Genomic DNA, 44829 nt, shown 5'->3' on the forward strand with positions numbered 1-44829 from the left:
ACCCGCCGCAACGGTTGTCGTGATTGCAAAGGTCTTCCAAAAAATAAGACCTACCAAAAAGAGAAGAGTAAATCTTCCCTCTACGATAAGATTGAGTTGATCGTGTCCAAAAAAACGGGTCAGAGGAATCTGCCAAGCGATGACTCCCAGAACAAGACCGCCGATCGTAGTCTTCCAGTAAATTTTTCCCGGAATCTTAGAATAAATCCAGCGGTTGGTCAAAAATAGACCGTGGAACAACCAACCCAGGCCGGCACCTATGGCTCCGAGTAAAAGGGCATATAAGAAATCTTGAATATCTCCGGGAACATACTGCGGAAATTGCCAAGTCGGTTGTAAACCCGCGTGCGTCATCCAGAGGAATACGAAAAAGGCCGAAGTGCTCGATAAGAACGCGGGTAAAAGGGCTTTATAGTATTCCACGACATGTCTGTGTTGGAGAATCTCAAGAGCGAATAACGCGCCCCCCAGAGGGGAACCGAAAAGAGAAGTAAAGCCGGCGGCCATTCCGGCGATCGTCATAGAACGATATTCCTCTCCGGTCAAACCGAGTTTTTCGGCGAACCAGTTTCCGAAGGAACCCGTGATTTGTACGAGAGGGGCTTCCGGTCCCGCGCTTCCACCGGTGGAAATACTCAAAAGGGAGGAAAGAGCCATAGAAGGGTTTTGACTGGCCTCGAGTTTACCGCCTCGGAAACGTATATTATCGATTACTAATGAAATTTCTCCGGGTTCTCCGAGAAAGTGAATGATCAGACCAATCAAAAGCCCGGAGACTGTCATAAAAGGAATCGTTAGAATCCCCGAGACGCCCGAAGCAAATTGTGTAAGATATTCGATGAGCATCCAAAACGCGGCGGAAAACAAACCTCCTACAACTCCGAGGATCACATAAAAAAAGGTGAGCCTCGAAAGCATAAAAGGATTTTTTCTGGAAAGTACCAGAAGCGGAGACCGCAGCAGATTGGCGAGATTGATCATATCTTCGCTGTTAGACGAACTGGACTTCTTCTTTATTACCGGAGATGATTTCTCCGATCCAGTGAACGGATTCTCCGGAGGATTCTAAGAATTGTTTTGTTGAATTTACGTTTTCTTCGGAAACGACCAACATATAACCGATTCCCATATTGAAGGTGGCAAAGAGCTCCAACTCGTCGAGCTTCTTATCTTTTTTGATCTTTTCGAAAAAGTATCCGGAAGGAATTTTCTCTTTATAAAACTTTGCCTTCGATCCTTGCGGAAGGACTCTCGGAACATTCTCCTGATATCCTCCTCCCGTGATGTGAACCATTCCTTTTACGGGAACCTTTTGCAGAAGTTTTAATATACTTTCCACGTAGATCCGAGTCGGTTTGAGAGCGTAGTCTTTTAAGAACTTTACTTGTTCTGGATCGGACGGGAGATGTTTTCCGTCCGTTAAGAGCAACTTACGAATCAAGGAAAAGCCGTTGCTATGGGGCCCGCTCGATTCTAATCCGAGAATCTGATCTCCCGGTTGGATGGAGCTTCCGTCGATCATCAGATCTTTTTCCACCGCACCGACCACAAAACCCGCGAGATCGAATTCGTCTTCTTTCATCGTTCCGGGATGTTCCGCGGTTTCACCGCCGAGAAGCGCTGCGTTAGACAGCTTGCAACCTTGTACGATCCCGGAAACGATCTGATCCATTTTTTCAGGATCCAATTTTCCACAGGCAATATAATCTAAAAAGAATAAAGGTTCTCCGCCGCAGACGAGGATATCATTCACACACATCGCGACGAGATCGATCCCGACCGTGTTGAACGTATTGAGAAGTCTCGCGAGTTCTATCTTCGTTCCGACTCCGTCTGTTCCCGAAAGTAGAACGGGTTGATTGTATTTTTTAAGAAAGCTTACGTCGTAGGCGCCCGCAAAACCGCCGAGTCCTCCGAGAACTCTCGGTCCGTGAGTGGATTCCACGTTGCGTTTGATCTTCTGAACAAACTCTCTGCCTTTTTCCGTGTCCACACCGGCGCTTTTGTATGTAATCTTTTCTTCCATTCTTAAGATCCCGACTCTTTTTAGAATAGCTTGGAAAAGATAAAATCCCTGCACACAAAAAAAAACCGGATCCATACGGGAAATCCGGCACTTAAGGACGAAGATTCGGGAATTCAGGAAATCATTTCATCTGGTCGATCTGCTCCATCGCAGAGAGTTCTTCTTTTGCGGCGGTTCTTGCTTTTAGTTCTTTATCGCCCGGCTTTAGATCTACGGCTTGACCCGCTTCGACCAAAACCCTAGCGTTATCGGATTTACGAGTGATCTCGACGGAGCCTTCTCTCACGGCAAACGTGCCGGATTCGTCTTTACCGTTGACCCTTCCCCAGAACTGGGTTCCTCTCACGGCCGCTACGACGGTCGGAGTGTCCACGGTTAAACTCTGACCCTTGGCGAGCTTCGAAGCCTTGATCAAAACGTTACCTTCCGAAACTTGAAAGGAAACGATCTCCGCATTGAGAGAGGCGACCTTCGCCGTACTTCCGCCTAAAAGACGAAAGCTTCCGAGTTTGGAAGTAAGATCTAACACGGCGTCGCTTTCGGTTTTCACCGATTGTTTTTCGGCGACGTTTGAAAGAGGTGAAAGTTCTTTACCGGATTCCACGATGGAAGCCTTTCCTTTGAGAAAGGTAACGACCGCGTCCGAACTTTCCGCAACCTTTGGTTTACACACATTCAAAAAGAATAAAACCGCGAAGGCGGTTATAAAACGGATCATAAACACTCCGATTGAATCCTCTAAAGAGGAGTTTTCGTATTATACACTAATTCGAAAAAATCGGATCGAAATTTTAGTTTTAATTTAGGAAATTTATTTCAAAATTTTTCAGAGGGACACAGGAAATTTATTTCCAGAGAAAGGGGTTTCGAAATTTAGGAAAAATATTTCTCGGATTCTGCAAAGTCGGATTCTCCCGAAACGATCAGAAACTCGGCCCCGGAGGAAGTGGAGAATTTTTTGTGAACGGAGCCCGGGTTTGCACGATGAAAATCACCCGCTTTCAGAACCGTTCCTGCGATATTTAGATCTCCCTCGATCAATAAACAATCTTCCGCGGTTTCGTGAGCATGCCCCGGAAAAACGGCCCCGGCTTCCATACGAATCATAAGCGTGACCGTGTTGCGGCTTTGATCTCTGTTAAGAATTTTATATTCCACACCGGAAAACGCGGACTTCCTCCAGCGAGAATCTGATTTTCGAATAAAGAGAAAATCTTCTCCTTCGTTTTGTTGATTCAAAATGGAGGAAATAATTTTTTTCTTTAAGGAAGAATCCGGTTTCACTTCCGGGAGCGAAGATATCGCGAACCGATGAAAGATTTCTTCGAGTTCCGTTTTCCCAAGCGAGAATTCAAAAACGTCTCGAGGAAAGACAAAATTTTCCCAGTCTGAATTGGATGGATTAGGATCGTTGTCCGGATTCATAGTTCTCTTCCGCTCTGAAGAATGATTTCTTCTCGGATCTTAAAATTCTTACGTATAAACTTACAAATCGGATCTTTTTTTTCGTTTTGTTTTTCTCTTTTGTTTCGATTTGCAATCCGTTCAAAAACAATATTCGTGAAATAAGAATTATGGAAAGAAACGATTTTTGTAGGAGTTCCGACGGATTGAAAGTCGTTCTCAAAAGATGACTTCTTTTCAAAAGAAAATCCTCCCCTCTTTTAAGAACGACCTTTTATTAAGAAATAGCTCGCGGTCAAAATTACTGTCTTTTCGAGTTATAATCATCGATGTTTTTATTTCAACCAACGTTTCTAAAGATTCCATTCTTTGAGTTGATCCCTGAGTTGAGCAAGTCCGGTCCGAATCCGCGACTTCACAGTTCCCAGAGGAAGCTGAAATTTTTCAGCAATCTCACTCTGGCTGAGTCCACTCCAATACGCCTCTTGCAAAAGAATCGCGATCTCAGGGGAAAGAGTTGCAATCGCTTTCTGAACACGGCTTCTCAAGGAAGAATCGAAAACTTCCTCGAAGGCCGGGTCTTTCGGTAAAGAACTCGAAAGTTGAGTCTCTTGAAATTCTCCAGTTTGTTTTCGATTTTTAAAATCGGTGGATCTGAGTTTTGTAATTGCCGCGTTACGCGCAATCGTAGTCATCCAAGTCAAAGGAGAGGAACGTTCCGGTTTAAACTGCTCAGCTTTATTCCATAGAATCGTGAACACTTCTTGGAGAATTTCCTCGGCTTCCTCTTTTTGCATTAGAATTTTATAAATTACTGAATAAATAAGATTCCCATAGAGATCGTAGAATTTTTCGAGACAACGAGGATCCTTTCGAACGATCCCGGAAATCAGGCGCAAGGTTTCTGAAGTTTTGTTTCCCGAAGACGAAGATTCCGAATCGAGATCCGACAAAATCAAACCCCGCTCTTGGAGTTCAAAAGGTGGTCCGCCAACCGAAAATGAAACTCATCTTCGCTGTTCAAAATCAGTTTGTATTTTGTTTCTCCCCCTTGCTCTAAATCGGAATCGGAGATCGATTCTCCCAAAGAATTGAGAAGGTGTTTGATCGTTCCGGAGTTTCCGTCATACAACTTTAAACTCGGAAAATTCTTTAGAAGAATCTCTTTTAGAAAAACGTAATGTGTGCATCCAAGAACTACGATCCCGACATCCTGTTCTTTCAGACTTTTTAGAATCGGTTGCAGATATTCTTCCGCGCCGTTAAAATCGCCTCGGTCCACCAGACCTGCAAGCCCGGGACATGAAATCGGAAGAAGTAAATCGTCCGCGTTCAATTCTTTTTTGAGCTTTTGAAGTTTCTCTTCTTTTTGAGTGACGGGTGTCGCCAAAAGCGCGACTCTTTTTCCGGGGTTTTGTAAAATCGCGGGTTTGATCGCGGGTTCCATTCCAAAAATAGGAATATCAAATTCTTTTCTCAGAGTTTCGGCCGCGGCCGAAGTCGCCGTATTACAAGCGAGTAAAATGGTTTTTACGTCTTCTTCGAGAAGTCGATTGCATACGTTCCGGGTCAATTCCAAAACCTTCGATACGTTCTTTTCTCCGTAAGGACTGTTTTTGAGATCCCCGAAATAGACAACTTCGAGATCCTTCCGATACTTTAGAATTTCCTTAAGTACGGAAAGCCCGCCCATTCCGGAATCCATCAGCCCGATCTTGAGCGGCTCTTTCAAATTGGAGACCCCATTCTCAATCGATCTTTTGCGTTAGGCGGAAGCGATATACTCACCGATCTTTTCTCGAAGGGTTTTGTAGATCCAGTTGAATTTTTCTTCGTCTTCTTCCAGTAAGGTGACCCTGAATCCGTCCATCTTTGTGCAGAACGCTGACAAAGGAACCACGCAGATCCCCGTAGACGCAAGGAGATAATATACAAATCTTCGATCGTTCGCGGCTTGTTCCAAAAGAGGCTGTATAAAATCGGAAGCCTTTTGATTCTCCACCTTCAACTTCATCGAAGAATTGAGAACCCCGTCTTCGAAAGCTACGGTCAGATAGAAAGCTCCCTTAGGTTCGTTGACCTTGACACCTTTTAATCCGGAGAAGGCTTCGGTTGCGAGGCGAGCTCGTTTTTTAAACTTCTCGTTTCTTCTTTTTAGGTGAGGAATAAATTCTGGATGAGAATAGACTTCAGGAATCGACATCTGCGGAAGTGTGGTCGAACAGACTTCCAACATCTTAGCGTCTAACAACGATTTTACGTAACGACTAAAAACGGGATCCTTGTCCTTATTAAAAATTTCCAACCATCCGCAACGTCCGCCCGGCCAAGGAAATTCTTTCGAAATCGAACGAAGAGCCATTCCGGGAACTTTGTCCCCGATGACCTCGGAAAGATGAAGCGGCCCGGCGTCGGAATAATTTACGTGTGCGTAGGTTTCGTCGCAGATCAACATGAGATCGTATTTTTCACAGATCGTCACGATTTTCTTCATTAGAGTTTTATCATACACAGCGCCCGTGGGGTTATCTGGATTGATCAGTAAAATTCCGGTGATAGAATCGTTGTAACGAACCTTGTTTTCGATGTCTTCCAGATCCGGCATCCAATTGTTTTCCGGAAGAAGATTGTATGTGAGATGTTCGTATCCGCTGTGAGCGGCTTCTGCGGATGATATCGTGGAATACGCGGGGCTTGGTCCGAGAACTCGAGCTTCTCTTCTCATAAAGCCGAAGATCTTTGCGACGGCGTCTCCAAGACCGTTGAAAAAGAGAAGGTCGTCCTCTGTGATCTGCGCCCCTCCTCTTTCGTTCACCTTTTCCGCGAGGAATTTACGGGTCGGTTCGTATCCTTGAGTGGCGGTATAGGCCCAGGATTTATCTTTGAGAACCAGATTGGAAACGATCTCTTTCATCCAAGAAGGAATGGTTTCCCCTTTTTGAATCGGATCTCCTATATTTTCGTAAGTGATCTGAAGACCCAAAGCCTCCAGTTTTTTTGCGACGGCTACGATCTGTCTGATTTCATAGATCAGAGCGTCCGCTCCGCTGTGAACGATGTTTCTTCTCATCCCGTCCTGTCCTATCCTCTTTTCTATATTATCGATTTAGCATGGGTCTTTAGAAACTGCGATAGCGATTGTAGCGGAAATTCCGTAAGGAATTGCAGCGTAAAGCGCGGTCGCGAGCCTTCTTTTGAAAAATTTTTGCGAGCGAATCGCCCGAATGTTCTTTCATCAGACTCACGTTTTTTATTTTTGTATCAGTTTCACCGGAAGTTCCAACATCGTTTTGTCCCGGTAGATACGGAGCTTGATCTTGCCCCCAAGTCCCACTATTCCAACCTGTTCGCGCAGATCATTAATATTTTTGATCGGGGTTCCGTTCGCCTCGAGAATAAAATCATAACGTTTGATTCCTCCGACTTCCGCCGAAGATTGAGGATCCATATCGTAAACCAAAACCCCCGTCCAAGAATCCGGGATTCCCAGAGCCGTTCTATGATCGGGAAGAGGCACCGTCGCCATCACCCCCAAGATTGCGGGACGGATATGACGACCTTGATTGGCTTCTATCATCCGAATGATCTTTAAAGAATAATTACTCGGAATGGCAAATCCGATGCCGGAGTTCCGTCCAGTCTCGCTTCGAATCAGTCGATTGATTCCGATCACTTCTCCGTAGATATTTAAGAGCGGGCCTCCGCTGCTGCCCGGGTTGATCATACTGTCGGTTTGGATATGAGTTTGACCGGTTTCGTCCAGGTCTTCGCGATACTTCGCCGAGACTACCCCGACGCTAAAAGAACGTTCGAGGCCAAAGGGGGAACCGATCGCAATCGCCCAGTCTCCCACTTCGATTCGATCCGAATCTCCGAATACGACCGGCTTCAGACCCGAACCTTCCCGAATCTTTAAGAGAGCGATGTCCGCTCTTTCGTGACTCCCCACATACTTTGCGGAATGAATTCCACCGTTCGAAGTGATAACTTCGATACTTTCAGCGCCTTCGATGACGTGATAGTTGGTGACGATATAACCTTTGTCGTGAACAAAAAAACCGCTTCCAAAAGACGCGAGTCTTTCGTTTCTAAAATCGAAGTAGTGATAAGGATTTGAAATCGATTCGCTCTTTTTGGTTCGGATCGAAACTACGGAATCCTTCACGAGATGATAGACGTTGCGAAAAGAATTTTGTATTTCAATTGCCGACTTTTGTTCTCCGGGTGAGATCGGCCTTTTGCCGGAGAAAAGAGAAGACAAAGCGCAATCCTTCGGAAAAATCAGAATCGATATGAGAACCGCTAAAAGAATTCCGTTTAAGACGACAATCCTCGGAAGTGTGCGTAATAATTCCATGTTAGAACCTAAATTCTATTCTCTTGATTTGCGGAACATCTGTAAATCTAAAACTGTAATGTTTATAGGGAGAATCACAATTCTTCTTTTTTTGGCTTTGAGTTTTCAAAACTGCGTCGGATATCTCTGGCATCTCGGAACGGGACAACTCGACATTCTTCTAAAAAGAAAAGCGATCGAAGAAGTTCTCAGAGATCCGAATACAAAAGAAGAATTAAAACACAAACTCCGGGAAGTCGAAAGTTTTCGAATATTTGGAATCAAAGAATTGGCCTTAGAACCGGCCGCCGGTTTCAAAACCTTTGTACAACTCGATCGAGAAGAACTTGGTTGGCACGTCGCGGCTTGTTATCCTTTAAAGTTGGAATCTTACACTTGGTGGTTTCCGATCGCGGGAACCGTTCCTTACAAGGGTTATTTCAGTTTGGAAAAAACGAAGGAAGAAGAAAAGGAACTCAAAGAAAAAGGATTCGATACGAGAATTCGGATCACCGCGGGCTATTCTACTCTGGGCTGGTTCGAGGATCCGATCTTCTCTTCGCAGCTGGAAGTTAAACCGCACGAGGTCGCGTCCTTGGTGTTTCACGAGATGGCTCACTCGACCGTCTACTTTCCGGGAGATTCGGTCTTTAACGAGAGTTATGCGAGCTTCGTCGAAGAGGAAGGAACCTTTCGTTATTTGGAATCGTTAGAAGGAAAAGAAGGCCCGATCAAAAAGGAAATCCTTCTTCATAAGGAAGAATCGCAGAAGTTCAAAAAACTTTTGGTGGAAACTGCGGGTAAACTGCAAAAGTTATATTCCTCGGAAGCTGGAGATTCTGAAAAATTAGAAAGTAAAAAACGGATCCTAAACGAATTCAAGGAGGTTCTTTTCGGTTTAAAAGAAGAATACAAAACGTTCCCGATGGAAAAACTCTCAATGAAGAATTGGAACAACGAAGACTTCGTGGGTTATCTTCGTTATCATTCCGGCTCCGATTTTTTTAAGAAGGAATTTGAAAGGGCTGATTTTAACTTTTCCAAGTTTCACGAAAGAATGAAAGCCTTCGTAAATCTTTCCAACGAGGAAAGAAAGAAACTCCTCCGATAAATCGATCGATTCCATAAGAAGGAATCACCTTGCCCAGAAAGGAATTGAATCTTTAAAAATAAATGTCGTAACTACGACAGCACTACCGTAAAAGTTCGCGCGCCCCGCCCTGATTTTGGGTGGAGGGGTGAGGTGGCGGGAAAAATTTCGGAAACTTTCCTATATCACAAAATTCTAATTTTGCAAGAAAAAAGTCCCGTGTAGGAACTCCCACAAAATTTTCTATTGAAATCATGTTACTTTCCAACTTGCGCGTAAGATTACAGGACCGCGCCCCGACCTCGAGTCGCTTTGAAGAATTGTATCGAATAGTTATTCTTCTAATATAAAACTGTTAGTATACAATCGATAACCGTTCCAGACTCGATCCAGAGGATAAGTTTCTTTGATCGCGTCCAAAGATTCTTGAAAACGAATGTAGAGAGGAACTTTGGTTCGACTTCTCTTTGTTAGGCGTTTTAAAAAATCCACGTGGGCCGTATCGGTCTGATCTCCGATAAAAATCACGCCGGGTCCGACAAAACCTTGAGCCAGCCAATAAAAAGCGTCGCGATAGTTTACGATATCATACCTTTCTTCATCCAGATAAGAAGAAGTAAAAACCCAATTTCCTTTTCTCATAGGACCGAAGGAATCGGAAACATTCTTACCTCCTATGCTCAGACTCACTTGATTGACGATCTCGAGCGGATATTGCAGAACATACAACCGACTCTTTGTATCGGAGCCGAGATTTCCGGAGCCGATCTCGAGGGCCTGCAGATCTTTCAACGTCTTCTGCCAAGTCTCTTCAGCTTTCGCACTTTCTAAAAATTGAATCTGATAATCGGCATTGAATTCTTCTTTGGTTGAAAAGATCGGATTGGAAAGAAGAGATTCCGGATCGTTGACGAGATAAAAACGGTCTTCGGTTCTAGGCACCAGAGGAACTCGGAAATGATACGAGCTCAAATAGAGATACGTAAGTTTGTTTTTTGTAAACTTAATTCCTTTTCTATATTCGTTTTCCAACTCTTCTCTGAGTAGAACTTCGTAACCGCCGCGAGAAGCCTCTTCGAGATATTGAAATAACGAAGCCCTAAATTTACGATTGTCTTTGATCGCAAGATCGCCTTTAGACTTTCCTTTCACAAAACGGATGTAAAACGATTCCAAACCCAGATCCATCACGGAAAGAAATTCCTGATCTTTCGGAAGTTTCTCCTTGAGTCGTTCCGAAACGGAAGCAAACAAAGGAATGTCTTTGTAGTCTGCGTTGCGATTTAAGATCAAAGGCCGGCTCATGGAAACCAAATCCTTTGCTAGCGCCAGATCGAAAAACGTTTCGGAATTGTTTTTTTGAAACGATAGTTTTTGAAGGAATGTAATCAGATCCAACAGCTCGGTTCTATCTTTGGAACTAAATGACTTTCCCTTTTTGGAACGGACAAAAGTATTTAAGAATTCTATAAACTCAGTAGGCGATTTAGAAACTACCTTATCATAAAGAGAAAGCCATTCCCCTCTTTCGCTTCCGGAAGACGGTTTTGACTTTAGGTTTTTATGAAATGATAACTTCTCAATAAATACATTCTTATCTTTGAATATAGATTGATATTCTTCTCCGATCTTGTATTTGGAACCGATCCTTTCGATCCAATCCCGGCTCTTTTCCAATTCTCCGCGAGACAAAAGCGCTTGCGAATAACCTAATACCATTCGTAAGGCTCTTGACTTTGCTCCGATCCCCCATTCGTATTCAACGAGAGAATGCGCCAAAAGATCCACTTCCTCGTTTTCCTGAAACGGAACCACATACAAAATCAAATGATAGAGAAGACTTCTTTCTTCCGAGTCCAAGGACTCGAACAACTTGGAAGAATTTCCATAAACTTCCGAATACAAAGAATAAGGAGAAAACCAAGCGCCCGTAATTTCCCGTTTCCAATTTCGAAACAGCCTTTCTCGAAATCTTCCCGTATCCTCTTCCGCTTCTTTTTTCTTTAGAACTTCCAAGGCCGCGTCCCAATTTCCGGAAAGAATCAAATACAATTCCTCTTTTCTAAATATCTGATTCTTAGAAAGATTGGCGCCTTGTAAAAAGTATTTCTGTGCCAAAAGACTCTGTTGAATTTGTTCGACTTCTTTTGTTTCTTCGGAATCGTTCGCCAACTCAAGCGCGTTCTTATAAGCAAAATCACCGACCAAAGGTTCGTACAAATCTCGAGAAATCCGAAGAATCTGTTTATAATACAAGTAAGGATCATAAAACGGAGCGATCCAATTCGTAGAAACCCGAAGCGAGGACGGAGAAACGGGAACACCGTCTTTGAGAGAATATAATGACAATAGAATATTCTTTTTTTCTAAATCATCAATATCCTTAGGGGAATAAGATTCGCAATCCTTGAGACTCCGGTCCAGATAACAGGTCAGAAGCGCAGAAAAAAGGATCGAATCTTTTTCTTCCCGATTTTTTAGAACTTCCGAATAAACGTCTTTTAAAGAAAGTTCAGGCGAAAGTTTCCATTGAAGACGAAGAAGATCCAATTCTCCGGAAACGACCGGACCTGCCTCCCGTTTCGAGGAGCGATACGAAAACGCATGAGCATAGGCTTCCCGGATCTGTTCTTTTCGTTCATGACCTCTCGCGGATTCGTAGGACTTGATTCCGATTTTGTTTGTGTCCTTATTTCTCAAAACACTCGCGCCCAGATAAGAACTTCCGGGAAACGATTTTGTAAAAACGGATTCCGGAGGATTTACGGCACAAGCTTGTTTGCGCGCGCAAAGGGCGACGCTGCGGATTCCGGAAGCGCTTAAAAGTTCGTAGACTTCAGATAGTTTTCCAAGATCTGCAAACTCGTCGTCGTAAAACAAAGCTGATGAAATTTCGTTTCGATTGTGAAAAAGATCCTTCAGCGCCAGTTCCTTTTCTGAAAAACTTTCTCCAAAAGAATTATCCCCTTGTGTTTTAGGAAAAGGGGAAACGATCAAATCCGTATCCAACAATCTAAAAAGAATCTGATCGGAATTTGTTCTCATTATCTTCAGAGTGGAATCATTGTTAGGCGATCCTTCCAAAAGAGCCAAGGACCGGAGAGGTCGAAAGTCTTTTTCCTGGAGCGGCTTCAGATGAGAAGGCCTAAAAACCAAGGACCGTCTTGAAGGAAGAATCTCTTGTACCGAATGCGGATCGATTCCCCCATCCATTTGAACAAACCAAACCTTCTGGCTCGAAAAAGGAATTTTACCCGTATTTGCGTTCTGTTTCAAAACCTCTTCGGGCCTTCCGCTTAAATTGAAATATTCTTCTCCAGCGGAACTCGCTCGATAGATTCTGATCTTAGAATTGGAAGATTCGATTCGTAGATAACCTTCTCCACCGGAAAGAAGCCCGATCGCAGAAGGCTCTTCGGAAAAAATTCCCAGATACCCGTCCAGATTTGCATTCTTCCCTTTCATATCCGAAAGAATTTTTTCCAAATCTTTTGCAAAGTTCTGATAGTCTTTTTGAGCGGACTCGGACTTTTCCTTTTTTTCCAATGCGTTTTGAATCGCGGAATAAGCGACCTTTTGTTTTTTGAGAAGATTTTGAAGCTGATTGACGTCCGCAGTAAAACTTGAATCTTCCGATTCGTGCGGAATTCTTACAAACTGTCTGTACAGATTGATCTTGTGGAGACGATCTAAACTTTTAAATCCTTCCGCAAGTTTTCCGGACTCAAAATAGATCTCAGATTGTATTTTATATAATTTGCGTATTACAAAAAACTTAAGTTCTCCGATCAAATGAGGATGGGCAAGAAGAAGAGAAGAGGCCTTGTCTATTTTTTCCTTCGCCCTTGCGAAATTTTTCTCATTTCTAAAAATTTCGGCCTGAACTACGAGGCATTCGATCCATTCTTGAATATAATAAAATTCATTTGCGGATTCAGCGGATATATCCAAAAGACTTTTTGCCCGCTCCCCGTCCCCCAATCGAACATAGAGAGCCGCCCTACTCAAAGAATGAAAGATTCTTTCCTTTCTCGTATAAGGGTCCGCGGGTAAACCTACGATTTCCTTGGCAACCTGAGAAGGATTTTCAAGAAGTCCAGCCGATAATCCGAACATTTCAAATCCGGAAACCTGTTCACCCAGTCGAAAATACTGCTCTCCTAAATAATAATATACTAATGCAAGAATCGGATCGTGGTCCGAATTCGCGCCGTAAAATCGTAGCAGACATTTTTTCCGCTCCGAGTGGATCGTTTCTTCGATAGACTGCGCGTCGCCCAGACAACCGCTTACAAAATTCTCCTTGGCGCCGAGAAGGGTATCAAGAGCCGTTTGTAAGGTTTCCAATTCTAATTTAGGATCCTCTTTTGAATTTTCAAGATGACCAAAAAAAGAATAGAGTCCCCTACGGAAGGAACTCCTCGCCTTGGATACAAAGCCTTGATCGGATTCGAACTTTTCCGCGTCCTCATAGAACGCCATCGCGGTTTTGAACTCCTCTCTTTTGAAGTGCAAATATCCCAAATCGTTAAACGAATTGGATCGAATGAGAGCTCCCGCGAGCGTGGAACCCAATCCTTTGGATTTTACGTAAGAAAGACGAGCATTGATTTCTTCGATTGCCTTTTCAACTTCATAGGATTGAATGAGATTGTTGACTCGAATCCCGCTCGTCATCAACGGTTGAAACTTCGGCGTGATCGCTTCCGGAAATCTTCCTTCTCCTGAAATTCTCACGCCGTCGGGCACTGCGATATCCCAGACAAAGTCCCAGAAATAATCCCAAAACGTAATCTTGACTCCCTTGGGAATCCAGTCCGCCCCCCCTCTTCCGGAGGAAATTTTTTCGGCTTCCTGAAGATGTGATTCGGATAGTTTAAACTTTCCTAATTTTTGATAACAAAGCGCGAGTCCGTTGTGAAGGTTGACCGGATCGATCCAACCTTTGTCTCCGTTGAGAGAAAGTGCGTCCTTATAAAACAAAACCGCGTTTGCAAACTCTCCCGATTCCATATAGGAAAGACCGGTTAACGTGAAAAGCAAGGCGAGTTTGAATTTGTATTGTTGGAGTTTTTCGGGGCTATCCTTTCCGGCCAGGGTCTTTCTGGATTCGTTTTCGAAATACAAACTTGCAGCCGATTTGAGTTTTCCGACCGCCGATTTATAGTCCGCTACGTAGATCGAGGATCTCGCGGAATTAAAAAGAAACATCGCTTTCTGACGATAATTCTCGAATTGGGTTTTCGAAATGATATAATTGGAAAGTGAATCGACTTTAGAATACTGCTCGTTTGCTCTCGGATAATTTTTTAATAAGAAGTAATTATTTCCAAGATTCAACCTTAGATCGGAAAGAGCCTTTTTATTTTCAAAATTCTCACCTAAGAGTTCGAGCACCTGACTATAGAGTTCTATATTCTCTTCAAAATTTTTCTCAGGAAAATATTTCTTATATACTCCGGAATATTTTTCTTCGTCAGTAGGTTGGTCTTCTCCGGACTTTCTTCCTTTAAGAATATCTATGTATTGATACATCCAGCCTAAAAGTTGATACGCCTCGTAATAACGAGGATCCGCAAAGATGATCCATCTCAATTCATATTCAGCTTGTTTAAAGTCTCGAAGGATCTCTTCCTTTCTCGCCGAAGTCATCGAATTGGCGGCGTTGTAATACGTCTCGCGAATCACACTTCGATTTACCAAGTAATAAGAATAGCCGTAGAGAGTCGCCAAGTCCAAAACGGGACGCGATCTCGGAACAGCGATTTTGTAATACTGATTGATATAGGAAAGTCCTTCCTCCGCGAGCGGATCCACGCTCGCAATATCGATGATGTCGATTTGTTTCAGAACGGCCTTTTGTTTTTCTTCGCTTAGAAAACTGGCGAGTTTAAAAACGGAATCGACCATCATCCTTTGATAATATACCGCGTATTCCTTATACAAGGTTTCTAAGAATAAGTTTCTACTTTTTACAAGAAACATATTCTCCGTATTATAAAAGTAGTGAAAGGCCGCGTCTTGAAGATTTCCTCTTCGATCGTGGTCTCTTGCCTTGTTTTCAAAATAGATAAAGGAACGTTCTATCTCTTTTTCGTCGAGATCCACTCCCAGAAGCGGATCGTATTTTTCCAAATAGATCCGAAGTTCGTCGAATGATTTTTGAACTTCTCCCATTCCCTTGAAATTGTCCGATTTAAGAAGATGTCCTTTTAAAAAAAGAGGATCGGTTTCGGAAACGAAAGAAAGAAAAGAGTTCATTAAAGAATTACTTTCTTCAAAGGAGCCTTTTCCGTTGAGACCGAGCGCCTTGATATATAAGAAATATTGAAATAACCTAGGAGATTTTTTTTCGAGAGAATTAGTGACGATCCCTAACTCCGCGGCGCTTGTTCTTTCCGAAAAATTCTTACCTTCCAAAACTTCTCGGTCGATCTGCGCGTAGAGAAGTTTTAAGTCTTCTTTTCCCGCCTTTGGGTCGTTTGCGATGGAATAAAATGTTTCCGGAATCTTATAAGAATGCGCGGAGGCGTTTTTAAATTGAAGATCTCCCGTTTTTCTATAGATGTCCCGAATTCTATAGTAGGTCGGATATAAGTTTAGAATTTCCTCATATAGTTTGAGAGAAGAAGATAGGTCTCCCGTTTTCTGCGAAAGATCGCCTTCCTCCTCCAAAAGAGAAGCCAAAACGTCCTTTGAAACCGAAGATACCGTTTTGATCTGATCGTAGTATTTTTTTAGTTCGGAGATCGCCTGGCCGGTGGCGGACCTACGCTCTTCCGCCAAAAACAAACCGTAGGCAAGCCCCGCAGAAGGATGAAGTCTCGACGAAAAAATCTCTTTTTTCACATTCTCCGCAAACGAGTTTCTTCCGGAATCTCTTGCTTCCTTATATTTAAGAAGAAGAGCTTTGGAATGGATGAGAGGAAAGATCGGATCTTCCGAAAAATAAAATTCTATCGCGTCGATCGCGAGGAGAAAATCCTCAAAGCTCTGCTTATCCCTGTATTGAAGCGCGAGCTCATACTGAGAAATGATATCTTTCTCTTTGGAAACGGATCCGGAAGCCGGAATAAAATAGATATTGAGAGTATTATAATATGCTGCTGTAAAAAGGATCGATCCTCCGTTAAACGCGGAGAACTTGGAATCAAAGAGGGAATCGTTTCCGGAAGTAAGCTGACGAACGACTCCCGTTTTTAAATCCTTTCTTACGATCAGACTGTTGTCTCTTTCGTCCAGACGACCGTTTCCGTTCGTATCGTTTCGAATCGAAGTATAATACAAATAACGTTTATCGGTGGAGATAGAGGGTGAAAAATTGAGATAAGAACCCGAAGTGATTCTTTCTTTTTTTCCCGAAGCCAAATCCAAAAGATAGATATCACCGGAATTAGAATTCTCATAGGAAAGATATACGATCGTCTTTCCATCCGCCGACCAAACGGGAGAAGTTCCCCCGTTCTGAGTCAGAAGTTTCATTGGCTCTTTTTCTTCCGTATCCAAAACGACCAAATTTTGAATGCCGGGACTCAGACGATCGGACGAAAAAACCACGTGGCGGTTGTCCGGCGAAAAAGACGGATCCGTGTCCGTAAAACCGTCCTTTTGACCGGGAACATCAAAATTAGGATTTGTTAATACAATAAAATCTGAATTTAGAAATCGTTTCCCTTGTAGGAGTTTTTCCGCCCAATAAGAAGGGTCCATTTCGAGCAAAACGATATCCCCGGAAGAATCATACTGTTCGGAAACAAAAACCAACTTGGTTCCGTCCGGGCTGATCGCAGGCTTTAACTCCGGGGCCGGATGTTCGGTGACCGGAACCGTAATGGAACTCTTTAGATCCCGAAACCAGATGTCGTAGTTTCCCTTTTGTCCCGTGGTATAAAAAAGATATCTTCCGTCTCCGGTCGCGGAGTTGTATAAGTTATTCCCTCTTTGTACGGTGAGAGGAAACGGTTTTTCATTTTCAGGAGTGAAATAGTTTACGGCGATCGAAGAATAATTGAACTCAAGCGGTTTGATCTTTGCGCTCGATTTTAGCAACGCGCACTGATAGAGAAAAACAAAACTCAGGATCCAGAGAAAACGAATCATCATCTACTCCTTTCGGACCCATTTGCCCTGAGACTTCTCGTAGTATTCCCCTTTTTCCACGAGTCGATACCAAGTTTGTTCCAGATGAGTGCGGAGGTTTACTGAATTTTCTTTCGAATCTGTCTTACTTTCGGCGCCGATTTTTGTGGAGATCACTTTGTTTCTGTGTTCGTTTGTAAGGGACACGAGAGAATCGATTCTCGATTTGACTTCCTTTTTAGAGAGTTCGTTTTTGATTCCGGCGTCGCCCGCGGAAGGATTGATTCTTAACTTGCCGTCTCTTCCTTCGGCAAGAAAACCCTCTTCTTTCCAAGTTTTGATCTCGGGCGCGAGATACGCAAGGGCTCTTAAGGACATTAGAATATTCTTATCTCCTTGCGAATACGCGTCGCCCGAATAATCCTTCTTCCAGACCTCGGAACCCGCGGAGGAAGTTTTGATCGAAGAGATAAGCCAACCGTCCTTTTCTAAAATCCGATCCTCTCCTATCATCTGCTTTTCGGAGGAAGTCTGAGTCTGCGTGAACGTAATCAAAGGAGACTTGATGATACAACCGGAAAATAAAATTCCTAAGAATAGGATACGAACGTTACGATAGAAAATGGGATGTTTCATTCCGGGACTCTCCTTCACTGATACGTGTCGATTTCGGATCTGGCTCTTTTTAAGAAATTTGCGAGTGGCATTCTCTGCTGCGAAATCTGACTGTTTTCCAAATTGATGATCGTATTTAAAATAGAACGTTTGAATTGAATGACCGCGTAGACAAGCCCCTTGGAGAGTTCCACTTCGATCTTATCCACGGCATAACTGTTGTAGATAAAATCCGTAAAAACATTAGAAGGAGTGAATATGTTTACGGCGCTTTTTGCAAAATCCTGACCGATCTGAAAGACGCTAAAGAAAAGATTGATATTCGGAATCGGATCCGCGAGGTTTCTTCCGGAAACGTTTAGATCCGCTTTGATCTTTCCGTCGTCGATCTTCGATCTGCTTTTAGGAGGAAGGAGTTGTTTTAGATCGATATCCTTGATCTGAACTACCGCGCTAAACTCCATCGTTTCAGGCTTTCCCTCTCCCACGTTCACGAGAATGTCCTTTCCGGTAACAAGCCCGTCTAACGTTAGAATTTTCAAATATTCTAATTTAAGAAAGTTTTCGGAATAGTCGATCCTCGCCGATAAACCGGGCTGACCGGCTTTCGGTTTGACATAGTCGAAAGGAAGACCGCTGATGGAAGGATGAGTTCCTACGATCTGTTTGATCGTAAAGTTCGGGACGGGAACCCTTCCGTAAGTTTTGATAAACTTCTCCTTGTTTCCGTCGATGAGATTGGGCGTTGTTTTGACAGCGAGGTCGTGGACAAACGGAAATTCCGCGTTCATTCCTTCGATCTGATAGAGTTTACAATCTTCACCGGGACAAAAAGCGTTCGCATAACCGACGTTTGTATTTTTTGAAAGAAGACTTCCGCTCGCAATCGAGTTCTTCAGACGAAAGCCGATCGAAAAAAGCCCTTCGAATGTAATCCCTTTGAAAAGATAAGCTGGTTTTTCCGATTTCAAAACGATACTTCCTTTGAGATCGGGAACGAGATCGCCGAATACGCCTTCCGTTGTCTTTGTCGCCTTGCTCAGATTTCCGCTAACTTCCATCTTAAATCTGGATTCAAACGCCGTGAGAGTAAACTTAGGAAGTGTAATGGAAGAATCCTTTGCGATCTTTACGTCCAAATCCAATTTCAAATCCGGAACTTGAATGCCGGGAAGATTAAAAAGAAGTTTTCCGGAAATCGCCTGCGCCCCGTCCGCAAGTGCATAGTCCACGTTTCCATTCAGGTTGATCTGATTTCCTAAATTACTTCGCACCGGAATCAGACTTTCTCTAAGGGAAAGAGGAAGTGTAGGCGTTAGGCGATCGAGCATCGTTTTCAACTGCAAGGAAGAAAGGACCATTCGAAATCCTTTATCCAGGTAAAGAATTCCTTTTGAAAAAATCGCGAGGGATTCTTTTCCATCCGCTCCCTTTGTGAGAAGAGAAAGAGAATCGAGTTTTACGACGCTCGGCACAAAGGGCTTCTCGAATTGAATCTGGGACTTGAGATCGAGGCCGACCGGAATCGGAGAGGATTTTCCCCTTCCCATCGGAAAACGAAAACCTCCGATCTGAACTCCTCCAAGTATATTCAAAGAATGGAATGAACCACCGACCTTCAATTGTAACCCGAGAATCCCGTTGAGAGTTTTTACGTAATCGGTAAGATTTAGATTTTGAACCGCGAGATCCAAGTCAAGCTCCGATCCTCGAAGAATGCTTCCAGTCGCCGCGAGTCCGATCCCGTTGTAAGTGAGGGTCAATTCTTTCAATTCCAGATTTTCAAGAATCGGAAGCGGCTTGGATGCGCTCGGAGATTCTTGTGTGAGAGGATGTAAGATAGAATCCGCAACCAAACGTAACGTCGGAATCTTATGATTTTTTCCGGCGATGGAAATTAGAAGATCTTTTGCAGAAATATCCGCTGACAGTTTCAAACGGGTGTCTTTCCCGGAGATCGTGATCGGAGCCAGACGCAATTCTCCATCCAACTGCATCTTTGGAATTCCGGGAATCGTGGATAAAAAATCAGAAAGCGGTTTCAGACGAATCGAAGACTTTTGAATTGAAAATTGAACGTTTCTTTCTTTGGAAGAAACTCCGGTGATCTCGCCCGCGCCTTGCAGCCAGACGTCTTGGTTGACCTTCCATTCTAAACTTTCGAGTTTGAGTTTGTCTTCTTTTTCAAGATAACCGAGTTGATAACGTAATGCGAAACCGAAAGGAGCCAAGAGTTGATTGCGAACTCGTATCGGAATCGAATCGGAGCCGATATCGGCTTTCGAAACAAGAAGACCTCCTGCAACGGAATCGTCTCTTGTCAGTTCGAGGTTCATCCGGAAAGGTTGGTTGAGAGATTTAGAATTGTCTTCAAAATAGATCTGAACCGTCTTTTCCGGATTCAACTGAAAACGAAGCGTATCGATCAGCTGAAGGATTCTTAGATTGATCGGAATCTTTCGAAAACGAACCGTATCCAATTCCAACGCAAGATTGAATCCTTCCAAACCAGCTTTGTAAGAAGAAAGACCCGACTCCGAAGTAACGTGAACAAAAAGATCTTTGAGTTCGAACTTGAGATAAGCGCTCAAGGGAAGATAGGTTGCGATCTCTTCGAGAGGAGTGGAAGCTTCTTCCTTTTCAGGAGTCTTGTCGGAAGGAGGAAAAAGTTTGGAAAGATTCCATTCTCCTTTTTTTTGTCTGAGATCGAGATTGAGTCCGATGAGAGCGATCCTCGAAAGTTTGACCCTTCCGAAAACGATCAACGGAAGATTGTAAGAAAGATCCAATTCCTTTACGGAAAGTACAGGTTTATTTTCAAAAGACGCATCCGATCGTAAGATCAGATCTTCGAGAGTGATTCCGTAAAAAAGGGAGAACTTCGTTACCGTAAAACTCGCGGTCCCCTGAATGGAACCGGAGAGAGCTTTGGCCAAAATCGCCTGCCCCGTAAATCGGTTGAAGACAAGTTTGTAAATAAATAATAGACTAAAGAGAAAGTAATAGAGTCGTTTATGGCGTTGGAAATGACGTTTGAAAGTTTCCACGACTTCTGATTGGATCAGTATTCAAAAGATTCAAGAGCTTCTTCCAGGGTCTTATAGATTTCAAAGATGCTGGCGAGCTTGGTAATCTCCATTAAGTTCTCGATATCGGAATTCAGGTTTGTAAAAACCATTCTTCCTTTTAAGCCGTCGATGTGTTTGTAAATATTCAAAAACATACCAAGACCGGCGGAGTTGATAAAGGGAACTTTTTTCAAATCGATGATAAATTTCGGAACGTCACCTTTGGAAATGTATTCTTCTATTTTTTGTCCGAGCTCGAACTCATTTCCTGCTTTGATCGGCCCTTCAATCTTGATGATGTGGACGTCGTTTTTCGTGGTGACTTTAATTTTCATAACCCTGACTTGGATATTGGATGCAAGTATAATTTAATTTCCTGGCAATTTGTAAAGAGAATTTTTAAGCATAGCACTAAAAATCAGGGCAAAAACCCGATTTCACAGACTAGTCAATCCAAGATGACGAAGAATGGAGGAAGAAGCCTCTTCGTCAAAAGCCAGGGAATAATTCTGGACAAAAAGCCGACTCCTGCAATGCTAACGGGTACATCTTATGGCCGAAAGACCTCCTCTCCTTTCCGTTGTCATCCCAATCTACAACGAAGAAAAAACCATTCCTGAACTTACGAGAAGACTGTTCCTTCTCCAAGACCTCTTGATTCGAAATCGTTCCTTCAAAAAAGACGATTTAGAAGTTCTCTTTGTCAACGACGGATCCAGAGACGATAGTTTCGGAGTCCTTAAAAAATTCTGCGCACAGACAAGCGGATTTCATCTCGTCAATCTTTCTCGCAACTACGGTCATCAAACAGCGATTACAGCAGGAATCGATACCGCAAGAGGAGACGCCGTTGTTGTTATGGACGGCGACTTACAGGATCCTCCCGAGTTCGTGAACGACCTCTACGGTAAACTACTCGAAGGATACGACGTCGTCTATGCAAAACGAAAAAAAAGACCGGGAGAATCCTGGTTCAAACTTTTGACGGCGCATGTATTTTACAGAATTCTAAAGAAGATCACGAGGTTCGACATCCCGATCGACACGGGCGACTTTAGAATCATGAGTAGAAGAGTGACAAACGTTCTTTGTTCCATGAGAGAACAACATCGTTATATACGAGGACTGATCTCGTGGATCGGATATAAACAAACCGGACTCGAATACGAAAGAGAAGAACGTTTTGAGGGAGTTACAAAATTCTCCGTAGGAAAGATGCTCAAATTCGCGTTAGACGGAATCACCTCCTTCTCTTCGGCTCCTTTGAAGTTGTCTTCTTATCTCGGTTTTTTCACAGCGTTCGGCGGAGCAATCTACGCGTTATTTGTCATTTATCTTAGAATTTTTACTTCCGAGACGATCACGGGCTGGAGCTCCATGATGATCGTAGTACTCATATTAGGCGGAACTCAACTTCTCGCGCTCGGAATGATCGGAGAATACTTAAGTCGTGTCAACGACGAGTCCAAAAACAGGCCTCTGTATGTGATCGAAAACGTGTATTCTTCCAAAAACGCAAAACAGACAAAGAAAAGATAGAAAGTGGAACCAAATAAGTCCCTTTCACGGAGACGAAGATGAAAAAAGATAAATTTCTGATTCCGGGTATTCTACTCTGTTTATTATCCCTGGGACTTGCGTTTTACATGGGTTATACGAACTGGGAAATTTTTATCCGGACTTGCAGCCTGAAGGATCTTCTGACCTGGGATGAAAACATCAGGCTCAACGTCGTCCTCGATCAGTATCAGGATTTTAAAGAATTTCGTATCTGGCGGGCCTTCTTTCCGTTTTTAGAATCTCCCACCTGGCCCCCGCTCCGTTCCTTTCTTTCGCTTTTGCTCCTTATGACCCCGGGCGATATGCCGATCACTTGGAAGGATTCTTTTTTAGGACTCGTTTTTTATGTGCTCTGTTTTCCGACAATTCTCTACATCGTTTACAAGATAACGGGTTCCACTTGGAAAGCGGGTCTTGTCTCCATTCTTACTTTGGCTCTGACTCTTCACACGACGGAGGCTCCTTCTTACAGTCTTTCGTCGATGCTTGAAACTCAAGGTATGTTTTTTCTATTATGGACTTATTATACTCTTTATAAAATCTACAAACAGACTGAAGAAAATCCGTATCGAGTCGAATTTGATAAGAATGAAAAGATAGAATGGTCTGTCGCGCTTTCCTTGTTCGGACTTTTTTTTACAAAGTATCCTTACGGACTTCTTTTGTTTATCGCGATCGTCGTCTACGAAGCCGTTTCCAAACCGAAAGAATATTCTGAAATTCTAAAGTTTGCTTTTACAAAACGTTACAAAGGGATTCGAAGAATTTTTCTCATCCTCGTCGTCGCACTCGTCCTGTCGCTCCCGATTTTAAGGGTTGTGACAAACCTAAACTTGGATCAGAGACAGTTCAAACTGATCATCTATTATTGCTCCGTTCTACTATTTATCGACTTCAATCTTTTTCTCTACTTTCAAAAAGAAGAATGGAAAAAGATCGCTCCCTCTTCCATCCGGGTAATCTATCTCTATGCGATCGCTCCTTCTTTGGCCTGGATCTTTGCAAACCCCGACCGAGTGATGAGTCTCATCAACGCGCAGATGATCGTAAACGAATACGTGAAGAGTTTTGTATTCGCTCTTTTTTCTTCGCCGACTACAACAAGTCCGGTCAGTCACGTCTTTCAAGAACCTTGGATCTTTCGGATTTTCTTTTTTGGAGTGATCGCTCTTATCCTTTGGTTTTTTAAAAGCCGTCTTCAGGAAAAAAAAGAATCCGTTCTTACTTCGATCGCCGAAACCTTTCGAGATCCTCTCGTCGCAGTTACGAGCATTCTATTTTTGCAATATATCATCATAGACGCTACCACCGGAAACAAACAACTCAGACACGTATTCCCTCCTCTGCCCGCGTTGTTTACGATCTTCTCGCTTTGGGTATTTCGCTTTATCGAAAGTCCAATTAAAAAAGAAAAAATCGCGGCTACGGGCTTCGGCTTGATCGTACTTTTATGGAGCGCGAGTCTTTACGTGAGGGAAGGTGGTCTTCTGACTCAAAGTTTTGAAAAGGTGCAATACTTCTGTTTGAAAGGATTTCAGACGGATCTCTTTCAACCCGCAAGAGATCTCACCGCCAAAATTTCTCCGGAAGGAAAATACATCGTCTTTAACGGGTTCCACGAAGAATTCAACTTTGACAAAAAAGGAAGGTTGATCGCTTCCGAGATCGATCTTCTTATGAGAATGAAAACCTTTGAAAAAGGAAAGTATCGCAACGACTCCAGACACAAATGGAAGACTTGGGAAGAATTTTCATCCGCACTCGTAATCACTCCGACTTGTGGACAAAGAGAAATGATGGATAAGTTTGCGATTCGTTCCGCGGCCGTCGGCAAAAGTACGATCTTGAAAAAGGAATACAAACATCCTTCCGGAAATTACTGCCTAAGAGAATATACGATTCAATAAGAAGAAAGAATACTTTGTATTCGGGAAAGTATTCCACGTTAAAATGAATTTGTCTTCTTCCCATGGTCCACTTTCAAAGCGCTTCTGATCAAGAAGGCTTAGGAAGCTCCTATCTGCAAAAATCAGAAATTGCCTATTTCTCTGTCATTGATATCGAGCCATAACTTGGTGTTAGAATTATAAAAACGAAAGCGTAAGTCTGAAATTTAGATTCTTGAGAAAATGAATTGCAGGAATGAGAAAGATCAATTTACTCTGGCATTGATTTCAAATTTTCTATGCAGCCTTCCTGGATCATTCCTTCCATCTTCTTTGCACTGACGGCAGTCATCATTCTCAATCTTGTTTATTTATTCTTATTTTTGACGGAGAAACATAAATTTCTCCTCTTTTGGTTGCTTTCATGGTTTTTCCAATTGATTTTCCTTCTTGGAAATCTTTACCGAGCCGCGCTCGGACAAACGGAATGGATTTTGATTGCTACACATTTTGCAGACGTTACGAGAGCGTTCTTTTTACTCGCGGGTTGTTTTTTATTTTCAAAAAAAGAAATTCCCAAAACGATCTATTGGGTGTTTCCATTCGGGTTTGCCTGGGCGATCCTCGAAGAAATTTATTTTCCCGGTTCCGATCTCGCTTCGGCCCCGATCTATATGATCGTCGGCGGGGCTCATATCTATTCGGGGATTTTATTATTGCGACTTCCTTCTACCTATTATCGTGGAAATCACATAGCGGGATGGAATTTTATACTCTGGGGAATCCACACATTGGACTATCCTATTCTGCGACCCATCCCCGAATTCGCGGTCGTAGGATTTATGTTAGGCGGTTTTTTTCGTATGAGTGCCGCCATTTCAATTATACTCATCTACTTCGAATGGTCGAGGGAATCGGAAATTCGACTCGATTCACTTTACAAAAAGATCATAGACACTTCTCAGGAAGGAATTTGGATCTTAGACAAAACGGGAAAAACTACGTTTGCAAATCCTAAAATCGGAGAACTCTACGGAATCAAACCGGAAGATATGATAGGACTGAATATCTTAGAAATCGTAGAACCCGATCGGAGAAGTTCGGTCGCCTATCGTTTAGAAGAACGTAAAAAAGGGAAAACCGAAATATCGGAGTACAATTTTGTAAATCAAAAAGGAGAAAAGAAGTTCGCGATCGCTTCCGCCAATCCTCTCTACGACGACTCAGGCAATTACGATGGCGCGCTCGCGATGATCGTAGATATCACTTCCTTAAAAATGGTCGAAGAAAGACTGAGGGAAAGCGAAAGACAGATCTCGACGATCATCAGCAACATTTCGGGTATCGTATATCGATGTAAGAACGACCCTCCTCATTGGACCATGGAGTATATCAGCGAAGGATGCCAACAACTCACCGGCTTTGCTACGAGTGATTTTTTGGAAGACAACGTCGTAAACTTTGGGGATCTCATCCTGGAAGAGGATAGAAGTATCGTTGAGTCCGGAGTTTTAGAATCCGTAGACGCCGGAGTCCCGTATCAACTGACTTATAGAATCCGCAAAAAGGACGGAAAGATCCAGTGGTGTTTCGAACAAGGAATGGGGGTTTTTGACTCAAAGGGAGTATTACAGGCGTTAGAAGGAGTGATCATCGACTACGCTCTACCGAAACAAGCCGAGGAAATGATTAGCAACTCTTTGAAGGAGAAAGAGTTACTTTTAAGAGAGATTCATCATCGGGTCAAAAACTATATGCAGGTTTTATCAAGTTTGATCGGCCTTCAATCGGAATATTCGACCGAACCCGGCGCCAAAAAGGTTTTGGAAGACAGCCAAAACAGAATCGCTTCTATGGCGATGATTCACGAAACGTTATATTCTAAAAGTGTGGAAAGCCAGATCTTTCTTCCGGATTATATCCGAAAGCTGATCTCCAATCTGATGCATTTTTTCGGATACGACGAAAAAGAACTCCAGACTACCGTTCACTGCGACTCTCTTGTTCTCAATCAAGGGATCCTGATTCCTATAGGTTTGATTCTTAACGAACTCATCACAAATTCTATGAAACACGCTTTCCCAAAAGTAAAAGGAATCAAAAAACTTTCGGTAAGTTTTACGATGGGCGAGCAGAACATTTCCTGTCTTGAAGTGATCGACAATGGACCCGGCAAGGATCCGAATTCTCCACCTAAAAAGGATTCCCTCGGGATGGAACTGATTTCGCTTTTGACTCATCAACTCAAAGGTCGCCTGGAAGAATTAACGTCTAACGAGCAGCATACGACTCGTATCTTCTTTCCCCTCAAATAAATTCGTCTATTCCGGTTTTCTAAGCCGCGACGGTTTCTTTTGTTCCATCCTTTTGGTAAGAAACGTCTTTCGAATTCGGAGTACGAGACGCGACTTCTTCGAAAGTTTCCTTGTATTTCTCATGATTGGTTCCCATGACTTTATCCCAAAAATTAAAATAAAGAGAATAATTACAGTTAAAATACTTATGATGCATATTGTGATGTGTCGTAGTATTGTGCCAGTTCGTAAACTTGCTTCTTAAAAACCAGGAAGGAAAGAGTTCGTAAGAAAGATGACCCAAAACGTTAAGCGAAGTCATATAAACAAAGAATACGAGCATCGCTCCCTGATGAAGGGGAAAAAGAACGGACGCAAGCGGAATGATCCCCGCCTCTACGATCGCTTCCAGAGGATGAAAAGAAAACGCCGCCCACGGAGAAGGATTCGTCGATTTATGATGAACGAGATGAAAACTTTTGAATAAGAGTTTATGGTGCATCATCCGATGCGTCCAGTAGAAGTAAGTGTCGTGCAAAAAGATCAAGGCGAAAATGCTGAAGATCAGATAAGCGATTCCGTAGTCCGAGACTTTTTCATAAATGAAATTGTATCCGTTTACCTGAGACCAAGCCGTAAAAATACCAGAAAGGGCAAAGATAAAAAACGTGATCAGGGAATATTTTACTTCGTGCCAAATTCTTTCGGATTCCGGTTTTTTCCCTTGAATGAGTTTGTGCGAAAGTTTTTTACTCAAAAAAACCCAAACGATCAGAAACGCTCCTCCCGCAAAGAGCACATAACGTATGAACAAGGTTCCCCAGACGATCCCGAAAAAACCGGTATAACCGACCTTTGAAAGCAATTCTTCCATTCTTCTTCTCTCCAGATTCTACGAGATGGGACTCGTAGAATTGAATATATTATTGTCTGAAAAGTCTATTTGAGCTTACTATTTTCAAAATCGTTCAGGTTTATTTTCGGATCCACTCGGTTTTTTCGATATTCCGTCGGCGTGAGAGTCGTAAGTTCCTTAAAAGCGCGGTTAAAAGGCCCCAAAGACTGATAACCGAGATCCATTGCGATTCGAATGACGGGGATCTCATCCTTACTCGGATCCAAAAGTATCTCGCACGCCTCTTGGATTCGATAACGATTGAGAAAATCGTTGAAGTTGCGAAACCCAAGATTGCCGTTGATAAGCCTTCTGAGTTTGTATTCGTGGACCTGAAGTTCGTCCGCAAGACCGCGTATCGTCAAACCTTCCGAGCGATACATCTTCTCTTTTTCGAAAGAATCGATGAGTTTTTTCTGAAGAATCGGATCGACGACGGGAGGTTTTTCCTCTTCTACAATTCCCACTTTCTTTTGGATGAGACCCTCTTTGAGTTCGAACATCAAAAATTGAAACGCGAGAATGAGTCCCCAGGCGAGCGCCCCGTTGATCAAATCTAAGATTTCTGAAACTTCTTTTCCGCGTAAGAAAAGATGAGAGAAGATATTGAGTGCGATTACCGTTCCGGAGATAAGAATATGAATCTGCCTGAGTGTCCTTCTGGATTCTACAAGGTCGTCCTTTCTTCCGATGTAGGTTTGGATAATCGCGGTCAAAACAAAACCGAGAGAAAAGATCGAAGGCAGAAGAATCCGGGATAAAATTCTTTCGGATTCCACCGGACCACGCAGAGAAATTTGTCCAAGATCAGGGTATGTAGCAATCGTTGAAATGATTAGTTTCCCGGCGAGAAGCGCCCAGAACCATTTTTTGATTTCGAAATGATCTTCAAACGCGGCTAACGTAATGAGCCAGTAAAAAAAAGGCAAAGCCAAAACCGATAAGAAGAGAAGATTACGAACCATCGGCGGAATCTGAACGTTTACGTCCAAATTGAGGATCAGATAAGAAAGAATCGAAAAGATAAAAAAGACGGCGATCTTTCCTCCAATATCATACCAATAACGAAGCGAGAAAAAAAGAAGGAGAGAAATCAATCCGCCTATCGAAAAGAAATGTAAGATATTTGTAATTTCAGTGATCACTGATTCCTTCCAGATTTTCCAACTCTCTCCAAAAGTCTTTTGTTTGTAAATCAGGAAGCAAGTTCCGAATGAGCCCGCTGTCTATAAAACTATCCTCTCGGTCGGACTCTACGATTTCGGATTTCGGAATTTTATCGTGTTCTTCCAGAACGGAAAAAATTTCTTTCCAAGTATGCCACTGATTGTCCGAAAGATTGAGGACGTTTGGAAGAATCTCAAAATTCTTTTCCCGAATGAGTTGTGTTAGACGAAAAACCGTAAGTGCGACGTCGTCCCCGTGTATAAGATTGAGTTGTCTTGAATTCTTCTTTACCAATCCTTTTCTCGCCCAATCCGCAGGATTTCTGCCGGGACCGTAGATTCCGCAGAGCCGAAGAATTTTGCCGCCCCTACGAAGCCATTCCTCTTCCACGGAAAAACGATCGTGATCTTCCAAGAGTGGAGTCGATTCTACGATATCGGGATCTCTTCGATAGATACTAGTAGTTCCCAGAAGAATCGGATTCTTAACCGATACAAAAAGAAGATCCAGAAAGAGAGAAGGATCTTGCAGTTTTTGAACCGGGAAAGTGACGATTCCAAGATCGATTTCCTTTGGAGAAATCTTTTTTGAAAACGTTATAAGAGAATTCGCATCGGAAAAATCGAAATTCTCAGTTCCGGAAATTTGAGTTTTTGAAGAAAAACTGCGAAGTGAAATCTCCGGAAGCGTCTGGAGCTTTTCAGCGATGCGCTTTCCGGTATAACCTAGACCGAAAACTGCAACGTTCCGCACTACTCCAATCCCAGACGTTTGTAGATGAGTCCTACTTTTTCAAGATAAGGTTCGATCTTAAAGATATCGTCCAGATCGTTTTGTGTGAGAACCTGATTGACGCGAGAATCCTTTTCCAGTCTTCCTTTGAGAGTTTCGGATTGATTCCCCCAGACCGCCATCGCGTGTTCTTGCACGATGAGATACGCGTCTTCGCGAACGATCTTTCCTTTTTCGATAAGCGCGAGAAGAACCTTTTGGGAAAAGATCAAGCCTCGTGTGACGCCTAACGTTCTTTCGATCGCATCCGGATAGACGTGAATATTTTTAATCACGAAGAGCATCTTATCCAAGATGTATTCCAGTCCAATCGTAGAATCGGGAAGTACAACTCTTTCCGCCGAAGAATGAGAAATATCCCGTTCGTGCCAGAGGGCTACGTCTTGTAATCCTACGTTTACGTTTGCCCGGATCACTCTGGAGAGCCCGGAGATTCTTTCACAGATCACAGGATTTCTTTTGTGAGGCATCGCAGAAGATCCTTTTTGTCCCACGGAAAAAGGCTCTTCCACTTCTCTTCCTTCCGTCTTTTGGAGAAGTCGGATCTCTGTCGCCATTCGATCCAGAGAAGAAGCCGTAACTCCTAAAACGGAGAGATAAAACGCGTGACGATCTCTCGATACTACTTGGGTTGCGATCGGATCGACGCGAAGTCCCATCTTCTCGCAGACATAGGATTCGATTTCGGGATCTATATTGGAATAAGTTCCTACGGCTCCTGAAAGTTTTCCGACTGCGATCTCTTCGCGGGCGTCCGCCATTCTTTTCCGATTTCGGTTTAATTCTTCAAAAAATAATGCGAACTTAAGTCCCAAGGTCATCGGCTCCGCGTGAATTCCGTGAGAACGTCCGATACAAGGAAGATCCCTATACTGAATCGCCTTCTCTTTCACCGCGACGATCAACTCGTCGGTTTTTTTTAGGATGAGATCCATTGCTTGAACCATCTGAACACAAAGCGCGGTGTCTCCGATGTCGGAGGACGTAAGACCGTAGTGAACGTGGCGTCCCGCGGGGCCGATGTAGGAATTCATATTGGTTAAGAATGCGATGACGTCGTGATGAACCTTGCTCTCGATTTCGAGAATTTCATCCACTTTAAATTTTGCTTTCGTTTTGATTTCTTGAAAGTCCTCGGCCGGAACTTCTCCGCGTTTCATTCGGATTTCGCAGGCAAGAATTTCTATTTCTTTCCAGATTTCAAATTTGTTCTCTAATTCCCAAATTTTGGAAATGGCAGGATTGGAATATCGATCGATCATTGCTGGAAGGTCCTTTTAGGAAAATGAATTCAAATCCACTCTCCTATAGAAGGTCTTTCTGTAAAAAGAAAAATTGGACCTACAAAACGAGCGAGGTCTTCTGTGAGAGGAAGTTTGCGGTGTTCCGTCCACTTTGCGCAAGGGAAATCCTTGCTCCGACAAAGGATCCCATAGAAATTCTACTTAAAAACAGACTCGAAGTCCGCCAAACGGTATCATCGAAAAGATTTTTACACCGATTTAAAAAAGGGAATTTTAATTTTAGAATTTAGAATCGAAGGCCCCTGAATCTTCCCTTCAAGCGCGTGTTTTACCGTGAAGAGCGGACGGTCTACCGTCCACTTTCACCCTAGCTCAAAAGAACGAACAAACTCACGGATCGTATTGATATGATCGATCTCCGGAGAAGGATTCTCCTTACTCGGCTCATAGAGATGCTCGTCGAAAACGTGGTAATCAAAAATCTTCAAAGAAAAATCCGGAAACGTAATGATGATATTTTCCGAATGGATATCAAAGATCAGCTTCTCTTCTTCAGCGAGATGTTTCGTCACTTCGATTACTCGGTGAAAATCCAAAGCGATCTTTTTCAACTTCGAACGACTGATCACGCCGAACTTATGAGTATCAAAGTTCAACTTCCATTTTGGAAAGAACGCGTCTTGCAGAGGATTCTGTCGTATCTTTTCGTTGAGGCGAATGAATTCTTTTAAGTGTTTTCCGGGAAGGAGATTTTGATTGTCGCAAGGGGTTAACGTAAGAATCGGAATTCCAAACGGAGTTCTTCTCGCACGAAGACCCATAAAGTAGCGAGTTGGAAGAACCAAATCCGGGATGAGAGACTTGAGCTTCCAATAATGAAGACGTTCCAAACCGAGCCTTGAAAATTTAAACTGAATGTCTTCTTTTGCGGATCGACCCCAAGTTTTGGATTTCAAAAACTCCATCAAATGAATTTCTTCCGGTTTCAAATAACGATCCAGATTCTTATTCACGTGTTTGTATAAGGAACCGAAGATCGGATCCGAAGGAAGTTTGGATTTACCGATCTTAACGACCTGATTCCAAGGAAGTGCGTAAACAAACTTATAAGAACCTCTTCCGATGTATTTTTCGGCGGAAAGAGGCATGAAGTTATCAAGATATTCTCTATCATAACGATGCGTTATGCGAAACAGATGAGAAACCGGGAAAAGTTTTTCGTATGTTTTTCTCACGAAGCCCGATTCTCTCAGACGAAAATCGACGGGAAGATCTTCGATCGGGATTTCCGGTTTTGCCTTATCCGGATCGTAGAAGAGTTCCTTATCGAGCCCCTTCTCCAAGAGCTCGATAAAGTTCGGAATTTTAGGCGAACTTAAAAAATCGCGTATGACCCCGCCTAACTCTCCTAAACGATTTCTCTGAGCCATAAGCTTGAAAACTTACTGAAAATAAACCTTTTCTGGAATCGAGGACAATTTCGTTTTATTCAAAATCGCTTCTTCGAGTTTGGAAGAACGTTCTTGGTCCAACCACCAAAGAGAAGAGGCCTCTTTTTCGCTTCCGTATTTTCCGAGAGGATTTTTCGGAGATTTGAATTTATTCCAATACATGATTCTTGTCGCGCTCGTGTTCCAGAGAAGAACATAAGGAACTTGTAATGTAAGAATCTTATCTATTTTTTTAAGAATTTCGTTTCTTTTTGGAATGGAGAATTCGGCCCTTTGTTGTTCGATGAGTTTATCCACTTCCGGATTCTTAAACCCAGCAAGATTGGGCTGACCTTTTTCTTCAGCGTATTTGGAATACCACATCGCTTCCGGATCCTTAAAAATTCCTCCACCCCAGGCCGCCCAGGTCATGTCGAAATCGTATTTATCCATTCGAGAACTCCATTCCGCAAGATCCGTGGATTCGAGACTGATGATGATCCCGACTTCTTTCGCTCTTTCTTGAATCAGAGTCAGATACTTTTCGGACTTCTTATCCCTTTCCAGAATGCTGAACTTAAATTCTTTTCCGTCTTTTTCAAGAATTCCTCTGGCGTTTGTTTTCCAACCCGCCTGCGCGAGAAGTTCTCTCGCCTTTTTAACGTCGAAATCGATCGGAGGATTGGGAGAACCGTTCGCCCAAAGGTCTTGGTAGAATGCGTTGGTTTCCTCGTATTCGTTGTATGCAAGTTTTTCAATCAGGAGTTTACGATCCACGAGGTGAGCGAATGCTTTTCTCACTCTCACATCCGAAAAGATCTCTCTTCGCATATTAAAAACCAAACCTTGGAAACCGATCGGTTTGGAGTTGTAGATCTTTTGTTTGAGAATGTAGTTCTCGTCGAATTTTTCGCCAACCGCATCCTTTACCCAAAAAGAAGCAGTGTAAGTCGGATAAATATCTATATCACCTTTTTTGAATGCTTGAAACGCAATCGGTTCTTCGTTATAGACCTTAAAAAGAATCGTATCGAAATTGTCGAGGCCCTTGTAAAAAGGATAAGCTCGCATCCAATAGTCGCCTCTTCTTCTCATCTTTACATAACGACCCTTTTTTGCGGACAACATCGAATAAGGCCCCGAGACCACAGGAAAATCAAAATTCTCCTTATCAAAGTTTCTCCCTTGGAAGTGATGCGCCGGAAGAATGTAGAGCGAATTCGCGATCGTATTAAAATTGGACCAGTGGATTTCTTTTTGAGTAAATTCGACTTCTCGATCGTTTAGAACCACCGGCTTTTCAAAACGGGAAAGATCGATTCGAAACACTGCGGTATTATTATTCTTATCCATCAGGGTTTCGTATGTAAAAAGAACGTCATGCGCCGTGATCGGTTTTCCATCCGACCAAGTCGCGTTCGAGTCGATTGTAAAAGTAAATTTCTTTTTATCCGGAGAAATTTTCCAAGAAGAAGCGAGATGAGGAATCGGTTCGAGTGTGATCGGATGATAGTCGAGAAGAGGTTCGAACATCAGGCCGAAGATATGCGCGGTAGTCGAAAATTGATCCAAATAGTAGTTCAAAGATTTCGGAAACTGATGACTATAGATCCGAAAGGTTCCTCCCTTTTTTGCTTCCGGGGAAACGATCGGGTTTTGAACTCGAAGCGCCGCCGGAATCGAATCCGGATTCCCTTTCCAAAGAACGTCTTCAACAACCGCGGAAGTATCGGCTTCTTCTTTTTCTCCGCACTGAATGAGAACGCCGGCGGAGACAAAAAGAAAAGAACAGTAAATAAAAAATTGATAGATCTTTTTCAAAAAAAGTTACCTCGTGTTAATTTTTAATTCGATGAGCTTGATAAACGTCCGGGATTTGTTTTAGATTGCTCAGAATTTCCTTGAGCTGATCCAAATGTTCCACTTCCACTTCAAAACTAGCAACGAGATTTCCTCTCTGATCCGTAGAGGCTTTGGATTCTCGAATGTTGGTTTGTGTGTTGGAAATAGATTTTACGATTTCCATAAAGATACCTTGACGATCTTTGGATTTCACTTCGATCAAAACTGGAATGGATTCGCTCTGACCGTAGTCCCATTCGACCGTGATGACACGCATGGATTCTTCTTGTTCCTGTTGTTTGGCGGTAGTACATCCTTTTTTATGAATGCTAACACCTCTTCCTCTCGTAACAAAACCGATGATCTCGTCGCCCGGAAGAGGAGAACAACAACCCGAAAGTCGAACTGGAATTCCACGAAGGCCCGCGACTATGACCTTACCCGCGGCTAAGTCGATTTGTTTCGTAGGTCTGGAAGAAGGTTTTTTCTTGAGCTCTTCCAAGACGTCCGCGTTAAGCGTAATCTCAGCGGCGAACTCCGCCTCTTGTTGAAGATCCTTTTTGGTTTCTTCTCTGAGTCTTCGAAAGTAAGCTCGAAGTTTTTGTCTCGCGGAAGGAGTTCTTACGATCCGAAGCCAGATCGGAGAAGGTTTGGTTCTTTTATCGGTGATGATTTCGATCTGATCTCCGGAACGAATTTCGGTTCGAAGAGGAAGCATTCTTCCGTTGATTCTTCCGCCCTTTGCTTTTAAACCGACATCGGTATGAATCCGAAACGCAAAGTCTAAGATCGTCGCACCTTTTGGTAACTGGAGAATCTCGCCTTTCGGCGTAAAGACGAAGACTTCGTCCTCGTGAAGATCGTATTTTAATTCTTCAACAAACTCTTTTGGATCCAGAGCGGAATCCTGCCAGGAACTCAAGAGTTCGAGCCATTTTACCTTTACGCTCTTTCCGCCCGTGGAAGGTTTTCCTTCCTTATACATCCAGTGTGCTGCGATTCCGTATTCCGCGATATCGTTCATCTCTCTGGTTCGAATCTGAACCTCGAGAGGTTTTCCGTCGGGTCCGATCACGGTCGTATGAAGGGATTGATACATGTTTGTTTTAGGAGTTGCGATATAATCCTTAAAACGACCCGGAACCGGGTTCCAAAGAGTATGCACGATTCCTAATACACCGTAACAATCCTTAACTTCGTTTGCAATGATTCGAATCGCGCGAAGATCGAAGATTTCGTGAAAGGTTTTTTCCTTGAGCTTCATCTTTCTATAGATGGAATAAAAATGCTTTGCCCTTCCGTCGACGTCGGCTTCGATCTGAATTTCGGAAAGCCTCTGGAGAAGAATGATCTTGAGGGTTTCCAGAAAACCTTCTCTTTCCGACTTCTTGGAATTGATATTTTTCTTAACGTCTTGATATTCTTCCGGATTGAGAATTTGAAACGCGAGGTCTTCTAGTTCGGATTTGATTTTGTAAATCCCAAGTCTTCCGGCGATCGGCGCATAAAGAGAAAGTGTTTCTTGCGCGATTCTTCTTTGTTTTTCCGCGGGCTGAAAAGAAAGGGTCCGCATGTTATGAGTTTTATCGGCGAGTTTGATCAGGATGACTCGGATGTCCTTGATCGTAGCGACGATGATCTTACGAATATTCTCCGCTGCTTCGGTTTCTTTCGATTGGCTTTTGATCTTGGAAATTTTAGTGACGCCTTCCACGAGATCGGTGATGTCCTCTCCAAAGTCCCGAATCATATCATCGCGGGAATATTGCGTATCTTCGATGACGTCGTGAAGAAGACCGGCGCAGATGACCTTCTCGTCCAAGCCGAGTTCGAAAAGAAGATATCCTACTTGAAGAGGATGTACGATATAAGGTTCGCCGGAAAGACGGAACTGTCCTTGGTGCGCCTTTTCGGACACGTCATACGCCTTTAAAACGGATTCGTATGCGTTGTCTCCTAAGGTTTCTCGAACACCTTCGAAGAGCATTTCTTTGGATGCGGCTGCTTTCACAAATCCCATTCTCAGTGTTGTTCTATATCTAAACCGAGGTCTAGAAAACGAGTCGTATGAGTCAGATATCCCATGCTCACTCCGGCGCCTGAAAGTTCGGAGAGCGCTTCCAGTTTTTCGGGAGTGATACCGCCTGAGAATTCGATCTGAATTTTCGGAGCTTTTTGTTTCAAGATTGAATACGCGGTCTTTGTATCTTCCAGAGAAAAGTTATCCAAGAGAATCACGTCCGCACCCGAGGTCATTACGTCTTCGAGTTGCGAGAGAGAATCTATTTCCACTTCCACGAGTCTTCCCGGGAATTTCGACTGAATCTTGCCGACGGGTTCGTGCGAAGAAGAATACATCGCGAGGTGATTGTCTTTGATCATCGCCATCTCCGAAAGATTGAGCCTGTGATTGCTTCCACCTCCACAGTAGACCGCATACTTTGCGAGTTTACGATAACCCGGAAGAGTTTTCCGAGTATCTAAAATCATAAGGCCGTTTTTTCCGTATTTGGAAACGACTTCTCCCGTGCGCGTTGAAATTCCGGAAAGATATTGTAGAAAGTTTAAAAGGATTCTTTCAATCCGAAGAATGCCGATCAGGCTGCCTTGGATTCTTAAAAGTGTATCCCCTTTCACAAAACTTTCCGAATCTTTTTTAAAAAATTCGACCTGAATGGAATTCCCGGAAAGAACATTCAGAACTTCTAATACACCGGTCCCACAGAGGATTCCCGGTTCTCTCGCATTGAGAGACGCGGTCGCTTTTTTTTCGGGAGAAAAAAGCGACACGGAAGTAATATCCTCATCGGGACAGTCTTCCTGCCACGCGAGGCCGACCAATGTTTCGTAGTCTTGATAATTAACGGAGGAAATAGGCTGGGTATAGGCGCGCTTCATTTCAATACAAAAGAATGTTTTCCAATTTGGAAGCCACAATCAAGTGAATTTCAAGGAGAATGGTAAAATAAGAAACCATTCTCAAGACAAAAATTTCCTCCGCGAGAATCGAAGAGAAAAGAATTTCCTAAATTTAGAAGAAGAATGTCAAAAATCTTCTCTAAAAAGGGATCGTTGATTCCAATTTAGGTTCTCTCGAACTAAAAGGTCACCATCAAAAGATGAAATCCATTCTTCGACCCCGCACATGCCCTCTCGAGCAAGGAAAAATTCTAAAATAAAATTCTCCCGTAAGAAACCTCCTGAAAGTGAAAAACTTAAAAAAATTCGGATTTATAATCACAAAAGAATCTAACGTGAAATGGAGGATAAGAATTTAGGAATCAAAAAATTTCCAAAAGAGCTGTTGCAAGGATAGCCGTCGAAACGCTCGAAGGAATCCAAAGAGGAGATGATTGTGAAAGGAAGAGGAAATGAAAGACTGCAAAGTCTTTTGAACGGATATGAGAAGGATCAAAATCGGGAATTTATAGGTAACAAGGCCGATTATTATTTTAAAAAATGGGAAAAGATGAAAAACAATTCATCTGCTCTGAAAATTTATTCCTGGAACTGGGGTTCGATTCTTTTAGGACCGATTTGGTATGCCTATCGAAAGATGTATTCGATCGCTATCATCTACTATGCGCTTATCATCGGTGCGTCCTTCGTCGTTTTTTATTTATTAAAGAAGGATCTTCCGGGTTCTGCTTTTGGAGGCGGGGCCTTAGTCTTTGGCTTGATGGGAAATTATACTTATCTGGATTTCATGTCTAAAAAAACTCAGAAGATTGCTGAGGATCCAGGAAAAGACGAGATGGAAAAGTTGGAAGAATGTAAGAAACAAGGTCGGACCGACGTAAAAGCGGCGATCTTGGCCGGTATTCCGATCGTGGTTGGCGTAATTCTCGAGTTTGTAAAATAAAAGTGCGGGATTTAAAAGCTCGGTTTTTTACAAGGCCGGAGATTTTTTCGGAAAAGTGGACGGAACTCCGGACACAAAAAAGGCTTGGTCACCAGACCAAGCCTTCGTTTTTAGAAGAACCGAAATTCTTACTGTAGATTTTCCGGATTTTCCTCTTCGGCGTTTTCTTCTTCAGGAGCAACTTCCGAACCAGCTTCGTCCCCGGATGTTTCCGGTTCCTTCACTTCATTCTTCTTTTTGCTCTCCGCATCTTCACCGCCGGTTTCAGGCTCTGCTTCTTCCGTAGTTGCCGGCTTTTGATTTTGCTCAATTGCCTCTACTTCTTCTGCCGCAGCCGGCTTCTTCTTGCTTGGAACCTGATTTTTATTAAACTTCGTAGGTCCTTTTGCAGGAGGAATGAGTAATACTTGTTTTGGGAAAATCAAGTTTGGATTCTTAATCTTACCGCGGTTTGCTTCGTAGATTCTTTTCCAAAGTCGAGAAGTTCCGTAGTGTCTCTTGTCCTTCGCGATTCTCCAGAGGCAATCCGCAGGAACTTTTTTACGAACCACATAACGTTTCCAACCTTCCGGTAATCCATCCTCTCCGATTTTTGGAGAAGAATTCTTTCCTTCCGTAGTTTCCGTCTTGTTGTTCTTTCCATCTTTTCCGGTTTTTGTGTCACGATTCGCGACGTTGTCTCCAGTCTTTCTCTCCATTCTTTCAGCAAGTTCTGCTGATTGGTCTACGACTATTCTGGAAAGACGAATTGCTTCTTCGGAGCGAGCGATGGAATCTTCATATTTTTCAGAAGAATAGAGATCCTCGGCGGAAACTCTGGATTCTTCTGCGGCTTTCAGATTTTCTTCGGCTCTTTGGTAAGAAACTTGGAAATCTCTGGAAGCGTTGATTTTTGTTTTATCAAAGGATGCTAATTTTGTTGTAGAGGAAGCGATGCTCTGCTTCGCAAGTTCCTTTTGCTTTTCAGCATAGGCCTTGATATTTTTTGCTACGAGTTCGCCTGATTTTTTGCGAATATCATCAATTTCAGCGTAGCCGTCTTTGATTTTTCCTTCTTCAATCTTGGCTTTTGCGGAATCCAAACGATTTCTCGTTTCCGTAACTTCAGGATCTTTTCCTTCTGCGTATTTATCCGCATCACTCAGATTCTTTTCTATGTCTGCAAGTGAATCGATCAGTTGTTGTTTCTGAGAAAGAGCCAACACTTTTGATTCATCTGCCGACTTTTTAGAATCCGCATATTTCTGACGTGATGCTTCATACTGATCAAAGGCGGCCAAACGAGTTCTTAACTTCGCGTCGTCTCCGGATTCTCTTGGATAGGATTCTAAGGTTCTATCCGCAGTTTCACGAAGCGTATCCCCTTCTTTACGAAGTTGAACCGCAGAGTTATAAGGTTCGGAGGCCAGCTGAGAAGCGTAAGCTTCGTCGGCGGAATCAATCGATGCAGTGGATTCTTTTCTTGCCTCATCAACGGTAGAAGGGAAGGATTTTTCAGATGCGTCTAAGGCCTTTGCTCTCGCATACTCGGCTGACTTTTTTGTTTCTGCTAAATCTTCTTCCGATGCCTTCTGATGCGCATTCAATAAACTCTTACGAGCTTCCTCTAATTCTGCAGGAGCATATTTTTCAGCGCCCGCAGATTTCGCTCTCGTGATCGAATTCTTTGCGTCGCTCAACTCCTGAATCGGAAGTTCTGCTCCACAGGCGATCAGGACACCTGTGAGTAAAATTATAAAAGCGGAGGATATTTTTCTTTGTATTGATTTCATTGCGGCACCAGGTTTCAGAAAAGGTAGGATAAATTTAAAATCCGATCTTACTTGAAGGCAGACACTGCCTCTGCTTCATTATCAAAGATCTCGAAGAAGGACGTAAGCTTTGTAAGCTCGAACACCTTTCTTACCGATCCGGAGACGTTGATAATTTTAAGTCCCCCCTGATACTTTTTCAGGTTGGAGAGGCTGGAAATCAATGCACCAATACCAGACGAGTCAATGTAGGAAACTTTTTCCAGATTGATAATGGTATAATATTTTTGTTCCTCGATGAGTTTAGCGATTACATCTTTTATCTCTGGGGCATTGTAGAGATCGATCTCTCCGTTTATGTCCAGAATCACAATGTTCCCGCTTTCTCTTCTGGTTATTTCCATAAATAATCAGCAACTCCTTTCTGTCTCTTTCCGGCCAGCTCTACTAAAGGAAAGGCGATTCTTTAAATAGTCAACCGGAAAATTCAGGCTTTTCGTACAAATTTTTCCATCTGGCATAAGTTTCTAAAAATTCTCCTGCTTGAATGGATTTTTGTATCTCAGAGAGAAAGTTTTTCATGAAAAACAAATTATGAAATGTTGAAAGTGAAAATGCAGTGATCTCTCCGACGTGATGAAGATGTCTGATATAGCCGATGCTGTATCTCTTGCAAACTTTGCACTGACAATTCGGGTCCATAGGCGCATCCGAGTTCTTCCATTTCTCATTTCGGAGATTGACCTTTCCTAAAGATGTAAAGACTTGTCCGTTTCTCGCGTTTCTGGTCGGAAGTACGCAGTCAAACATATCGACTCCATTCTTCACTCCGTCCAAAATATCGGGAACCGTTCCTACGCCCATCAAGTAGAGCGGTCGACTTCGATCGGTGTGAGAAGAAATTCCATCTAAGATTCGAATAAAATCCTTTCTCGGTTCTCCGACAGAGAGTCCTCCGATGGCAATCCCGTCAAACGGCAATGATGCGATCGCTTTCAAACTCTCCAGACGAGAATCCAGATCGATTCCTCCTTGAAAAATTCCAAAGAGATGTTGAGAATTCTTATTCTTCTCCCAATGTTCGACTGACATTTCCGCCCAACGATGCGTTCGGTCCAAAGATTGTCTCAGACGTTCCGGACTCGAATCAAAAGGAGCGCAGTCATCCAAGACCATCATGATATCCGAGCCGATACTTCTCTGCACATCGATCACGGATCCGGGAGTGAAATAGTGACGACTTCCGTCGATATGAGATTGAAAGCGAACGCCGTCCGTTTCATATTTAAAGAGAGAATTGAGACTGAAGACCTGATATCCTCCGCTGTCTGTGAGAAGAGCTCCCTTCCAGGTCATGAATTTCTTCAAACCTCCGAATTGATCCAAGACGGAAGTTCCCGGTCGGAGATAGAGATGATATGTGTTTCCTAATATTAAAGAATACTCAAGTTCTTCCAGATCTTCCGTATTGAGGGTTTTGACAACGCCTCGAGTACCTACGGGCATAAAAACGGGAGTGTTCAGTTTTACTCCGTTGAGATCAAGAATTCCGGTTCTGGCTCGAGTTTTTGAATCCTCGGAAGTCGTTCTAAAAATCATCTACCGGAAGTGTGTTCGCTACAGGTTCCGTAGATGTTTAAGCTGTGACCTGTGATTCTGAATCCGTTGTCTTTCGCCGCTTGCTCTTGAAGCTGTTCGATTCTTTCGTCTACAAATTCCACAATTTTTCCGCAGACTGTACAGATGATATGATCGTGATGTTTGTGTCCGATGATATGTTCGTAGTATTTATAATCTTTCCCAAAGTTATGTTCTTGGAGAAGACCTGCAGAAACCATGATTGAAAGAATTCGATAGATCGTCGCTTTGGAGATTTGATCTCTCTGATCTTTGAATTCTTCCAAAAGTCCTTCCGCGGTGAAGTGATTGTGAAGAGAAAAAATTCTCTCCGCGACCAACATTCTCTGATTGGTGATCTTGAGTCCTTCTTTCTGAAGGTATTGGGAAAAGGTCTGCATTTCCATGCGGACCGCGGGTTCGGTTTTGTTTAAGATGGCTTCTTGTTTTTCTCGGTTCATAATGAGATTACTCAAGGGGCGGGTCAAGATTATCAGGGATCAATCTTTCCGGCAATAGAAAAATACCAGGCTCTTTCCATCTCTTCGGAGATTCGGACTGCCATAATTTTTAGGAGACGGGACTGGGCTTGATTCTCACTTTCTCGAAATCCAACTTGATCTGAAAACATGATTCTAACCTGAATCTCTTCTCTTTCCAAGGGAATTTTTTGTCCTCCCGCTTTCTGGAGTTCCAATCGGACGATGATGGACATTTCTCGAGAGATCGACTGACCTCCTTGGTCCAAGAGATTTCCTACAAGTTGGTAGTGAACGATTTCTCCGTAGAGCCGATAAGCCGCGAGAGACTTTTCCCTGGTCTGGATGAATCTTCCTCTCGAATCGATTTCGGAACGAACCAGCTCCGTGAGGAGAGTCTGAACTCCCATTCCATAAGAATTGTTTCTGAAGTTTTGTACGTAGAGCCTTCTCTGATCATCGGGAATCGGAACCCCGTCGATCTTGGGTGGGTTTCTTGGTTCTCTCGTAAAATAAGTGCAGGAAAAAAGGGAGAGGATTGTTAGAATCGAAAATGCCAGACGGGCAAAGGACATAGTTAGAAGGATCTTTCTTGGTCGTACCTCCGGGCAAGAGATTTTTCGGATGTGCTTTTCGGCTTTACAAATTCCGAATTGAGTTCCATTTTCTTGCGAGCATGAACCGATTCTTTGTTGTTAGATGTGCTTTCCTATTTTCGATCCTAATCTTGTCCTGGGATGGGTTGAGGGCGGAGGACCGTCCAGAACTTCGGCTCTTTCCCGAACTTCAAGGCAAGCTACGTTTCCCGATGGAGTTTCAGACGCCGATCTCCGGCTCTTTTGCGGAATATCGTGTCCACCATTTGCACATGGGGGCCGACTTTAAAACATTCCATGTGAACGGTCTTCCGGCCATCGCGCCCTTCGACGGTTTTGTAGAATCACTTTCCGAATCTCCGAACGGATACGGATTGAACCTGATGGTACGTTCTCCTTCCGGACTGAGGGCAAAGTTCGCGCATCTTTTCAATTTAGAAGGTGCAAAAAAAGAATTGGAGAATTTAAGACAGGCCCTTCACCTTCTGAGCGACGGAATTTTCTCGGTAAAATTTTCTGACCAGAAATTCTCCATAAAACAAGGACAAGCGGTCGCAAGAATTGGAGAATCCGGAACGGGAGTTCCTCATCTACACTTTGAGCTTCATGGAAACGGGGACACATTCAATCCTCTCGCGTATCTAAGAATGACGGATAAGGACGGAACTCCGCCGGAAATGCTCGTTTTGTACGTTGATTCGTCCGACGGACAAAAATTTCGGATCCCTTTGGTCAAAAAAGAGAATGGAATTTATGAGACAAACGATAACGAACCGTTAAAGGTCGGAGGAGAAGTCTGGTTCAAACTCGGCGCATTTGATCGGATGAATTCCAGGAATAAGAATAATCTTTATTTTGCCAAACTTGTCTCCGGTCTTCAAACCCTCTATGAGAGAAAATTTGAAAAGATGAGTTATGCGGAAGCAAGAGATCATCAGTCCATCTACGATTCCAACCGTTCGTCCCTCAACCCGCCCGTTTATGTATATAACCTTTTTCCAAATCAAAAATCGAGCATCGACTTAAAACTTTTTCGAGAGGGAGAGGAGATTCCTCTTGAGATCATCGCAGGCGATAAGGAGGAAAATATTTCCTCCTTGAAACTTCGAATTCTCAATACGGGTTCGAAAGGAAGAATTGAAAAAGCCACGGCAACTGAGTATTCCTCTCAGGACAAAAGGTTTTCTCTCAATACTCCAAAAGGAAATACTTTTGGAAAAGGTAAAATTCTCTTTGAAAAGGTCGGAACTCCGCCGGATTCTCTTTTACCGGAAGGTTTGATTCTCAAAAGCGATTTGATCGAGATAGAATCCACCGGAATCAGCTGGTCCGGAGAAGCAAAATTGAATTGGAGAGGACGCAAGTTGGGAAAAGGAGAAAATCTCTATCTCTTTGAAGAAGGAACAAAACGTTGGGGAGTGCTCAAGACAACTTCTTCTGTTGATGGGATAAATGCGATCCTAAATAAGATCGGGATTATCGCCATCTTAGAAGATCGCTCGAAACCGAGGATCGAACACCCCTATTTGATCTCCCGTCATAGATTTACGGCGGAGGTCCGTCCACTTTCAATTATAGAAAGAATGTATTCCGTCTCGGACATAGGATCCGGATACGGAGGTGGGGCCGAAATTCTTTTGGATGGAGAAATATATCCATATGAATTCGAATCCGATCGAAAAATGATCCTCGTAAAAATTCCGAAGTCCTTTGGAAAGTTTAAGAAACGACTCTTGTTACAGGCAAGAATCAAGGATAGAGCTGGGAATGTTTCGGAATGGCTGACAGATCTGATTGATTTGGAAAAATCTCTTGAGAAAGAGAAAGGTTAGATTCTAAAATTAACTCTTCGCTAAAATGAGTTCGACTTAAAAAGAGGACGGAACTCCGCCCTCTTTCATTTTTTTACAAAAAACTTACTTCTTCGTCTCGGGATAAGCACCGCCCGCAGGAGATTTATAATTGATTTCAAAAATATCGAAATCAGATTTTCTCCAACCGGTAGCAAAGGCGACGGAAACACCGATAAAGTATTTTGTCCCAAATTTCATAGTATTCCAAGCAAACGTAGCGACTGTCTCATTTGTAATGGAAAAAGGATGCACTTTACCGCGAACTTCATCCAAATAGAGGCCTTCGTAAGTTCCAATCATCGTTCCTTGATATTCTAATTTTAGAATTCTTCCTGAAACAGAAAAGTTACGTTTAGCACCCGACTTATCGACAATAATTTTGTCCAACGCCTCTTTCGGAATCGATGGAAGTTGTTTAACAGCCCCGATTACTTCAAAATCGGTAGAAAGTGCAACCGGTTCAAATCTATGAATTCTATACTGAACAAGAATTTCTTGATTTAGATTGTTATTCAAAAAATTTACAACTTCTCCGTTCTCCGGACGTACACTAAATTCTACCTTTTCCTTGAGAGGAGAAAAACATTCGTCTTTAGAAGCGTCGCATTTTTCCGCATTGTCAAAAGTGGTAAATTCAAGAAGACCTTCGTGAGAATCGAAGATAAGCCCGCGGCTCTCAAATTGAATGAGTTTTACAACGGCCCAACCTTCTGAATAAGTTCCCGCTGCAAAAACGGAAGACGAAAAAAACAACAGACCAAAAGTAAGAGTTAAAACAATAATTCTTTTCATTTCTCGGAACATCCTACACTCCAAAATTTTCTTAACGACTAAGATTCGAACATTCTAGGACTGGAATCTTCATTTTCAAGAAAATATTTACATTCTTGTCAAATTTAGATCTCGAGAACAACAAAAGGAGTTCCCTCTTTCCTCTTATTCA

Annotated in this window: 32 protein-coding genes (1 of these 32 only partly in view); 6 read left to right on the forward strand and 26 right to left on the reverse strand. The window is 43.0% G+C overall.

The genetic code is table 11. The features are described from left to right. The 8 genes from A0128_RS13135 to A0128_RS13175 form a co-directional block, all read right to left on the reverse strand. Positions 1 to 918, reverse strand: partial view of a chloride channel protein gene (locus A0128_RS13135; RefSeq protein ID WP_427854350.1) — the 5' portion only. It extends 276 nt beyond the left edge of the window; the window shows 918 of its 1194 coding nt (coding positions 1-918); its start codon is at positions 916 to 918; the stop codon falls past the left edge of the window. A 73-nt stretch (positions 919 to 991) separates the two neighbouring features. Further along, positions 992 to 2101 (reverse strand): phosphoribosylformylglycinamidine cyclo-ligase, encoded by a 1110-nt coding sequence (purM, locus tag A0128_RS13140; protein WP_156781838.1) that lies wholly within the window; start codon positions 2099 to 2101, stop codon positions 992 to 994. Positions 2102 to 2147: 46 nt separating this feature from the next. Further along, positions 2148 to 2756 carry an adhesin Lsa19 gene (lsa19, locus tag A0128_RS13145; protein WP_173662793.1) on the reverse strand — a complete coding sequence of 203 codons (609 nt, stop codon included), beginning with the start codon at positions 2754 to 2756 and terminating at the stop codon, positions 2148 to 2150. Between the two features lie 143 nt (positions 2757 to 2899). Further along, on the reverse strand, positions 2900 to 3451 hold the full coding sequence (locus A0128_RS13150; RefSeq protein ID WP_069607942.1) for a cupin domain-containing protein: 552 nt from the start codon (positions 3449 to 3451) through the stop codon (positions 2900 to 2902). 332 nt (positions 3452 to 3783) lie between these two features. Further along, complete coding sequence (locus A0128_RS13160; RefSeq protein ID WP_069607944.1) at positions 3784 to 4383, reverse strand: RNA polymerase sigma factor; 600 nt, start codon at positions 4381 to 4383, stop codon at positions 3784 to 3786. Between the two features lie 2 nt (positions 4384 to 4385). Continuing rightward, positions 4386 to 5162, reverse strand: a complete 777-nt coding sequence (gene murI, locus A0128_RS13165; protein ID WP_069607945.1) for a glutamate racemase — start codon at positions 5160 to 5162, stop codon at positions 4386 to 4388. A 33-nt stretch (positions 5163 to 5195) separates the two neighbouring features. Further along, positions 5196 to 6500 (reverse strand): pyridoxal phosphate-dependent aminotransferase, encoded by a 1305-nt coding sequence (locus A0128_RS13170; RefSeq protein ID WP_069607946.1) that lies wholly within the window; start codon positions 6498 to 6500, stop codon positions 5196 to 5198. A gap of 180 nt (positions 6501 to 6680) precedes the next feature. Further along, entirely contained in the window at positions 6681 to 7787 is a 1107-nt protein-coding gene (locus A0128_RS13175; RefSeq protein WP_069607947.1) for a S1C family serine protease, read from the reverse strand. On the opposite strand from A0128_RS13175, the gene A0128_RS13180 reads away from it, so the two are divergent. Further along, a complete protein-coding gene (locus tag A0128_RS13180; protein ID WP_069607948.1) occupies positions 7786 to 8877 on the forward strand; it encodes an aminopeptidase in 1092 nt (363 codons plus the stop codon). The genes A0128_RS13175 and A0128_RS13180 overlap by 2 nt on opposite strands. Before the next feature lie 312 nt (positions 8878 to 9189). Here the strand turns inward: A0128_RS13180 and A0128_RS13185 are convergent, their stop codons facing one another. Genes A0128_RS13185 through A0128_RS13200 form a run of 4 tightly spaced genes read right to left on the reverse strand, consistent with a single transcriptional unit; the run spans position 9190 to position 20953 of the window. Beyond that, positions 9190 to 16956 (reverse strand): PD40 domain-containing protein, encoded by a 7767-nt coding sequence (locus A0128_RS13185; RefSeq protein WP_069609286.1) that lies wholly within the window; start codon positions 16954 to 16956, stop codon positions 9190 to 9192. A 3-nt stretch (positions 16957 to 16959) separates the two neighbouring features. Continuing rightward, positions 16960 to 17571, reverse strand: coding sequence for a YdbL family probable chaperone protein (locus A0128_RS13190; protein ID WP_069609287.1), 612 nt, complete (start codon positions 17569 to 17571; stop codon positions 16960 to 16962). Between the two features lie 14 nt (positions 17572 to 17585). Continuing rightward, positions 17586 to 20597 carry an LIC_11026 family protein gene (locus A0128_RS13195; protein WP_069607949.1) on the reverse strand — a complete coding sequence of 1004 codons (3012 nt, stop codon included), beginning with the start codon at positions 20595 to 20597 and terminating at the stop codon, positions 17586 to 17588. 14 nt (positions 20598 to 20611) lie between these two features. Then, complete coding sequence (locus A0128_RS13200; protein WP_000695903.1) at positions 20612 to 20953, reverse strand: STAS domain-containing protein; 342 nt, start codon at positions 20951 to 20953, stop codon at positions 20612 to 20614. A gap of 217 nt (positions 20954 to 21170) precedes the next feature. Here A0128_RS13200 and A0128_RS13205 point away from each other — a divergent pair, with 217 nt between their 5' ends. From A0128_RS13205 to A0128_RS13215, 3 genes are all read left to right on the forward strand, one after another. Next, entirely contained in the window at positions 21171 to 22157 is a 987-nt protein-coding gene (locus A0128_RS13205; protein WP_069607950.1) for a glycosyltransferase family 2 protein, read from the forward strand. A 38-nt stretch (positions 22158 to 22195) separates the two neighbouring features. Further along, positions 22196 to 24085 carry a hypothetical protein gene (locus A0128_RS13210; protein WP_069607951.1) on the forward strand — a complete coding sequence of 630 codons (1890 nt, stop codon included), beginning with the start codon at positions 22196 to 22198 and terminating at the stop codon, positions 24083 to 24085. Positions 24086 to 24363: 278 nt separating this feature from the next. Further along, positions 24364 to 26379 carry a PAS domain S-box protein gene (locus tag A0128_RS13215; protein WP_069607952.1) on the forward strand — a complete coding sequence of 672 codons (2016 nt, stop codon included), beginning with the start codon at positions 24364 to 24366 and terminating at the stop codon, positions 26377 to 26379. A gap of 19 nt (positions 26380 to 26398) precedes the next feature. Here the strand turns inward: A0128_RS13215 and A0128_RS13220 are convergent, their stop codons facing one another. The 8 genes from A0128_RS13220 to nadC all read right to left on the reverse strand — a co-directional run bounded on the left by A0128_RS13220 (position 26399) and on the right by nadC (position 36626). Beyond that, complete coding sequence (locus A0128_RS13220; protein WP_069607953.1) at positions 26399 to 27232, reverse strand: sterol desaturase family protein; 834 nt, start codon at positions 27230 to 27232, stop codon at positions 26399 to 26401. A gap of 65 nt (positions 27233 to 27297) precedes the next feature. Next, entirely contained in the window at positions 27298 to 28398 is a 1101-nt protein-coding gene (locus A0128_RS13225) for an AraC family transcriptional regulator (RefSeq protein WP_069607954.1), read from the reverse strand. Then, positions 28388 to 29173: a Rossmann-fold NAD(P)-binding domain-containing protein gene (locus tag A0128_RS13230; RefSeq protein ID WP_069607955.1), complete on the reverse strand. Its 786-nt coding sequence runs from the start codon at positions 29171 to 29173 to the stop codon at positions 28388 to 28390. Before A0128_RS13230 ends, A0128_RS13225 begins: the two co-directional genes overlap by 11 nt. Further along, entirely contained in the window at positions 29173 to 30474 is a 1302-nt protein-coding gene (purB, locus tag A0128_RS13235) for an adenylosuccinate lyase (protein ID WP_069607956.1), read from the reverse strand. The genes A0128_RS13230 and purB overlap by 1 nt, the downstream gene beginning before the upstream one ends. Positions 30475 to 30818: 344 nt before the next feature. Continuing rightward, a complete protein-coding gene (locus A0128_RS13245; RefSeq protein WP_069607958.1) occupies positions 30819 to 31886 on the reverse strand; it encodes a hypothetical protein in 1068 nt (355 codons plus the stop codon). A 12-nt stretch (positions 31887 to 31898) separates the two neighbouring features. Next, complete coding sequence (locus A0128_RS13250) at positions 31899 to 33698, reverse strand: extracellular solute-binding protein (RefSeq protein WP_156781923.1); 1800 nt, start codon at positions 33696 to 33698, stop codon at positions 31899 to 31901. 25 nt (positions 33699 to 33723) lie between these two features. Continuing rightward, positions 33724 to 35748 (reverse strand): RelA/SpoT family protein, encoded by a 2025-nt coding sequence (locus tag A0128_RS13255; protein ID WP_069607960.1) that lies wholly within the window; start codon positions 35746 to 35748, stop codon positions 33724 to 33726. A 2-nt stretch (positions 35749 to 35750) separates the two neighbouring features. Then, a complete protein-coding gene (nadC, locus tag A0128_RS13260; protein WP_069607961.1) occupies positions 35751 to 36626 on the reverse strand; it encodes a carboxylating nicotinate-nucleotide diphosphorylase in 876 nt (291 codons plus the stop codon). Between the two features lie 457 nt (positions 36627 to 37083). On the opposite strand from nadC, the gene A0128_RS13265 reads away from it, so the two are divergent. After that, positions 37084 to 37590, forward strand: a complete 507-nt coding sequence (locus A0128_RS13265) for a DUF2628 domain-containing protein (protein ID WP_162274108.1) — start codon at positions 37084 to 37086, stop codon at positions 37588 to 37590. A 128-nt stretch (positions 37591 to 37718) separates the two neighbouring features. Here A0128_RS13265 and A0128_RS13270 read toward each other — a convergent pair whose 3' ends face one another. From A0128_RS13270 to lptE, 5 genes are all read right to left on the reverse strand, one after another. Next, a complete protein-coding gene (locus A0128_RS13270) occupies positions 37719 to 39362 on the reverse strand; it encodes a lipoprotein LipL71 (RefSeq protein ID WP_069607963.1) in 1644 nt (547 codons plus the stop codon). 47 nt (positions 39363 to 39409) lie between these two features. Then, entirely contained in the window at positions 39410 to 39745 is a 336-nt protein-coding gene (locus tag A0128_RS13275) for an STAS domain-containing protein (protein WP_002745051.1), read from the reverse strand. A 70-nt stretch (positions 39746 to 39815) separates the two neighbouring features. Continuing rightward, positions 39816 to 40940, reverse strand: coding sequence for a tRNA guanosine(34) transglycosylase Tgt (gene tgt, locus A0128_RS13280; RefSeq protein ID WP_069607964.1), 1125 nt, complete (start codon positions 40938 to 40940; stop codon positions 39816 to 39818). After that, positions 40937 to 41419, reverse strand: coding sequence for a Fur family transcriptional regulator (locus tag A0128_RS13285; RefSeq protein ID WP_069609288.1), 483 nt, complete (start codon positions 41417 to 41419; stop codon positions 40937 to 40939). Before A0128_RS13285 ends, tgt begins: the two co-directional genes overlap by 4 nt. Before the next feature lie 32 nt (positions 41420 to 41451). Beyond that, the gene (gene lptE, locus A0128_RS13290; RefSeq protein ID WP_069607965.1) at positions 41452 to 42012 is read right to left on the reverse strand and encodes an LPS assembly lipoprotein LptE; all 561 of its coding nucleotides are present in this window, start codon (positions 42010 to 42012) and stop codon (positions 41452 to 41454) included. Positions 42013 to 42113: 101 nt separating this feature from the next. Here lptE and A0128_RS13295 point away from each other — a divergent pair, with 101 nt between their 5' ends. Beyond that, positions 42114 to 43865 carry a M23 family metallopeptidase gene (locus tag A0128_RS13295; protein ID WP_069609289.1) on the forward strand — a complete coding sequence of 584 codons (1752 nt, stop codon included), beginning with the start codon at positions 42114 to 42116 and terminating at the stop codon, positions 43863 to 43865. An 84-nt stretch (positions 43866 to 43949) separates the two neighbouring features. Here the strand turns inward: A0128_RS13295 and lsa26 are convergent, their stop codons facing one another. Then, the gene (gene lsa26 / locus A0128_RS13300; RefSeq protein WP_069607966.1) at positions 43950 to 44690 is read right to left on the reverse strand and encodes a surface adhesion protein Lsa26; all 741 of its coding nucleotides are present in this window, start codon (positions 44688 to 44690) and stop codon (positions 43950 to 43952) included. Between the last annotated feature and the right edge of the window lie 139 nt (positions 44691 to 44829).

It is taken from the genome of Leptospira tipperaryensis (assembly GCF_001729245.1).
GTDB lineage: Bacteria > Spirochaetota > Leptospiria > Leptospirales > Leptospiraceae > Leptospira > Leptospira tipperaryensis.

Excerpts from the sequence above, each read along its gene's own strand:
- nadC (WP_069607961.1), bottom strand. The coding sequence starts at position 36,626 with ATGAAGCGCGCCTATACCCAGCCTATTTCCTCCGTTAATTATCAAGAC.
- lsa26 (WP_069607966.1), bottom strand. The coding sequence starts at position 44,690 with ATGTTCCGAGAAATGAAAAGAATTATTGTTTTAACTCTTACTTTTGGT.
- A0128_RS13245 (WP_069607958.1), bottom strand. The coding sequence starts at position 31,886 with ATGGCTCAGAGAAATCGTTTAGGAGAGTTAGGCGGGGTCATACGCGAT.
- purB (WP_069607956.1), bottom strand. The coding sequence starts at position 30,474 with ATGATCGATCGATATTCCAATCCTGCCATTTCCAAAATTTGGGAATTA.
- tgt (WP_069607964.1), bottom strand. The coding sequence starts at position 40,940 with ATGATTTTTAGAACGACTTCCGAGGATTCAAAAACTCGAGCCAGAACC.
- A0128_RS13170 (WP_069607946.1), bottom strand. The coding sequence starts at position 6,500 with ATGAGAAGAAACATCGTTCACAGCGGAGCGGACGCTCTGATCTATGAA.
- A0128_RS13295 (WP_069609289.1), top strand. The coding sequence starts at position 42,114 with ATGAACCGATTCTTTGTTGTTAGATGTGCTTTCCTATTTTCGATCCTA.
- A0128_RS13175 (WP_069607947.1), bottom strand. The coding sequence starts at position 7,787 with ATGGAATTATTACGCACACTTCCGAGGATTGTCGTCTTAAACGGAATT.
- A0128_RS13200 (WP_000695903.1), bottom strand. The coding sequence starts at position 20,953 with ATGAAAATTAAAGTCACCACGAAAAACGACGTCCACATCATCAAGATT.
- A0128_RS13150 (WP_069607942.1), bottom strand. The coding sequence starts at position 3,451 with ATGAATCCGGACAACGATCCTAATCCATCCAATTCAGACTGGGAAAAT.
- purM (WP_156781838.1), bottom strand. The coding sequence starts at position 2,101 with ATGGATCCGGTTTTTTTTTGTGTGCAGGGATTTTATCTTTTCCAAGCT.
- A0128_RS13205 (WP_069607950.1), top strand. The coding sequence starts at position 21,171 with ATGGCCGAAAGACCTCCTCTCCTTTCCGTTGTCATCCCAATCTACAAC.
- A0128_RS13210 (WP_069607951.1), top strand. The coding sequence starts at position 22,196 with ATGAAAAAAGATAAATTTCTGATTCCGGGTATTCTACTCTGTTTATTA.
- A0128_RS13275 (WP_002745051.1), bottom strand. The coding sequence starts at position 39,745 with ATGGAAATAACCAGAAGAGAAAGCGGGAACATTGTGATTCTGGACATA.
- A0128_RS13190 (WP_069609287.1), bottom strand. The coding sequence starts at position 17,571 with ATGAAACATCCCATTTTCTATCGTAACGTTCGTATCCTATTCTTAGGA.
- A0128_RS13285 (WP_069609288.1), bottom strand. The coding sequence starts at position 41,419 with ATGAACCGAGAAAAACAAGAAGCCATCTTAAACAAAACCGAACCCGCG.
- lptE (WP_069607965.1), bottom strand. The coding sequence starts at position 42,012 with ATGTCCTTTGCCCGTCTGGCATTTTCGATTCTAACAATCCTCTCCCTT.
- A0128_RS13215 (WP_069607952.1), top strand. The coding sequence starts at position 24,364 with ATGCAGCCTTCCTGGATCATTCCTTCCATCTTCTTTGCACTGACGGCA.
- A0128_RS13270 (WP_069607963.1), bottom strand. The coding sequence starts at position 39,362 with ATGAAATCAATACAAAGAAAAATATCCTCCGCTTTTATAATTTTACTC.
- A0128_RS13220 (WP_069607953.1), bottom strand. The coding sequence starts at position 27,232 with ATGGAAGAATTGCTTTCAAAGGTCGGTTATACCGGTTTTTTCGGGATC.
- A0128_RS13185 (WP_069609286.1), bottom strand. The coding sequence starts at position 16,956 with ATGATTCGTTTTCTCTGGATCCTGAGTTTTGTTTTTCTCTATCAGTGC.
- A0128_RS13180 (WP_069607948.1), top strand. The coding sequence starts at position 7,786 with ATGTTAGAACCTAAATTCTATTCTCTTGATTTGCGGAACATCTGTAAA.
- A0128_RS13255 (WP_069607960.1), bottom strand. The coding sequence starts at position 35,748 with ATGGGATTTGTGAAAGCAGCCGCATCCAAAGAAATGCTCTTCGAAGGT.